Here is a 57671-nt window from a genome sequence, read left to right on the forward strand (position 1 = left end):
CACGCGTCGCGAGATATTCGTTGACGGTGATGACGTGGACGCCTTTGCCTTCGAGTGCTATGACGTAACTCGGGAGCGCGGCGACGAGCGTTTTCCCTTCCCCGGTCGGCATCTCGGAAATGTTCCCTTCGAGGAGGGCGAACCCGCCGATGAGCTGGACGTCATAGTGACGCATGCCCAAGACACGCACCGCCGCCTCACGGACGAGGGCGAACGCTTCCTCGGCGATGTCATCGACTTTGGCGCCGTCGGCGATTTTTGCTTTCAATGTTTCGGTATATGTGCGCATCTCATCGTCAGAGAGCGCCTGCATCGTTGTCTCTAATTGATTGATCCGGTCGACGCGGCGTTGATAGCCTTTCAAGCGTCGGCTCTGATCGTTCGTCAATTGCTTTACAAACTGAATCACGTTGTAGCCTCCATTTAGTTCACAGTCATTGTCAAATCCATACCCGTCTATTATAGCGAAAATCTACTCGTTTCGGAGACTTTTTTACGAAATCTTCCTAAAAGATGGTTTTTAAATTGTGAAATTCCTATAAAATTTGGGTAAATTTCAAAATACATTCACAAGTTTATTTTCATTTTGCTATTTGAGACGGTTTGAGACCGTGATACGATAAGAAAAACAGAACGTTTGTTCGTGAAAAGGGGATAGGATCATGCGCCGGCGAATCTTCTGTGTCGATAGCGTCTCATTTTATGCCAGCTGCGAGTGCGCAGCCCGTAACTTGAACCCGTACAAGACGAAGCTCGTCGTCTTATCGAACTTACAGGACAGCGGCGCCCTCGTCCTCGCCGCGACCCCGCCGCTGAAACGGCTCGGCATCAAGACCGGGTCAAGGCGGTTTCACATCGACCGGCTGCCGTGGCATGAACGGCGGCACGTCCTCTACGCCGAGGCCCGGATGAGCCACTACTTGAACGTATCGGTGCAAATCATCCACATCTTGCACCAGTTCGCGCCCCCGGAGGCGATCCGCGTCTACTCGGTCGATGAGACGCTCGTCGACTTGACGGGGACGGAGCGCTTGTTCGGGAACGATGACCACGTCGCCCGCCTCATCCGCTCGACCGTCTTCCGCTACACCGGCGTCCCGGTCACGATTGGGATCGGACCGAACAACGTCCTCGCCAAACTCGTCCTCGACTTGCATGGCAAAAAGACCGGTGTCGCCAGTTGTGCCCTCCACGACGTCGAACGATTGATCCATCCGGCGCCGATCGAGAAGATGTGGGGCGTCGGGGCGAAGATGGCGGTCCATCTCCATCGGCTCGGCATCGACACGATCGGCGACCTGGCCCGTTATCCGCTCGACGTGTTGCACGATAAGTTCGGTGTCATCGGCGCCGAGCTGTGGCATCACGCCTGGGGCATCGACGAGTCGCCGACAATCCTACCGGCGAGTTCGCTGTTCGGGGCGAAACGCCAACGGCCCCGGACGATTGGCCACGGCATCACGCTCATGAGAGACTATACGACGGAAAGTTCGATTCGCCTTGTCCTGCAGGCGATCGCCGTCGAGGTCGGAATGCGCACACGGCAGTCGGGACTCGTCGGCGGCAGCATCCATCTCGGTGTCCGCTACACTCGGACGAGCGAACAGCGCGGCTTCAGCAAACAAAAGAAACTCGCCCGCTTCACGGCGGACGAGCGCGAGTTCTTACCAGTGTTGTTCCAGCTGTTTCTCGAGGCGTGGGACGAGACAGAGGCGGTCCGTTACGTCTCGGTCGCCTTCGGCAAGCTCGAGCCCCGGAGCGACCACGTCCAGCTGTCGTTGTTCGAGGACGAATGGGCTCGTGCCCGTCGGTTCGACTTTTTAGACCTCGTCGATCAATTGAACGTCCGCTTCGGCCGCGGCACGATCCGTCCGGCGTCGAGTCTACTGAAAGACAGTCCGCTCCGCACGCGGCAACGCCTGATCGGCGGACATAAACAAGGAGGTGAACCGTCATGAGCCAAACCCGCTACAAAGACCGCGGTGAATTGAAGTGGATTCCGTTTCTCATGCCCGAACACGTGGCGCTGCTCAAAAAATATTACGCCCACGTCCAAAAGATCGAGCTGCCCGACATCGACGAACAACTCCTTTATCTGTGGCAGACCGAACTCGAACGGGCCATCCGGGAAGGCGACCAAGTCGAACTGACGTTGTTCGAGGATGGTCTCGCCCGCTCCGTGCGTGGCTACGTCCATGCCATCTATTACGCCGAACGCGAAGTCGAACTGTTCGACACGGACGTGCGCCGCATCCCGTTCAGCCACATCCTGTCGGTCCGTTAAGACGCGTCAATCGCGTCTTGCGTCGTCTCGAACGTCGCAATCCCGTCAAGGACGCCATAGTGATCGAGCGTCTGCCGCACGGGTTCTGACAGATGGGCGAAGACGACACGACGCTCCGCCGCTTTCAGTTCCCGGACGACCCGGCGGACTTCTTCGACCGCCGTCACATCGATGACCGGACAGCGATGGAAGTTGAAGATGAACACGTCCGGCTCCTTATGAATATGTTGCAGGACGTGCTCGAACATCTCGATCGCCCCAAAGAAGAGCGGTCCTTCAACGCTGAAGACGACTTGTCCGTCGCGCGTCACATACCGTTCCGTCTGTTCGCGGACGTCGATCGTATCAGCCATCCGTTTCGCGAACAAGGCGAGCGCACAGATGACCCCGACCTCGACGGCGACGACGAGGTCGACGAAGACGGTCAGGCCGAGCGTGACGAGCAAGACGAGTGACTCGGCGGAGCGATGTTTGAGCATCTCGAAGACGTGATGTCGCTCCGACATGTTCCAAGCGACGCGCATCAAGATCGGTGCGAGTGCGGCGAGTGGGACGTAGCTCGCGAGCGGTGCCAACACGAGCACGGCAAGGAGCACCGTCAACCCGTGGATGACACCGGAGCGGCGGCTGACGGCGCCTGCTTGAATGTTCGTCGCCGTCCGGGCGATCGCGCCCGTCGCCGGGATACCGCCGAAGAACGGGACGACGACGTTGGCGAGCCCTTGCCCGAACAGTTCCTTGTCCGGGTTCATCTTCGTGCCGGCCATGCCGTCCGCGACCGCACCTGACAACAGCGATTCGAGCGCCCCGAGGAAGGCGATGGCGAACGCCGATGGGAGCAGCGTCGCAATCAAATCGAGGTCGATCGTGAGCCAGTTGAAGTCAGGCAGTCCGCTCGGGATGCCGCCGTAGGCGCTGCCGATCGTCGCGACCTCCCCTGGGATGACGAGGCTGATAAACGTCGGCACGAGCATCGCCATCAACAGAAGCGGCAATTTTACGGGCAGTTTCGGGACGAGCCAGAGCGTCAAGAAGCCGATAGCCGCGATACCGATTGGCCAGAGACTCGCCTCGGGGAGTGACGTGACGAGTTTTAGGACGTTCTCGTGAAAGTGCGGCGCCTTCTCGAACGTGATGCCGAACAGTTCATCGAGCTGGTCGACGAAGATGACGACGGCGATCCCCGCCGTGAAGCCGATCGTGACGGCGCGCGGCATGAAGCGGATGAGCCGGCCGACGCGGAGCACGCTCATGAGGAACAGCAAAATCCCGGCGAGAAACGTCGTCACGAGCAGCCCTTCGTAACCGTGCGCGAGCATGACGCCCGAGACGATCGGGATGAAGGCGCCGGTCGGTCCGGCGATTTGGAACGTCGAGCCGCCGAACAGGCTGACGAGGATGCCGGCGATAATGGCCGTGTACAATCCGTACACCGGTCCGACGCCTGAAGCGATCGCGAACGCCATCGCGAGCGGGACGGCAACGACCCCGACGGTGATCCCGGCCGAGATATCTTTTTGCCACGCCTCTCGTGTAGTCATGAAGTTGTCCATTCTTGCATTCCTTCTTTCCATTAGTTCGAAAACAAGTTCAGTGTACGCCTGTCCCCGCTCTTTGTAAACGTCACAGAAGAAACGTTTACATAATCGACAAAACAAAAAGACGCATCACGATGGATGCGTCTAAAAGTAACTAGGATATAGAGCATAATGTCATATTTCAATCAAGCGGGAGGCGGCGAACTGTTTGAGTGCATCACATAATACGAAGAGACGGGTCGTTATGGCTTCTTTGCTTCCATAACGAATCATATCCCCTCGTGTCAATTCTTCTTGAAGTAACAACTGATGGTGAAGGTAAGCCGTCTCGAGTAATTGGAGCAACTGCTCTCCTCTTACTTCACGAATAATCGACTGATCTCCGTCACTGTAGCCTGCAAGAAACCCTTCTGCTATTCCCTTTAATTGTGCTTCACATAAGTCAAATCGATGCCTCTTATAGCGCTCTGTTTGTGAAAGAGCGACAAAAAACGTCTCGTACAAGTTCATGAAATTGCCAGCCATGCCTCGCGGTGCATACACAATCGGATAAGGATCAATCAAACAGACGCGATTGCCGTGCAATAAAATATTTTCAGGAGACGCATCTTGATTGACGAGACTCGGGACGCTGACTTGATTGTTGCGAAGTTCTGTTGCGGCATCGAGCATTTGTTCGACTACACCGTCTTTAAACTCGGGATACATGGCGCATAACGTTTTATAGTCTGCCAAGTGCTCGGCACTTTCTTCCCGGATAAACGTGTGAAGGTTCCCGTTCAAACTGCCGTGTAATTTCTTCTCGTCTGTCCATATCAAATATCCTAATCCTTCGACATCGTGTTGAATTTGATCGGTTTTCCGATAAATCTCCCCGACCTGAGCCCCCACCTGCGAAGCTTGTTCTTTCGTCATTGTATGTAAAGAAAGAGGGGCACCTCCGAATGACTCTAACGTATACGTGAACTCAGCAGACACGTAGAATTCATAGAAGTTTGGAGCAGCTCCCTGAACCGCGCGATTCACAGACTGATAATACAATTTTGTTGCGGCGTACTCTGCCATCAAGGCGTCATGATCGAACGTAACAGGCTTTCCGTAAGCAACTTCTTTTGGAATCCGCAAAACCAGTTCGCGACCGTCTTTTGACACTTTCCATGCGTCATGCCACGCACCTTCACCAAGAAAAATTGGTTCGGTGACACCAGCATGTCGGAACGCCTTGATTCGTTTTTCTTTGGTCCTTTGTTGAATCGTCATCGACATATTCAATCCTCCATTGTTCAACTCTATTCGATTCATCTTTCAGCGTATTAACTTAATTCATTTTCCATTTTTATGAAAATTATTCATTCGAGTATATCACTATTTTTAATTCCTGACATTTGTTGAAACAAAAAAGACGCATCACGATGGATGCGTCTTCCTTAGTTCGTCGGTGCCTCGACGACTTGATCGCCCTCATCCGCATCTTCCCCAAGCAGACGGACGTGACGGCCGAACAGCCACATGACGACGAGATGGGCTTTCGCCTGCGTCTTCGTATAGAACCACCACGGCATGGCCGGCACGAACTCATGGATGGCAATCAGCCCCTCGTTCGAGTCCGGGAGCCGTCTGAACTCGAGACGGCCGGTTTTATCGTCCTCGGTCAGCTTCGCGAACATTCCTCCGTCGATCTCGAATGATGCCATGTCGTCCGTCGCCGCATCTTCAAGCGACAGATGGAGTGCGACGAGTGATGGGCGCAAAAGCGCGATTTCCCAATCATCCTGTTCTTTCGTCGTCTGGATGAGCGGATACGCGACCCGCCCGAGCCATTCGAAATATTCGTCGGCCATCCAGGCAGCCGACTTGTCGTCCGGCAGACCGAAGCGTTGGATCGAGCGGACCGTATACTGTTGTGGCGCTTTTTTTGTCTTGCCGGCCGACTTCTGCTTCTCTTCTTCCTCGAGCGCGTGTTCGACCGCTTCTTTGAACGGAATCTCGCCTTGCTTGACGCCGGTCGTATCTTTGGCGACCATGGCATGGTCCATGCTCTCGACGAGCGGATAGACGGTGTCTTTCGGTTCGCTCGTCACAGCCATGACCCAGAGGCGGGATAGCTTGATCGTCGGGAACGGGAAGTCGATCATGACGCGACGTTTGCCCATGACCTCAGCCGTATCTTCGATCATCTTCCGATACGTCATCACTTCCGGACCGCCGATATCGATATGATGGTCGTACAACGCCTCGGCCCCGACGACCGAGATGAGCGCTTGGAGCGCTTCACGCAAGTCGATCGGGTGCGTCTCCGTCTTCGTCCAGTTCGGGAGGATCATGACCGGCAACCGTTTGACGAGCTTCGCGAGAATCGGGAACGACGAGCCTTCCGGACCGATGATGAGCCCGGCCCGGATCGTCGTCACCGGGACACCTTGGCCGCCGAGGATGCGTTCGACCTCGAGCCGGCTCTTCAAGTGCCGTGACAACGTCTTCGACTCTTTTGGAATGATGCCGCTCAAATACACGATTTGTTCGATGTCGTTCTCTTTTGTCGCCCGGGCGAAGTTGTCGGCGATGAGCGCGTCCATGTCCTCGAACGTCGCCTGCGTCAGCCCGCCGTCCGGGATCATCGAGTGGACGAGGAACATGGCGTAGTCCGCCCCCTCACACGCCTCGCGCGTCTGCTCATATGAGAACAAGTCGCACGACCGCCACGTGATGTGGTCCTCGTCTTCTTTGTTCTTCGTCGAGCGGGACAAGGCGATAATGTCGTACTCTTCTTTTAAATGGTCCATCACGTTCGAGCCGATATAGCCGCTCGCCCCCGCGATGACGATGGTTTTCCGCATAGCAGTCACTCTCCCCTTCATTTACACATAAAGATACTGTACCCGTCTTGGACTAGGATTAAATCAGTCCCGCGCCCTACAGTATGTACTGGAAAATTTATGTAAACTAGACTCAACTACAGGCAGAGGAGGAATGGTTATGGGGTTTTGGTATTTCTTGATGCTGTTGATCGGTGGCTGGCTCGTAATTCGTGCCGTATTCAAAAAGAACACGAACGGCCTCCTGCGGATTGGCACACTTGTCGTCGGTGGTCTGTTAATCGCACTCGGATTGTTCATGTTCCAAGATGGAAGTGATGCGATTGTTGCGGATTTGTTTAACTTGTGGTGAGGATTAAATCATCGAGTCGAACCTAATTAGTAAGGTTTGACTCGTTTTAAGGCTTCAGCACATAGTTGTAAGATCCGTATTACTGGTCTATTGTGACAAAGGGAAATTAAGGAGTGTTACATCTTTTCGTACAGCATATAAAGAGGAAATTTTTTAACTCTCTCTTGATCCTCTATAGATAATCTTGTAAATGTTTTTCGGGCAGGAATTTTTGCTCCTAAAAGAACATGAGCTCCAAATTGCAATAACAAATCATCTAAATCAAGAACTGAATACAAAAATTCTTGATCATCTTCATCGTAATGAATCCCCTTAATATTTTTGATGAGTAAAATATTTATTTTGTATATTATATTATCCGCGTGAGCCTTTACTAATTCACCTAAAAGATTCTCAGCTAATTCTAAATACTGATTTTGAGGATTGTTGTTATAAACTTCAATTAAATTTAAAGCTATCTCATTATTTATTTCGAATGTTCGGTCATGAGCATCGCTCAATAAGGAGCTACGATATACTTCAAAATTGAAATTGGTTAAAGAAATCAATTCTTGTAAAGGATATCCGACGTATATACTAACGTTGAAGTAATCATCTTTATTTGCATCAAATTCGCCTTCTCTTTTAGGGAAAAAAGCTCCAATTTTTTTAGAAAAATTAGGATTAAACAAACTGTAGTATAAATCATCTAAATTATCTTTCATTAGTAAGAGAGTAATATTATTTGAAATTTTAAAACGAACAATTGGGTAATCGTTTAAATCCCTATCCCCCCTTAATAAGCCATAGTTTTTATTTCCGAAAACCTCCATAATCCCATTAAATAAATCATCTAATTCTTCATCACATCTAAATTCATAGTCTTCGTTTATTCCAATTCTGTCACACACTTTTAAGAGATTTTCATACTTTTCTATTTCTTTCTCAATGTTTTTGAAAATTTTCTTATCATCGATACGACCTGAAATTTTGTATAGTTCAAACGGGAATCTATCTTTTAAAAGGACAAATTTTAAAGTTTTTAATGACTTTATATAAGAAGATAGCGTTCTCAATCTTTTTAAATTGAAAGTACCTTTTTGTAAGGATTTCGAAAAATGGAACTCAAGAGTATTTTCCACTAGAACAATCAAATCATTTCTGGAATTTTCGACATTGATTGAAATACTAATGCTTTCATTATCAATTTCAAACTGATTAATGTGCTGACTGCTTATTAAATCAGGGATAACTGCTTCTATTGGGTACTCATGGCCATCCTCAAGTCCATAGATATTTAAAGGAGTTTCTAATGGATCAAAAAAGTCAATTTCACTAGGTAATACATCATACTCCAATCTAAAGGTAGAGAAGGTTTTTGAATTACCTATCTCTATGTAATTGCCTGCCTGCCTTCTTACTTTTTTAATTTGTGAGTAACAAATTTCTTCAAGCTGACCATCATCAATTTTTTTAAAATCTATTGATAATGAATTTTGATTCTTTCTATTAATTTCACTTAAGACTCTTGCAATTTCTAGTGGAGGTAATGCCTTGTAATAAGCTTGCATTTTTTTTGATTTACTATTTATAACGACTAGAAAGTACAAAATCCCTTTTCCGGTCCGTTGATACACTTCTAAATCGCATTTTTTTATTGAATAAGTTGTTTTATTGCTCTTGATTTTTTTGAACTGAGTAGTTCCTTTAATTTGAATTTTTATGTAGTCCTCAAGGTTATCTTTGGTTAATTCATTTGAATTGTAAAATAAAATTTCACCATCAAATGCAGGTGATTTATCATTAAATTGTACTTCACTTACTAATCTATAAGGTTCTTGTAAAATTAATCGATTAATTTCTAGACAAGCTAAATGTTCAATAATTAGTGTATCCATTGATTTTCTCCTCCATAAATTTAAATGATTTAAAAGAAATACATTTGAGTTACATCCCAGTATCTTTTATTAATGGAAACGATGGGAGTAGAAGCCGTGTCCGGGCGTCATTAACGCACGCTTCTACATGTTTAGTTTGTCGATTAAGTCTCAATGTGACACTCCCGATAAACAGGCGTTTTCGTATCCAGATGCATGGCTCATGATGCACGGCTTATTCAAAAAGAACACGAACGGACTGACGCGATTCGGCACATTCGTAATCGGAAGTCTGTTGATCGCGCTCGGCTTGTTCATGTTCCAAGATTGAAGTGATGCAATCGTTGCAGATTTGCTTACCTTGTGGTGACGATGAACCGAGCAAAAACACTTCCTTCGCGCAGAAAGTGTTTTTTCATTAGAACGATAGAATTAACGGGGTACTGTCATTGAGGATCTCTCCGTTTTTAGCGACATAGTCGACATGAACTTCTGCATGGCGTAACATATCGCTCTCTTTTAGCGCTGTCATCCAGGTGCGAACTAGTGCCTCGTCCCCTGAAGCTGGCTCCCGACGAATCGTCACCAAGATTGTCGGTACGATGTCGGCCGTTTTATAGGCGAGCGGGGTCGCAGCCGAGGCGTCGAGTTGTCGTACGGCTACTTCATCGTAAAAAACGTCGTACGTGACGTCACGGCCAAACGCCGTCATGACCGAATCCTCGATGACATCCGTCACGTCATCTTCCCATTTCGATGCCAGGAACGTGTCGACGACTTCCCCTGTCGTCTCGTCCGCATAGACAAAAAACTCGGTCCCTGTCACAGAATCAACGGCAGTCGCCGCATATTCGAACGGGAAATTGCCCATGTTGTCGAACGTGACCTCTGTCGTCAATTCGGCATTGTCGAAACGCTCCGCTACATACGGCTCAGCGAGTTGGATTGCTTTTGCTTCTTCATCCGGATCGGACTGCATCGACTGATTGAACGCCAAAAAAAGCCCTCCCATCCCGACGACAAGTATTCCGATTCCGGCCAATGCCCATTTCCAAAAGCGCTTCACACCAATACCTCCTTTAAACGTCTATGTACCACCAGAAAAAAGTGTCTCAGCTTCTTTCTATCAGTGTATCAGACAATTTATGGAAGGGTTTATTTTATTCAAAGGTATAGTTTTAAGGATAATGAGTTTCTAGTTTTCTGAGGCCCGAATTTTTGAATATCACCTATCCCACAGACCTATGCCCTCGGTGCCCAATTGGCTTCAAACCCGTTTTGCACCGCATACTCGTACAGGTAAATCAATTTCGTCTCTTTGTATGTCCCCATCTGCTCTGCCACTCGCAGTTCCTCATTTCGTTCCACAAGCGCATAAAGATAATCCACCTTCGCCATCCGATTATTCTTGCTCGTGTTGCAACTCGGGCATGCCAACACGAAGTTCCATAATACATCGTTCTGCATATACGACCACGGAATAAAGTGGTCGACGTGAGTCTGTTTCAACGGTTTCATGCAATAAAAACAGACGGAATGACCATGACTCAGCAAAATCTGCTTGAACTCGTTGAGCGATTGACGAGCCGAGACAAACTCGAGTTTGCTCAAAATTTGCTCCATCGCATTACGTGTATTGTATTTCTCTAAAAAGACAGCGAGTTGATAGTTCGTGACGTTCATCAATACCCGCTTATATTTCTCAAAGAAGACGATATAGCTCGGCACGAGTTTGACCCACTCCTCTTTCCGATTGAACGAATAAATGGTTCCATCGAACGAGGCATAGAACAAGCCATACACGTAATTCTTATAAAACTGATTCACGTTTCGAATCAATTGTTGTTGCTGCTGAACCGGCAGACGGTCAAAATTCCAAGTGCACGGAATTTCATGTGTCGCTTGATTTCTAATTTAGGTAATATATCGCTGTCACCTATTGAAATTTAAGAAAAATAGATTCAAAATAGTTACATCAAATCATTCGTGGTGCAAAGATATGTATTGTATTTTTAAGAGTGCACCATATTATAGATATTAATGGTTGAACAGCATGAGAGTTAGATTTGAAGTTAATAAAATCTGGATTCCCACCAATTATAGTCGTTTAGAAAATCATTTTTTACTATAATGCATAAAATAACGCGTAAATAAAGATTATCGGTCATTCATAGATATTGTGGATAAAGAAATTATAGCTTCACCGAATTTATATTTAAGTGTAATATAAATACCCCCACACAAATAAAAAGTGTAGAGGCACTCGAATTACTTATTCTCAAATATGGACAACTGTTCTTTAATGATACGATCATTTATACTGCTAGACTTTTCAACTTTAGTTTCTTCATCTGTGTCATTCATTATTTTAGAAATTTCGTCTAATGTAATTTTTTTTATCTTTTCTTTATCAATTCCTGCTGCTAAAGCATTATTAAACAGCTTATTAAGTTGATTTTCTAGTATTTCAGATAAGTTAGAATCAGAAAAAAATGTTTCTTTTATGCTTTTAAACTCTACAGCACTATTTTCAATTTTTAGTTTTACAACACCTTCACTGCTACCAATAACAAATAGTGATGACCATTTGAATTTAAGGTTTTCTAGAACCCCTTCCCAAGTACCACTTTTTTTAGCGCCAGAGAGTTTTGATGAGGCCACTAAAGTTACATCTCCTGTAGAGTGTATAAATTTATTGCGTTGCATTGCATAAGATCCTGTGAAACGTGCATTTATAGGTTGTGTAGACATAATGAGCAATTGTCCATTTTGAATATACTGACGAGCTTCTTTATCTCTACTCCATGAAGATAGTCCGTCTGAGGGGAAAATTACAGCTTTTCCCCCAGCTATTAAAGCAGCATCGGTAGCCATACTATCGACTCCTCTAGCACCACCAGAGATAACTAATACATCATTATTTGCAGCATCTTCACAAATATTTTTTACCTCTTTTAACTCTTCTGGTGAAGCATCTCTTGCACCAACGACACTTAAAGCATGCGTTGAATTCAAAATATTTAAATCACCTATATAATAGTAAAAAGCAGGTCTTTGATTGAGGCTCAATCTTTTTAACCTTTTTGGCATATTAGATCGAAACACTACATTATATCCTTGATTTAAAGCTTCTTCTAATTCAATCATTGAAATGCCAAGTTTTTGACGTTGCTCCACTTTATTAATGATTTTTGTTTTTTGAGAAGTTGTTGCTTCATTTAAAATGTTCATTAGTTCACTAGGACTACATTTCAGTAAAAATTCAGGTTCTAAATTATTTTGTGCTAAAGATTTCACAGTTGCATTCCATTCAAGAATTGAAAGTGCTGCAGTTTTAGTGTGAGGAAGTAAGGCGCAAAATAAATATGTTGCTCTCTCATTATTTGAAAAAGGCATAAATAACTCCTTTCTTAGTCACTATCGCTAGTATCAGAAATTGCAAATGGTGTAACTTTTACATTGTTATAGCTTGTAGCAATCAATTCAGCGCCAATTGCAAATGTCCATTTAGAATCTACAAAATCATCAACTAAAAGAATATGTTTATTAGATAAATCAATCTGACTATCGATAAATAAATAGTTTCGAATATTAGCTTCTTGATGTTGAGAATTTAAAAAAGATTTTTGTTCCGGTTCATCTGGCCTCTTTGCTAAAACATGTGCATACTCACATTTTAATGCTTCAGCTAACTTTTGTGCAAACTGTGGTACAAGTAACGGTCTACGGTTTGATGGAATAGGTACGATAACTACGTCATTCCAGTTCAATTTATTTTTATAAAAGTAAGTTATTATTTTTTTTGCAGAAGCTTCGATTAAAATGTTTGAAAAAGCGCCATTGATATATTTACCTCTTCGCGCCTCTTGTCCTAATTCTTCATGATAGTAACTTAATGCAATTCCTGTTTCAAACACATATGCAAGTTTTCTAAGACCTGGAATACCTGATAGTTTACGGGGTTCGATTAAGATAAATTGATTATCAAAGAAATCCTGTACCTTATTATTCTCAAGTGTTGAAACAGTATCATCAGTATGAACCCATAAATTTGCACAGTTGCTACATTGTCCGCAAGGTTCTGAAAAAGGATCATCTAACGATTCAGTTATAAATTGCATTAGACAACCGTTCTGATTTTGATACGCTAAAAGCTCACTGTATTCCTTTATTTTCATTTGAATAATAGATTCATAGTAACTTTCCTGAGAAATATATGGTTTAACTGTTCTATAATAATTACTGCCGTCTTTTGCTATGATCCCCTCAATAGATAAAAGCTTTAATATTTGTTCCAGTACACTACTTTTAATGTTAATAGAATCAGATAAATCTCGCATTTTAGCTTGATTGCAAGTATCTAAGTAAGAAAGTACTTTATCGATATCTTCTTGTTTAGGAAAAGAATTATAAATGAAATATTCATTTATTCGTGTTTCTTCCTTTCCTCCATATAAAAGAATACAGTGAGAGTCGCTAATGTTACGACCTGCTCTTCCTATCTGTTGATAATATTCAATCATAGATTTTGGTGTGTAATAATGAATCACAAAACTGATATCATCTTTATCAAATCCCATACCTAATGCAATCGTAGAGACAAGTACTTTTAATTCATTATTAATTAACTTTTCTTCAAGCTCGACTTTTACCTCTTCGCTTAGATTGCTATGGTAAGGATAAGCCGCAATTTGGTTTGTTTGTAACCACTGTGCTAGTCGTTCACATTCTTTAATTGTTGTTGCATAAATTATTCCCGAACCCGGAAAAAAATTAATATTTTTCGAAATCCAGGAATATTTTAATTCTGTTGTTGGTAAATGAACTTTATGGAGCTTTAAAGAATTTCTTTGTAATGGTCCTCTTATAATTTCACAATTCCCCAGCTGATTCGAAATATCTTGAATAACACGATCGTTAGCTGTAGCTGTTGTAGCAAGTACTCCAACATTGTTAGGTAAAATATCTAATAATTGTCTAATCCTTCTATAATCCGGTCTAAAATCATGTCCCCAGTCTGATATACAGTGTGCTTCATCCACAACAAACAAAGCTATTCTTAATTGACTAAGTAAACGAATAAATTCTTCTTTTTGTAATTGCTCAGGTGTAATAAATAAGACATCACATTGACCATTGTTACAACGCTCAATAACTTCTATACGTTCAACTTGTGTTTTATTTTGCTGACTATTTATACTTTCCGCCGTAATATTATATTTTGCTGTACTTTCAATTTGATTACGTGCAAGTGATAAGAGGGGACTAATAATGATAGTGACACCATCTCCCCGTTGACGAAGAATTTTTGTGGCCAAGAAATATACGAGACTTTTTCCCCAACCCGTTTTTTGTACAATTAATACTCGTTCCTTATTAACCACTTTTTGTACGGCTAATTCCTGATACTCATCTCTAAAAGTAGCTCTATCTCCAAAAACCTCAGTTAATTCAGTAATTAAATCCGACATACCTTGTCCTCCCAATCCTATTATTTCTAGATAATTAAAATTATAACAAATATTATTAAATATAACGGGTTTATAATCCGAAAAATTATAGATTATTGTAGTTTTATACGATTAATTATCACTGACATTCCTGTAAAATTTCTGATTATAACACTAGGTTTAAAATTACTTAAGCGCTAAAGATTAAGAAGGTCGAATAGGTTTTCAGCTATATTCTAATGATATCCATTTAAACTAAAAAGTTTACATTATATGAATAAAAAAGGGGGTCAAAACTGTCTTCGAAGGGATTCTAACGCTTCTACGTATTTAGTTTATCAATTAAGTCTCAATATGATACGTCGATAAACAGGCGTTGGTGCATCCAGGTGTATGACTCGTGATTTGCCCCCTATAAAAAACCACAAGATGACTCTCGTATGGTTTGGCACACTCGTAGTCGGTGGTTTGTTAATCGCACTGGAATTATTCATATTCCAAAACAGAAGTGATGCGGTTGTTGCAGATTTGTTTAATTTATGGTGAGAATCAACTCGCATCTAATTAGCAAAAGGGGCAACAAAAAAAGGACCACCCATGCATGTAATACGCACGGATAGCCCTCTTCGTTCATTTCGACTTCTTATAACAGAACACCTGAAGTCAGCTAAGCTGTCTGATCATTCACCAGACTGTTTCTTGTCATTTTTCTTCTGAAAATATGCTTCTCGAATCTGATTGATCTTCTCTTTTTTATTCGAAACAGCTGTTTTTTTACCGTCTTGGTACTTGGCAGCAGCCACTTTACTTTTATGATCTAATTGATATTTTCCCATTTGATTCACCTGCTTTCATTTAATTGTGATTGACGTGCTCTGTTAAAATCAAAAGACCTTCTAATCTCAATGAAATTAGAAGGTCTTCATTAAAAATCATTGATTCCAGTCACTGTAGACTGCTTAAAAATGGAGACGGCGGGAGTCGAACCCGCGTCCGAAGGCATCGTAACGCATGCTTCTACGTGTGTAGTTTATCTATTGGATCTCAATGTGACACTGCCGATAAACAGGCGTTGTCGCATCCAGTCTGATTCATCTCTTCTTCGCGCCCTCAGACGGCGAGGTTGAAGCGTAGCTTGCTTAGTTTGAGACCCTGATAATCATCCACACAAGCGATGGATGTCAGGATCCGCAGGGCACTTAGGCTGCTGCGAGTTGTGTGTTAGTTTTGCCAGTTATAGGCGTTTGCGTTTTAACGAGGCCGACCCCTCGACACGCCACATACGACCGACCTACCCCCGTCGAATCCATAACGTCCCCGAGGTGGTAATTGGTACTATCACTACTATACCACAATCAGGTCTCGCTGTCAGTATTTTTGCCGGTCCCGGAGTGCCCGGTCGACGTCACGCTTCGCGTCTTTCTTCTTCAAGTCATCGCGCTTGTCATACTTCTTCTTCCCGCGCCCGATGCCGAGGAGACATTTAGCGAAGCCGTTCTTGAGATACACTTTGAGCGGGATGATCGTATACCCGTCCCGGCCTTGTGCGCCGATGAGCTGGTTGATTTGTTTTTTATGCAACAATAGCTTTCGGATACGGAGCGGCTCGTGATTGAACCGGTTCCCTTGCTCGAACGGGCTGATATGACAGTTGTGAAGCGTTGCCTCGCCACCGTCAAAGCGGACATACGCGTCGGCGATGTTGATCTTCGACTGGCGCACCGATTTAATCTCGGTCCCGGTCAACACCATGCCGGCTTCAATCGTATCTTCGATCGCATAATCGAAGGAAGCTTTTCGGTTTTGCGCGAGCGCGTTCGAATCTTTCTTCTTGGCCATATTACTCAGTCCTTTATATCAAATTACGGAAGGGGTCTCCCCCTCCCGTCAGCGACGTTTCTTCGCTCCGCGTTTCGCGTCGCCTGTTCGTTTTTGACCGTCTTGTTTCTTCAGATCGAGCGCCGAACGTCCTTGCGACGATTTCGGCTTCTCGCCTGGCTTACTCGGCTTGCCCGCTTGACCCGGTTTTCCCGGTTGTCCAGGCTTGCCTGGCTTGCCGCGTTTCGGACGTTTGTCGTCACGACCGCGTCCACCGCGCTTGTCGTCTTTCTTCGGACGACCTTCCGTCGCTTTGATCGTCGTCGGTTGGCGACGGCGCGTCTGTTCCCGTTTCGGCATGCCGACGACCGTGAAGTCGATCGTCCGCTCGTCTAGGTTGACGGCGTCAACTTTGACCCGGACCGAGTCACCGATCCGGAACTGACGTTTCGTCCGCTCGCCGAGCAACATGAGCTGTGACTCGTCGAAGTGGTAGTAATCATCCATCGTTTGAAGACGGACGAGCCCTTCGATCGTGTTCGGGAGCTCGATGAACATCCCGAAGTTCGTGATGCCGCTGACGACACCGTCGAACTCTTCACCGAGACGTGACTCCATGTACTCGGCTTTCTTGAGCGCTTGCGTCTCCCGTTCAGCGTCGACCGAGCGACGTTCGCGTCTCGACGTCTGTTCGGCGATCGAGCTGAGACGTTCCTCGTACTTGGCGATCGTCTTGTCCGACAAGTCCTGGTTGAAGGCGTACGTCCGCATGAGACGGTGGACGATCAAGTCAGGGTAACGACGGATCGGCGACGTGAAGTGCGTATAGAAATCGGTCGCAAGACCGAAGTGACCGAGCGAGACGTCGTCATACTTCGCCTGTTGCATCGAGCGCAACATGATCGTGCTGATAACAGGCTCTTCCGGCTGCCCTTCGATTGCTTTCAAGATCTTCTGAAGCGTCTTCGGTTCGACTTTTTGGCCTTTGAACCGTTCGATATGCACGCCGAAGTTGGCGACGAAGTCGAAGAAGAAATCGAGCTTGTCTGATTTCGGGTTATCGTGCACACGGTAGATGAACGGGACGTCCATCTTGTGGAAGTGTTCGGCGACCGTCTCGTTGGCCGCGAGCATGAACTCCTCGATCAACTTCTCGGCGACCGAGCGTGGGCGCAAGACGATATCGGCTGCTTTCCCTTCCGTATCGACGATGACTTTCGCCTCGGCGAAGTCGAAGTTGATGGCACCGCGCGAGTTACGGCGTGCACGAAGTACTTCTGCGAGTTCAGCCATGAGGTCGAATTCACCGATGTACGGCTCGTAGCGTGCGAGCGTCTCCTCGTCGTCACGTTCGATGATTTCACGGACGTTCGTATACGTCATCCGCTCCGTCGTCTTGATAACACTCGGGAACAGCTCATGGCTGACGACTTTCCCGTTTTGCGGCGAGATCTCCATGACACAGCTAAGCGTCAGGCGGTTGACGTGCGGGTTGAGTGAACAGATCCCGTTCGACAAGCGGTGTGGCAACATCGGGATGACACGGTCGACGAGATACACACTCGTCCCGCGTTCGAACGCCTCGACGTCGAGCGGTGAGCCTTCCTTGACGTAGTGCGACACGTCGGCGATGTGGACACCGAGTTCATAGTTGCCGTTATTCAGTTTCTTGACGTGGACGGCATCGTCCAAGTCTTTGGCGTCTTCGCCGTCGATCGTGAAGATTGTCTCGTTACGCAGGTCGACACGGCCGATAAAGTCTTTCTCATCCGCCTCTTCCGGCACGGCGTTCGCCTGGTCGATGACGTCTTCCGGGAACTCCGTCGGGATGCCGTGCTTGTAGACGATCGACAAGATGTCGACGCCAGGGTCGTTCTTATGTCCGATGATACGGACGACGTCACACGCTCCGGCGAAACGTCCATCCGGATACTTCGTGATGCGGACGACGACTTTGTGTCCTTCGACGGCACCGAGCGATTTGTCTGTGTTGACGATCGGCCAGAAGTTGATGCGCTTGTCGTCCGGTTCAATGAAGGCGAACTGGTCGAGGCGCCCGCTCGGAAGCGTGTACGTCCCGACAAATTCAGATAGGCCGCGCTTCAATACTTTGAGCAACACGCCTTCTGTCTTGCCGCGGTTGTCCTCGCGTTTTTTGACGAGGATCGTATCGCCGTGATAGACGTCTTTCAATTGGTCCGGTGGCAAGAACACGTCTTCTGTCTCGCCTTCGACCGACAAGAAGCCGAAGCCGCGTTGGTGGATCGAGATGATCCCGGCCGCTTGGCCGAGCACGGCGAGCGTGCCGTAACGGTTCGTCCGCGTCCGGCCGATCAAGCCTTCCGCTTCAAGTTCGTTCAAGGTGCGGATGAGCTCTTTAAAGGCATCCGTCGACTCGAGCGCAAGACGCTCGGTCAATTGGTCTACAGTCAGCGCTTTGTCGCTTGACTGGATGATTTCTAGTAGTTGGTCACGTAAATTCAACGTGACACCTCCTTTTTCACACTGACCAGTCTAACGTTTCGAGAAAATCGAGCACGTCCTGGTGCAGTTTCTCTTTTTCTTTGTCGAGGGTGATCACGTGTCCCGAATGCTCGTACATGAGCAGTTCTTTTTGGAACGCGTTGATCGCCTCGTAGATCTCGTGTGCAGATTGAGGATCGACCATGCGGTCTTTCGCTCCTTGGATGACGAGCGCCGGTACGAAGATATCTTCGAGCCGAGACGTCGTCTCCTCGACGAACGCACGTAAATCGGTGAGTGTCGGCATCGGTTTGAAGTCCGCCATCTCCCGTTCGATTTGTTCGGTCGATTTGTCTTCCCTTGATTTATATTCTCGGGCGTACGCCTGGACTCCTTTATACAATCGGTCCTCGGCATCGATTTCAGTCGGTGCGCACATCGGCACGACACCTTTGACGCTCGCTTCTGAAGCGAGACGGAGCGACATGACGCCACCGAGCGATAGGCCGCAGACGGCAATCTCGGCGTAACCTTTGTCTTTCAACGCTTGGTAGGCGTCTTGGACGTCCTGCCACCAGTCGTTCGGTCCAAATTCGAGCAACTCTTCTGGTGGGACGCCATGTCCCCGGTACTGGGGTCCCATGCACGTGTAGCCTTCTTTTTGTAGGAAACGACCGAGCATGCGGACGTCCGCGCTCGATCCTGTAAAGCCATGTAACATTAACACGGCACGTGGTCCGCCTTCGAAGAAGAACGGTTTCGGTGCACTCACTTTCATCGTCCAAGTCAACTCCTCATACATTCCATTATTCCCAAAAAATAATGCAAAAAAACAAAAGCTGACCGCCTCACGTAAAAACCGAGAACGATCAGCCTTTCATCATAGTGATGCGACTAGTAATCCTAAAATGAAAAACAATGTGCCTAGTACAGCTGCAGTTCGGTTCAAAACAGCGTCAAAGCCGCGTGCTTTCTGGCGGCCGAACAACTGCTCCGCGCCACCTGCAATCGCCCCAAGACCTTGCGACCGACCTGACATGAGCAGTACGACGACAATCAATAAAACAGCCACGACGAGCAGGCTGATTGTAGCGATCGTTTGCATAATAGTCAGTTCCTCCTTCTTTTTACACGCCTCTTATTATATAGAAGTTGTGATGAAAACGCCAGCTTTCAAATTATCGGGACGGGTAGCTGAACCCTTCCCCGATCACTTCTTTCACTTGGTGGATGACGACGAACGCACGCGGGTCGGTCACTTCGACGATTTTCTTGAGGGGACCGACTTGGCGCTTGTCGACGATCATGTACAACATGTTCTTATCTTGCTTCGAATAATGGCCGTGACCATGGATGATCGTCGCCGAGCGGCCGAGCGTCTCCGTCAAGACGGCAGCGAGCTCTTCGTGCTTGTCGCTGATGATCGTGACGGCTTTCCGGATGTTCAACCCTTCGGCGACGAGGTCGATGACCCACGAGCCGATGATGATGGCGATGAGCGTATAGAGCACGACTTGTTCCCCGAGGAAGAAGCCCGACGCCCCGACGACGATCGCATCGATGATGAACATCGACACGGCGACGCTCAAGTGCAGATAGCGTTCCATGAGCCGGGCGATGATGACACCGCCCCCGGTCGTCCCACCGACACGGAGCACCATCCCGATGCCGACACCGATCAAAATCCCGGCATAAACCGCCGCGAGCAGTTTATCCTCGGCCGGGCTGCCCCAGTTATGGGTCAAGCTCAGGAAGAGCGACGTCGAGACGACGGCGACGACGGAATAGATCATCGTTCTGCGATCGAGCAGCTTATAGCCGACGATAAACAATAGACCGTTCCCGATGATCGACGTGAAGCCGAGATCCCAACCGAACACGTAATACAAGATGATCGTGACCCCGAGCAGGCCACCTTCAGAGAAGTCGTTCGGGACGGTGAAATAGTTGACCCCGAAGGCGAGGATGAACGACCCGGCGATGATCCAGGCGATGTCTTTCAATGAGATCGATTGAAGTTTTTGCCAAACTTGTTGACGTAAAAGATGTTGTTGCTGACGTTTCATAAAAAATCCCCTTTCCATTTTACATATAAAAAAGACCGCGGCAAAAGCCGCAGTCTTAATGTTGTACTGGCTTTGGCGCACCGTCTTTCATAATCGGCAACTTGCGGTCTGCGACGTTTTCGTAGACGTTCAAGAGTGCCTCTTTTTCCAAATCCCAGTTATATTTCTCACGCGCCGTCTTCGTGTTCTCTTTGACACGGGCGTAAAGTTCTTGATCTTCGAGCAGGCGGTTGACGCCTTCCGCAATCGATTTCGGGTCATGCGAGTCGACGACGACACCGACGTCGTTGCCGGCGACGACACGTTCGATCTCAGGGAAGTCACACGACACGACCGGCACTTCGGCCATCAAGTATTCGAACAATTTGTTCGATGACGCCGAGTAGTGGTTGAAGCAGACGTTGTTCAACACTTGGAAACCGAGATATGCGTTCATCGTGTAGTACGGTAACGCCTCGACCGGTACTTTATCAATCATCTTGACGCGGTCGCTGACGCCTTCGTCCTCGATCATCTGTTTGATGACCGGCTTCAATTTCCCGTCGCCGATCATGACGAGCGTGCCTTCTTTGAAGTCTTTCGCCGCCAGGACGAGTTGTTCGAGACCGCGTCCCGCTTGGACGCCGCCTTGATAGAGCAAGATCTTTTCGTCTTTCGGCAAGTCGAGCAAGGCGTGCAAGTCTTTCCGGAGCGAGAAGTCGAGCGGGCGGTAGAACGGATAGTTATGGAGCACGTACGGATAGAAACCGTACAACTCTTCGTTATGCGCCGCGCGCGTATGGTTCTCGACCATCATCGAGTCGACGTATGGCAACAACCAGCCTTCGAGGTTACTTTGAATGTAGCCGTAACCGGTCCGGTCGGTCTGGACCTCATGCGAGTCGTAGACGATCTTGCCTTTATTGACGAGTTTGCCGGCGATCAACGCCTGCGGGAGCGTGTTCAAGTCGTTCGCGTGATAGAAGTCGTAAGACTTCTTCGTCGAGGCGAACACCATCTCGAGCATCGCGCTCGCGTTGACGATGTTTTTACGGACCGGCGGGAGCAAAATCGCACCCGCTGCCGCGCCGAGACCGAGCATCGTCAGTGGCGCGAGGATGACTAATCCCGCCCCGACAAGTCCAGCCCCGAGTTGGCGCGTCTTCTTCTTAGACACCCACGTCCGGACTGATTTCAACGCCTTCATCCCGTTGACGAGAATCGACGGCTGACGTTTCACACGGATGACACGGAAACCTTCGGGGCGCATCTCTTCGGCCGGAAGCTCTTTGTTTTTAGGGTCTTGCAAGGCGATCAAATCGACCTCGTACCCCGCCTCGGCGAGCGCCGAGCATTCGCGAAGGACACGGGCGTCATTCGTAAAGTGGTTCCAAACAAACATACATACCTTCATCGTTGTTCCTCCATCATTAACTTGTCGATCACGTCATCGAGGACGTGTATATTGTTTTCCCAGCACAGGTTGTCTTTCACGTAACGGATGCCGTTCGCCCCGAACTTATCGCGCAGGTCCGGACGATCAAGCAATGTCCGGAGTGACTGTTCAATCTCGTCGATGTCACGCTTCCGTGACACGTAGCCGACTTCCGCCGCTTCGATGACATTCGCCGCATGGCCTGACACCGCAGCGACGATCGGTTTACCGACCGCCATATAATCGATTAATTTACCCGGGATGACCGTGTCGAACACGTCTTGGTCGATCAAGCTGACGAACGCGACGTCGGCATTTTTGATCGCTTGGAACGCCTCCGTCCGTGGCATCGCCTCGAGGAAGAGGAAGTTCTTGAATCCGCGGGCTTTAATCGTTGCTTTCAATTCGTTCTTCCGGTAACCGTAGCCGATCAGCTTGAAGTGGACGCGTGGCTCGTCGCGGAAACGCTCCGCGAGTTCAAGCAACAGCGACACGTCTTGGGCAAGCCCCATGTTGCCGGCGTATAAAATCTCCATCCGGTCGTCTTCGGGAACGGTCCGCTCCAAGTTGCGCTCGCTCACACGGATCGAGTTCGGCATATAGTGGATCATGCCGTTGTCGACACCGCGCTGACGAAGATAGCTGCGGAAGCCTTCCGAGTTGATGATGATCGCATCGGCCGACTTGTAGAGCCGCTTCTCAAACCAAAACGCGGGCGTGAGCATCCAGTCGTACTTGAACACACCGACACCTTTGACCGACTCCGGCCACAGGTCACGGACGTCGAGTACGAACGGGACGCCATGTTTTCGCTTCGCATACACCCCGACGAACGCCATAAAAAAAGACGGGGTCGTCGCGAAGACGACATCCGGTTTCGTATCGAGTGCTCTGACGGCGGCGACACCTTTGATCATCTGTTCGAGGAACAAGGCGAGCCGGCTCAACATGTTCGACGTATGCTTCCGCTTTTTCGTGATGAGTCGCTTGATGAACGGCTGGTTGTTCAGCTCCGTGTCGTTCCAGAACCGGTCGTCTTTATACAAGTTGAAGTTCGGATACGACGGCGCGGCCGTGATGACCTCAACCTCGTAGCCGCGTTCTTTCATGAGATGCGTAATATTTTGCATCCGGTTGCCGGCGCTGCCGATCTCCGGATAATAGTTTTGACACACCATTAACATTGTTTTCAAAAATAACACACCTTACTGTTGTTCGAGTTCGTCCACGAACCGTTTCAAGAGCTGATGGACGTTGGTTTTTAAATCTGGGTCGCATAACGCATAGGCAATCGTCGCCTCGATAAAGCCGATCGGTTCCCCGACGTCAAAGCGACGTCCGTCAAATTCGTAGGCGAACACCGTCTGCGCCTCGTTCAAGCGCGCGATGGCGTCCGTCAATTGGATCTCGCCCCCGGTACCGATTTCTTGGGCCGATAACGCCTCAAAGACGTCAGGCGTCAAAATGTAGCGGCCGAGGATGGCGAGGTTCGAGGGCGCTTCCCCGGCGGGCGGTTTCTCAACGAACGTCCGCACCGGGATGAGCTTCCCTTCGACGGCAAGCGGGTCAATTATACCATATCGATTCGTCATTTCATACGGGACACGCTGGACGCCGATGATCGAGCGTTCATGCGCCTCGTACTGCTCGATGAGCTGGCGTGTCGCCGGTACTTCCGCCTCGATAATATCATCGCCTAAGAGGACGGCGAACGGTTCGTCGCCGATGAACTTGCGGGCACACCAAATCGCGTGGCCTAGTCCTTTCGGCTCCTGTTGGCGTATGTAGTGAATGTTGGCGAGGTTTGACGAGTGGCGGACCGACTCGAGCAGCTCGGTCTTCCCTTTCGATTCGAGGTTTTGCTCGAGCTCGATGGCCCGGTCGAAATGGTCCTCGATGGCACGTTTGTTCTTCCCGGTCACGATGATGATGTCCTCGATGCCTGAGGCGACCGCCTCCTCGACGATGAACTGGATCGTCGGCTTGTTGACGATCGGGAGCATCTCTTTTGGCATCGCCTTCGTCGCCGGCAAGAAGCGCGTGCCGAGTCCGGCGGCTGGGATGATGGCTTTACGTACACGTTTCATGGACCTATCCCCTTTTATCATTATGTAGATGATTATACCCAAAAATCCGACTTTCACGCACGTTCAAAACGGTCGTGACATGCGTCACAACCATTTCCGATCGTCCAATACGTGTGTACAAGCCACCCGGCGCCACCGCTGTTGTCTGCAGGCAATCTAGCAGTGCTGCTCGGACGGTGTCACTTAGAGCATAGATTCGTCTCGTTGTCACTCGCATCCAACGCTTGAATAATCGGTCCGAGTTGACGTCAACGGAATCAGACGGTGGGCGACTCCTTGGGGAGAGTGATGCAAGGATGACCCCGTAAAGCGTGAAGGCGATGCGGAGGCATCCGCATCACCCCAGGAAAGCGTCCCACCGTCGGATGAAGTGTCGACAACAAAAACAGGCCCGCCATAAGGCGGACCTGAAACAATCAATCAATTATTTTTTGAGGTTTTTGAGGTTGTAGAACGACTTGATGCCGTCGTATTTCGCTACATCGCCGAGCATGTCTTCGATGCGGAGAAGTTGGTTGTACTTCGCGATACGGTCTGTACGTGAAAGTGAACCTGTTTTGATTTGACCAGCGTTTGTCGCAACTGCGATATCAGCGATTGTCGCATCTTCTGTTTCACCAGAACGGTGCGAGATAACTGCTGTGTAGCCAGCTTTTTTAGCCATTTCGATCGCGTCGAATGTTTCTGTGAGCGTACCGATTTGGTTAACTTTGATGAGGATCGAGTTCGAGATGCCTTTTTCGATACCTTCAGCAAGTTTCTCAGTGTTCGTTACGAAGAGGTCATCCCCAACGAGCTGAACTTTGTGACCGATTTTGTCAGTGAGCAATTTGAAGCCATCCCAGTCGTTTTCGTCGCAACCGTCTTCGATTGAGATGATTGGGTACTTGTCAACGAGCTCAGCGTAGAAGTCTACGAGCTCAGCAGTTGTCATTGACTTGCCTTCGCCAGCGAGTTCGTACTTGCCAGTCGACTTGTCGTAGAACTCAGACGATGCAACGTCCATTGCGAGGTAGATGTCTTCGCCAGCTTTGTAACCAGCTTTTTCGATCGCTTCAAGGATAACTGTGATCGCTTCTTCGTTCGACTTAAGGTTTGGTGCGAAACCACCTTCGTCACCGACAGCTGTGTTAAGACCCATACCAGAAAGAACTGATTTGAGGGCGTGGAATACTTCTGCACCCATGCGGAGCGCTTCACGGAACGTTGGCGCGCCTACAGGCATGATCATGAACTCTTGGAAGTCAACGTTATTGTCAGCGTGCGAACCACCGTTGATGATGTTCATCATTGGAGTTGGAAGCGTCTTCGCGTTGAATCCACCGAGGTACGTGTAAAGTGGAAGGCCGAGCTCGTCTGCTGCCGCGTGTGCTGCTGCCATTGAGACACCGAGGATCGCGTTTGCGCCGAGTTTACCTTTGTTTTTCGTACCGTCGAGCTCGATCATTTTCGCATCGAGTGCGTTTTGGTCGAAGACATCGTAGCCGATGAGTTCAGGTGCGATTGTGTCGTTTACGTTAGCAACGGCTTTGAGTACACCTTTACCAAGGTAACGTGACTTGTCGCCATCGCGAAGCTCTACTGCTTCGTGCTCACCAGTTGATGCGCCTGATGGGACGAGGGCACGACCGAAGCCGCCGTCTTCTGTGAATACTTCTACTTCGATTGTTGGGTTACCGCGTGAATCCAAAATTTCGCGTGCGTAAATTTCTGTGATCATTGACATAAAAATCGCTCCTTTTTGTTTGGAAAATTAGTTACTTCGTAACGATTGACGTACCGGTCATTTCAGCCGGTTGCTCTCCTCCGAGGAGGTGTAAGAGCGTCGGCGCGAGGTCGCAAAGCGAACCTTTCATAACTGGTTTCAGTTCAACGCCTGGCTTCGTGACGATACATGGTACAGGTTCTGTCGTATGGGCCGTCATCGGTGAGCCGTCCGGGTTCGTGACGAGGTCAGCGTTCCCGTGGTCCGCCGTGATAATCGCCGCGCCGCCTTTGGCGAGTAGTGCGTCCACTACTTTACCGAGGCATTCGTCGACGACTTCGACCGCTTTTTTCGTTGGTTCGAGCATACCGGAATGGCCGACCATGTCCGGGTTCGCGTAGTTGATGATGTACGCGTCGTACGTGTCTGATTCGATGCGCTCGAGAAGACCTTCTGTGAGCTCGTATGCGCTCATTTCCGGTTTCAAGTCGTACGTCGCTACTTTCGGCGACGGGACGAGGAAGCGATCTTCACCTTCGAACGGTGTTTCTTGTTGTCCGTTCAAGAAGAACGTGACGTGCGGGTATTTCTCAGTTTCCGCGGCGCGGAGCTGTTTGTACCCTTGCGCGGCGAGCGTTTCGCCGAGCGTGTTTTTCAAATCTTCCGGCGGGAAGACGATATCCGTATCGATCTCATCCGAGAATTTCGTCATCGAGACGAGCAAGACGTTCTCCGGATGCGCGCTCGAGAGCTCGAACCCTTTGAAGCCTGTCTTCTCTTTGAACACTTTCGCGAGTTCGATCGCCCGGTCCGGACGGAAGTTGAAGAACATGATCGCGTCGTTGTCTTTGATTGTCGCGACCGGTTGACCGTCTTTCTCGATGACCGTCGGCAAGACGAACTCATCTGTCAAACCGTCTGCGTACGATTGCTTAAGCACGTCGACCGCATTCGTTCCGACTTCGCCTTTTGCGTTGACGAGGACGTCGTAAACTTTTACGACGCGTTCCCAACGGTTGTCGCGGTCCATGGCATAGTAACGTCCAGACACACTAGCGACTTGACCGACACCGAGTTCAGCGAGCTTCGCTTCCGTCTGTTCGAGGAAGCTTGCACCTGATTTCGGATCACAGTCACGGCCGTCCGTGAAAGCGTGAATGAATACTTTTTCAATGCCGTGGAGTTTCGCGAACTCGACGATGGCGAACATATGTTGAATGTGCGAGTGAATCCCGCCGTCTGAGACGAGTCCCATGATGTGGAGACTTGAATCATACTTCTTCACATGTCCAGCCAAATGGTTCATTGCTTGACGGTCGAAGAGCGACCGGTCTTTGATGGAGTTGTTGACGCGTGAAAGTGACTGATAGACGACTCGGCCGGCACCGATATTTAAGTGACCGACTTCCGAGTTGCCCATCTGACCTTCCGGAAGACCGACGTACTCACCTTGCGCGTTTAAAAGCGTGTGTGGATACTGCTCCCAGAAACGGTCGAAGTTCGGTTTGTTCGCCGCAGCGACCGCATTACCGAACGTTTCGTTCCGCATACCGAAACCATCTAAGATGATAAGGGCGACAGGTCTTGCCATTTAAATCGCCTCCAACAACTTGAGGAACGAAGCAGCTTCGAGTGAAGCACCGCCGACGAGTGCGCCGTCGATGTCTTCTTGAGCCATATACTCCTTGATGTTCTCAGGTTTGACTGAACCGCCGTATTGGATGCGAACCGCAGCCGCCACGTCTTCACCGTAAAGGCCTTTTACAACGTCGCGAACGTATTTGCATGAGCTTTGCGCGTCTGCTTCGTCCGCTGATTTGCCAGTACCGATTGCCCAAACTGGCTCGTACGCGATGACGAGTTGTTTGACTTGGTCAGCTGAAAGATCGGCGAGGCCACCTTCGACTTGCGTCTTGATGACTTCTTCGAACTTGCCGCCTTCGCGCTCGTCAAGTGTTTCACCGACACAAACGATTGGCGTAAGACCGTGTTCGAACGCTTTTTTCGTTTTGCTGTTGATGAACGCATCTGACTCGCCGAAGTACTCACGGCGCTCCGAGTGTCCAAGGATGACGTAAGTGACGCCGAGGTTGGCGATCATCGCCGGGCTCGTTTCACCTGTGTATGCCCCGCTGTCTTTGTCGTACATGTTTTGCGCACTAAGCTTTAAGTTCGATCCTTTAGCCGCTTCTACCATTGGGGCCAAGAATACTGCTGGTGCACCAATCGCCGCGTCAACTTTGTCCGTTGACGGGATATTGTTTTTAACTTCCTCTACGAAAGCGACCGCTTCCGAGAGTGTTTTATTCATTTTCCAGTTACCTGCAATAATCGGTTTACGCATCGATAATCCTCCTCAGTTTTACTTGTCGTTCAACGCTTCGACGCCTGGAAGTTTCTTGCCTTCCATGAATTCGAGTGAAGCGCCGCCACCAGTTGAGATGTGACTCATCTTGTCAGCGAGGCCGAATTTGGCTGCTGCCGCGGCTGAGTCGCCACCACCGATGATTGAATACGCGTCGCTGTCTGCGAGTGCTTGAGCGACACCTTTCGTTCCGTTAGCGTATTTATCGAGTTCGAATACGCCCATCGGTCCGTTCCAAACGACAAGTTTCGATTCGCGAATCGCTTCCGCGTAAATTTCGACCGTCTTCGGTCCGATGTCGAGACCCATGTGATCCGCAGGGATCGAGTCGATATCGACTGGTCCGACGTAAGTTTCTTCGCCGAATTCTTTCGCAATCACACAGTCGACCGGCAACAAGAACTTCACGCCTTTGTCTTCTGCTTTTTTCATGAACTCACGAGCGAGGTCGAGCTTGTCTTCTTCAAGGAGTGACGTTCCGACTTCGTGCCCGAGTGCTTTCGAGAACGTGTACGAGAGTCCGCCACCGATGATGAGCGTGTCAACGATGTCAAGAAGGTGATCGATGACCCCGATCTTGTCAGCAACTTTCGAACCACCGATGATAGCCGTGAACGGGCGATCCGGGTTCGAGAGTGCCTTGCCGAGCACTTCAAGTTCTTTCTCCATCAATAAACCAGCAACCGCCGTGTCGACGTTTTGCGCGATCCCTTCCGTCGAGGCATGGGCACGGTGAGCCGCACCGAACGCGTCGTTGACGAAGACGTCAGCGAGCGCCGCAAAGCCTTTAGCGAGTTCTGGATCATTTTTCGTTTCACCAGGGTAGAAACGGACGTTTTCGAGAACGACGACGTCACCTTCACCAAGTTTTGAAACCGCTTCTTCTGCAACTGGACCGTACGCTTCTTCAGCGAGCGGTACGTCTTTGCCGAGAAGTTCACCTAGACGTTTTGCAACCGGTGCGAGCGAGTATTTTTCGTTCTTCTCGCCGCCTGGACGGCCGAGGTGGCTCGCCAAAATGACTTTCGCGCCGCCGTCGATCAAATGCTTGATCGTCGGAATAGCTGCTTGGATCCGCGTTTCATCTTGAATGACGCCATCTTTAAGTGGAACGTTGAAGTCAACGCGGCAAAAGACGCGCTTCCCTTTTACATCGATGTCACGAATAGACTGTTTGTTCATAAACCTTCGCCTCCATATGTCGTGCGTGTCAATTTCATAAATAGAGCGGAGAACAATCTCTTGTTTCCGCTCCTATTTGGTTCTATTTAGTTCACGAACTTACTTCGCGATTTCAGCAAAGTGCTTGAGTGTGCGAACCAATTGTGCAGTGTATGACATTTCGTTGTCGTACCATGCAACTGTTTTAACAAGTTGCTTGTCGCCGACTGTCATGACTTTCGTTTGTGTCGCATCGAAGAGTGAACCGTAAGTGATTCCGACGATGTCAGAAGATACGATTTCGTCTTCAGTGTAACCGAATGACTCGTTCGCTGCTTTTTTCATTGCTGCGTTGATTTCGTCAACAGAAACTGTTTTCTCGAGAACTGTTACGAGCTCAGTCAATGAACCAGTTGCAACTGGTACACGTTGTGCTGCGCCATCAAGTTTACCTTGAAGTGCTGGGATAACAAGGCCGATCGCTTTAGCCGCACCAGTTGTGTTCGGTACGATGTTCGCTGCTGCCGCACGTGCACGACGGAAGTCACCTTTAGGGTGTGGAGCGTCGAGCGTGTTTTGGTCGCCAGTGTAAGCGTGGATTGTTGTCATGAGACCTTCGATGATTCCGAACTGATCTTGGAGAACTTTCGCCATTGGCGCCAAGCAGTTTGTTGTACAAGAAGCACCAGAGATTACTGTCTCAGAACCGTCAAGGATTTCGTGGTTCGTGTTGTAAACGACTGTCTTCATGTCACCTGTAGCCGGAGCCGAGATCACAACTTTTTTCGCGCCAGCTTTCAAATGAAGCTCCGCTTTTTCTTTGTCTGTGAAGAATCCAGTACATTCGAGGACGATGTCAACACCGAGCTCGCCCCATGGAAGTTCTTCTGGGTTACGGTTAGCAAGTGTAACGACTTTCTCGCCGTTTACGAGGAAATGACCGTCGTGTACTTCAACTTCTCCGTCGAAACGACCTTGTGTCGTGTCATATTTGAGAAGGTGAGCAAGCATCTTCGTGTCAGTCAAGTCGTTGATTGCAACAACTTCGACTCCTTCGTTCTTGATGATCTCGCGGAATGCCAAGCGACCAATACGTCCAAATCCGTTAATACCAACTTTTACTGCCATAGTTAATTTCCTCCTTAGGGTAGAAGCTATTTATTAGAAGAGCCAACGGGGGTCAACTCTTTAATAACGATTTAATAATTCTGTGGCCGCACCTTCGTCTGTGACGAGGATGATGTTCGGCCTATGTTTCGCATATGCGGCAATCGCTTGTGCCTTCGACTTTCCTCCGGCGACGGCGATGACGGTGTCCATGTCGTCGAGCTCCTCTAATTGGATGCCGACCGTCTTGACCCGATGAACGATTTCGCCTTCTGCGTTGAAATAATATCCGAACGCTTCGGCGACGGCTTCGTGCCGTTCGATCATCCGCAAATGCTCCGGTGTGGCGTGACGACGTTTTGCCATCGTTTCGGCCTCACCAATTCCATGTACCACTATTCGAGCCGCTCTAATCATTTCCAGCACATTTTTTATGCTTGGTTCCTCCACCATCCGTTCAAACGTCTTTTGTGAAACCTCATCTGGGATGTGGAGTAAATGATAGTCGGCGTGGGCCCGGTCCGCCATTCGAGAACAGACGGTGTTCGCCTGTAACTCGAGCGTTTCGCCGAGTCCGCCGCGTGCCGGCACGAAATGCATCGGTCGTTCTTTTTTATCGGGCGACATCATTGCCGCAACCGATGCCATCGTCGTCCCGCCTGTGACCGCGATGATATTGTCGTCAGGTGCCAGTCGCGCTTTTAGTTGCGTGACGGCGGCCCGACCGATATCTCGCTGGACCCAGAACGTCTCGTCCGAATCTCCCGGTACGATGACGACTTGGCGAACGCCTAGTTTTTGCTCGAGAACTCGTGCGACTTGTGAAATCCCTAGGATTTCTCCCATGACCTCGTGCAAGTCTCTGAGAACGTTTCGGCCCGATTCTGTAAGTGAGATCCCTTGGGTCGCGACTGTGAGAAGACCTTGGTCTTTCAAAAAGTCGACTTCTCGTCTTAAGATTCGTTCCGTCAGCCCGAGGCTTGTAGCCAACGTCCGGCGGCCGATTGGCTGCATGAGCCGGACATAATGTAAGATGTCATAACGATGTCGGAGCGTGTCGAGCAGGTCAGGGACGATTTGCTTCTGAACTTGAATCAGTTGCTGGATCATGCTCATTCCCCCTCGACTTAAAGTATGGACAAAAAATGTCCCACTTTTATTTTTACGTCCCACCGCTACGAGTTCATCTTACCAATCACCTTACCGTCTGGCAACCCCTTCAAACGTTTTTTTTCGATGTAAGCGTATACTTAACAAATTCTTCAACTTTCTCATCATCGTATCGCCCTTGACTGATAAGGGTTCCTTCATGTACAACGACGGGAATCTCAAATAAATATTTTTCTTCGAGCAACGCATTGCCCGTGATGTCGATTTGCTCGAGCTCGAACGGATAATCTTCCTGTAGCCATTCGAGCATGACGAGCGCCTCCTCGCAGAGCGAGCAGTTCTCCCGGCGATATAACGTCAGTACCATGTCACGTCCCCCCTTTCCATAACTGTCTTTCCCGCTCCCGCGAGTTGCCAAAACCTAGCGCCTCACGATAATTCGCGACCGTCCGCCGCGTCACCGTGTAGCCGATCCGGGCCAGCTCCTCGGTGAGCGCTTGGTCGCTCAAAGGCGCCGTCTCTTGTTGGATCAGCTCGGCGAGCGCCCGTTTAATCATGAACGGGGCTTGGCCGTGGTACGTGGCACGGACGAAGAAGTGACGCCACTCCATCACGCCGCCCGCGGTCTTGGCGTACTTGCCTTGAATCGCGCGGCCGACCGTCGACTCATGCTTGCCGATCTCGATGGCGACTTCTTTTCGTGTGAGCGGATGCAGGACGAGTTGGCCGCGGAGCCAGTCCGCCTGGCGTCGCTCGATGACGGCCCACACGGAGCGGAGCGTTTCTGCGCGCATCGCGAGCGTCTCTTGCCACCACTTCGCCTCCCGGTCCGAACCGACGTCTAAGGCAATCATAGGGCTGAACCACGTCGTGATGAGTTCCCCGTCTTGAACGACGACCTCGAGTTCGGGCAGAATATGCTCGGTTTCTTCATATAATATCGGTGTCCTCGGGAGCGTGGCGACGATCCGGCTGATCCGCTCGTATTCGTCGGTCGTCATCCCGAGCTTGTCCGCTATATGCTCGACCTTTGCGTCAAGCGCCTCGAACACGTCGAGCACGTGTGGATCGTCATGCTCGATCGCGTGACGGTATTGGCAGTCATGTTCTGAAGCCGCACCGATCCCGGTCGGCTCTAAAAATAACAGTGCGCGCCGGGCCAGATCGACGTCCGTCATCTCGGCACCGAATCGCTTCGCGAGGACGGCATCGGTCTCCGGCAGTAGTCCACGATGGTCGAGCGCCATGACGAGTTGTTTTTGAAGCTGTTTTTGGGCCTCGGTCCCGCTTCCTTCGTCAATCTGTTCAAATAGCCGTGCTTCAAAACCGCCCGCCGCGTCCGCGATCCATTCGACCGTACCGCCCGTTGTGACGTGCGCGTTTCGTTTAGCCAACCGGGCGAGCTGCCACTCGAGCGCGACCCGGTCCGCCTCAAGAACCGGCAGACGCCGGACCATGTCTTGTGTCAGCTGAAGCTTCTGCAGTTGTTGCTGTTCTTGCCGTTGCATCGGTCACACCCCTCTCACTTCTAATTGTAACGAATGGTCGCCAAACGCGCTCACAAAAAAAGACGTGATAACAGGATTGCTTTTTCAAAAAAACAATTGTATAATAAATCGTGTCAGAGAACATGCACCCGTAGCTCAGGGGATAGAGCACTGGTTTCCGGTGCCAGGTGTCGGGAGTTCAAATCTCTCCGGGTGTATCAAATCAAGAGGTCAGGCAGATGCCTGGCCTCTTTTGTCGTTTATAATTGATCGAACGGTGGAATATGTGAGAAACAAAGACTATCGTTTGACCAACATTGACTATAGCGGTTATGATAGGTTTACACGATACATACAAGGAGGCAAATTCAATGTTAATTCCAACAGTTATCGAACAAACAGGTCGCGGGGAACGCGCGTACGACATTTACTCACGCTTGCTTAAAGACCGGATCATCCTTCTCGGAAGCGCGATCGACGACAACGTCGCCAACTCGATCGTCGCCCAGCTTCTTTTCCTTGCAGCTGAGGACCCAGATAAGGACATCTCACTCTACATCAACAGCCCGGGTGGCTCGATCACTTCTGGAATGGCGATCTACGACACGATGAACTTCATCAAGCCGAACGTATCGACAATCTGTATCGGAATGGCCGCATCGATGGGTGCCTTCTTGCTCCAAGCCGGTGAAAAAGGCAAACGCTTCGCGCTTCCAAACGCGGAGATCATGATTCACCAACCGCTCGGCGGAACACAAGGTCAAGCGTCGGACATTAAAATCCACGCCGAACGGATCATCAAGATGCGTGAGAAGTTGAACCAAATCATGGCCGACAACACAGGACAGCCGCTTGAAGTCATCGAGCGCGACACAGAGCGTGACTACTTCATGTCAGCTGAAGAGGCTAGCAACTACGGTCTCATCGACAAAGTCATGACACGTTAATCATTTTGACTCACAGTAAGCACACGTACTCAGTACGTGTGCTTTTTTTGTGCTGATTCGGCAGTGTGTAACCTCCCCATGTATTGACCCTATTTAACAAGCACCCGTTCTATAATGAATAAAGAATCTTTAGAAAGGATTTTAATACCAAATAGAGGAGGTCTATTTTGAAGAATTTTTTAAATTTTAGGTGCAATCAAATACCAGGGGAACATCGGGATTGGACACATCTGATTCAATATATGGAACAATCCCCAGAACTGATCTACATTGCCACCCCTAAACTCGATGTGTGTTACATCAATCCTGAATTCGAATCGATGTATGGGTCTGGGTCAGACCATTTTTTCGATCTCAATCATTGGCCGGATGAAGATGTCATAAGAAAAGTGATGACATCTCACCAACAAGCATACGAGGGTGAGTCTGTGACATATGAAGTATCGAGAATAAACGACGACAGAATTCATCACTTATCCATTACAAACTTGGCTGTACCTTTTAATACGTCAGAGGAAGTGGTCATCGGTGTCGTAAAGGACATGAGCTCTACCATACAGCTCCAAGACGAACGTCTTCGCTTTGATTCACATCGTCGTGTAGTCAGCGGAATCGAAGGACTCGCTTTGTTCGAGTTCAATTTAAGCGATAATCAATTCAGCACGTTCGGATCACTCGATTCCATGTTTGGATTAGCTGATGATTGCTCTAACGACTACAGTCCCCTACTTTTTAAGCAACTTTTGCATCCAGATGACTTGAATACATACTTAGAAGAGTTAGGAAAGCTGATGATCGACCCAGAGACATATACACGCGAATCGATGGTGCGCATCTTTCATTTGAAAGAAGGACAATATCGTTCATTCTTAGTACGTAGCCATCTATCTTCCAACCGAAAGATATTGACTTGTGCCGTGATCGATCGAACAGGACGACACCCTGATGAACAAGCTAAAATAGAACAACTCAGTCATTTCGTGGAAGCTGCATTAATGGAATACGACTTTTTAACGGAATCGTTCCGTTATATAACTCCCGGTTTATTTAAAATGATGGGTTACGATTCAGGACAACCCGAATTAGACGTTCAGTTTTGGAAAGAGTTGCTCCATCCAGACGATGTCGACATGATCATCGCCTCTCGTGAAGAGACACTTGCAGGAATGGCTGCGACATACGTCTACCGCGTTTATGTACAAGGTGAAATAAAGTGGGTTGAAGAACGTCGGGAACCGCTGTTTGATAAGCATCGGCAAGTCGTAGCATACCGGGCTCTGTTAAAAAACATCACTCGCCTCCATGATCAAGAAGAACAAATCACAGAGTTGCGAACTTATGACCCCGTCACCGGTGCCTCCAACCGTGAAACACTGACAGAGTATCTAAATGAACTCTTAACAAACAAGCGACCGATTACGATGATCGGTGTGTCTTTTAATCACCATACAGAAGTAAAGCAGACACTTGGTTTCGAGATGGCAGACGAGTGGCGTGCCGTCACAACCGCCACACTTCAAAAACTCGTCCCTGAACAAGCCATGCTTGCTCAAATCAGCGAAGATATGAACTGTATCGTCATCCCTCAGTCTTGGACGGATGAAGAAGCGAGACGATTCGGCAAACGTGTGACAAACTTGTCGGAACATCTTTTCTCAATCGGTAACTATGAGATTTTCACGACTGTATCGGTCGGTGTTTGCCGTTATCCTCATGATGGTGAGACGGCAAACGATTTGATCAAGCATACCGTCCATGTCACGAACCACGCATTTCAGCAAGGTGGACCTCACATCGAGCTATATTCTTCAAAAGTTGACTTACCGTCCATTCGACGTTATGAATTGACCAATGATTTACGGTCCGCTATCAAAAACCGTGAATTTTATGTCGTCTATCAACCGAAAGTCGATGCATGGACCGGAGAGATCCTTGGTGCGGAAGCATTAATGCGCTGGACACATCCGACTTGGGGGGCAATCTCTCCAGCCGAGTTTATCCCTTTGATCGAGCGAAGTAATTTATACGTTGAAGTGACGGATTTTTTAATTGAAGAAGTCTGCACGTTCTTAAGTACTTTATCGATGAAACTTCCAGTGTCAATCAATGTGCCGGTACAATACTTTTATCGGGATGACTATTTATGCGTCATCCATAATTCATTAAAAAAATGGCAGCTGACAGCTGACTGTCTTGAGATTGAGATACCCGAGTCAACCTTGCTCGATAACCGGTCACGAATGAAAAGCGTGTTTAATGCTTTGAATGCGTACGGTTTAAGTATCTCGTTCGATGACTTTGGAAAAGGCTACTCTTCTCTGGCCTACGTTCAAGATTACAACGTCCAGACGATTAAAATCGACCGCGTCTTCGCGCATGGAATTCATCAAAACGTCAAATCGCAAGCAATCGTTCGAAGCCTCATGTTCATCGCAAAAGAATTTGGCATGAAAGTGGTTGTCGAAGGGGTCGAACACTTCGATGACCTCGCCTGGTTACGCGACCATGGCGTCAGTATCATCCAAGGCTTTTTATTCAGCCGGCCCGTCTCAGACCAAGCATTTATCGCCTTGCTACAACAGAAGTATTTATTGCCGACAGAAGTACTGCCGTTAAAAGAACGGGACGCGCTCATCCCAGCCCGAATGACATTTTCGAAAATAAAATCACTCGCTGTTAATCTTGGTGAAGCTCCGGTGCTCGTCTCTCAACGCTCGTCTGGACTGTTAGCACTTTACACGAAACTCTATTTACCACCTGATGATTTTTTACAATTTTCCATCCAGTTATCTAATCATGATGCGGCCGTATTGGTGACGATCACAAATCGGACCGAGCTATTAAATGGTCTATACTGTTATGACGTCGTCTATAAACATGATGACACGATTGAAACAGCATTACAGGAAGCGCTACGGCTTACTCCCAAACAGATTTGGGACACGGGCCGTATCCAACAATTTCTATAAATCTGAAGAAGACGCATTTTTTCGATGCGTCTTCTTTTACTGTTCCTCCACCTCGACGCCGAACACGTAACGGCTGTCGCCTTGTGCCCAGTCCCCGCCCATCTCGAACAAATAGACGCCCGGTTCATCGGGAACGGCTTGCTCGGACGGGACAAGTTCCCCGTCGACAATCTGATTGAATGAAAAGTTTGATGGTTCGGCGTGGAACGTCACGTCGATTTCAGCACCCGGTTTGACCGGGACGAGCTGCAGGTCGTCCGCTCCCGGTAACCCGTGGTCTTCACATACCCCTTGTCCCTGATCGGACCAACAAAACGTCGACTGTCTCACTTCGGCGGTAACGGAACCGACCCGGACCGTCGGCAGTGGCGGGCGCAGCGACGATTCTGCTTTCCAAAAGGACATCGCGAGCAATCCTCCCCCGACTACCAGTAACCCGATCACCAACACCCATCGCCCTTTTCGCTTCAACTCACTCATCTCCTTTTCCTGTCTATTCCCCACTCCACAAAAAAAGACCCACTTTCGTGAGCCTTCCGTTCATTTCGGGCGTCGCAGCCCTTTCAACATATATCCACCTTTGAAATCGACCGGGTCGAACGCGACGAGGAACGCCTTCGGTTCATACTCCTCGACCAGTTGGCGCAATTCTTTCATCCGCGTCCGCGCCGCCAAGACATCAAGACGATAACGCGTTCCATCACGGCCTTGGCCTTGATAGTGCGTCACACCGTAACCGCTATCGCGCATCTTTTGAATGAGCTCAGCCGGAAACTCTTGCGTGTGGACTTGGATCATGTTGTAGCCGATCGCAAGTTTCCGCTCGACGAAACCGCCGAGAAGAATACCGAGCCCGAACCCGACCGCATACACGATCATCCCGAGCGTCGTCAAATCTTGAAAGACGATACCGAGCGCGAAGATATAGATGAGCGTCTCGAGCGTCCCGAACATGGCCGCAATCACCGTTTTCCCTTTGACGAGCATGATCGTCCGAAGCGTGAGCACCGGTACAAATAGTAATTGTAATAATAAAATGAGCAAGAGTTGGCTCGCTTGTCCCATAGGATCGACCTCCATTCCAATTCAGTAACTCCACTATTCCAAATTTCCGTGATGGATGCAACCAAAAAAGGCTGACCGCGGTCAGCCCTTTTCTCATTTGCTTAAATTATCAACGCTCGTGAGCAGTTCATAGTCTTTACGGATAACTTGGTAAATCGCGTTCGTATCGCCCGATAACATCTCTTCAGCACGCAACTGGTTGAGGAAGAGGCTTGTCGCGAATGTCACGAGCGCACTTTTCGGGATCCCGATTTCTTTGGCCCGGTCCGTGATGACCCGGTCTAGCTCAGCGTCAATCGTGAGCGAAAGTCTTTTCTTTGCATTCGACATAATGTTGAAGCTCCTTTAATTTACATTTCAAATTCCTATACACAATTGCTAATTATATAGGAAGAATGCTTTTGGCGCAACCGGTGTCAGGATGACCCGATTTCTTCGCCGCCGCGAACTTTCTCTGCAATCTGGTCGATTTTGCGAAGACGATGGTTGATGCCCGACTTCGAGATTGGTCCCGTCTCGAGCATCTCCCCGAGTTCTTGAAGCGACACGTCTTGATGGGTGACCCGAAGCTCGGCGATTTCACGGAGCTTGACCGGTAAAATCTCAAGCCCGACCGTCCGTTCGAGATACTTGATATTCTCGACTTGCCGGAGCGCCGCCCCGACCGTCTTGTTCAAGTTCGCCGTCTCACAGTTGACGAGCCGGTTGACCGAGTTGCGCATGTCTTTGATGATGCGGGCGTCCTCAAAATCGAGCATGCCGCGCGTCGCCCCGATCAGTTTAAGGAAGTCAGAGATCTTCTCGCTCTCTTTGATGTATAGGATATGCCCTTTTTTCCGCTCGAGCGTTTTTGCGTTCAAGCCGAAGCGGTTGGCGAGGTCACGGAGCGCCTGGTTATGGTTCTCATACAGACTGTACACTTCTAGATGATACGACGACGTCTTCGGATGGTTGATCGATCCTCCGGCGAGGAACGCACCACGCAAGTAAGCACGGGCCAGGTTCTGGTTGCGCGTCATATCCGAGTTGAGTGTCCGGATCATCTCATAGTTCTCCCCGAGGATCTCTAGGTCACGGAGCATCGTCTCAGCACGTTGCGAGACACGGACGATGTAGACGTTGTTCTTCTTCAACCGCATTTTCTTGCGGACGAACAGATCCAAGTGATGGTCGTATAGACGTTTCATGAGGGAGTAGATGCGGCGCGCGATCGCGGCGTTCTCGGTCGAGACGTCAAGCGTCATCCCCCGTCCTAAAGCGAGCGAGATGACACCGTTCATGCGGACGAGCGCGGACAATTCCGCTTTCGCCTCGGCATCGGTGACGTCGAGTTGCGTCAGTTCTTTTTTCACCTCTGAGGCAAAGCTCATCTCGGTCCCCTCCTTTCCATTGCTGCTATTTCAGTTCAAGCTCCTGGTACGAGCGTGGTTTCTTGATCCGCAGCACGCGTTGCATGACGAGCCCGGCAATCGCGTCCGAATCGTGACGGATATAGTCCCGGTTATAGTCGACGATGTCCCCGGCGAGCACGTTCGTGCCATAGTTGCGGAGCTTCTTCCGATCGAACCGGACTTCTTCCGATCCGTCTTCGAGGTAGCGCTCTAAATAAATATCTTCAATCGGTTCGTTGTTGACGACGATCGTATCGACCGTCGACTTCCCGAGGTACGCCTCGACCGACTTCAAATGCCGCATCGCGTCGTAGCCTTGCGTCTCACCTGGTTGCGTCATGACGTTACAAATATAGACGATCGGGACGCCGGCCCGGACGATGGCGTCGCGCACTTCCGGGATCAACAAGTTCGGAATGATGCTCGTATACAGGCTTCCCGGACCTAGGACAATCACATCTGCCTGTTCAATCGCTTCGACGACACCCGGTGCTGCTTTGATGCCTTCTTCAAGCAAGAACATGCGATTGATCGCTTTTCCGACGAGCGGGATCTTTGATTCGCCTTTGACGATCGTCCCGTCCTCAAATTCAGCGGCGAGCGTCATGAGCGTCTCCGTGACCGGCAAGACCTTCCCTTGAGCGTTCAACAGTTGCGACAGTACGTCGATCGCCTTGACGAACGATCCTTCACAAATATGTGTCGCCGCCGTCAACATCAAGTTGCCGAGCGAATGCCCCTCGAGCCCGTAACCGCTGTCGAACCGATACTGTAAGATGCGGTCCATGAGCGGCTCGACTTCAGATAACGCCAAGATGACGTTACGGATATCCCCGGGCGGTAGCATGTGGAACTCGTCGCGGAGCCGTCCCGAGCTGCCGCCGTCATCACCGACCGTGACAATCGCCGTGATCGCGAGCGGATAATGCTTGAGACCACGGACGAGCGTCGATAGACCCGTCCCGCCACCGATGGCGACAACTTTTCTCTCGCGTCTCATCTTACTTCTCCTTCGTCGCGTGGACGAGGTCGCGATGGACGGTCTTGACGTTGTAGCGCTCGGCGAAATGGGCCGATACTTTTTCAGCGAACGTGATCGAACGGTGCTTACCGCCCGTGCAACCGAAAGCGACGACAACTTGTGCTTTCCCTTCCCGCTTATATTGCGGCAACAGGAACTCGAGCATATCGATCACTTTTTTATAAAACGCCCGCGCCTCAGGATGCGACATGACGTAATTTTGAACTTCTTCCGTCTGCCCAGTGAGCGGCCTGAGCTCCGGGATGTAGAACGGGTTCGTGATGAAGCGGACGTCGAACAACAAGTCGATGTCGAGCGGCACGCCGTGTTTAAAGCCGAACGACATGAAGTTGACGGTGAACGGGATCCGCTCCTCGTTGAACTGGAGCAAGATCCGGTCTTTGAGCATCTGTGGCTTCAAGTCGCTCGTATCATAGAGCGTGTGGGCCCGGTCACGGAACCCTTCGAGCAGCGAGCGCTCCATCTTGATGCCGACGAGCGGTGCATCTTCCGGGGCGAGCGGATGCGACCGGCGCGTCTCTTTATAACGACGGACGAGCACTTCGTCCCGTGTGTCGAGGTAGAGCAGATGCGGGTGCACGTTCTTTTGTTCGAGATCATCGATGACGATGAACAAGCTATCGATGAAGTCCGGCGTGCGCGTGTCGATCGCGACCGCGATCTTCGGACGGACCGAACTGATGACATCGATCAGCTGCGGCAACAAAACCGGCGGCAAGTTATCGACGCAAAAATAGCCGAGGTCCTCAAAACTATTCATTGCGACCGATTTACCAGCCCCACTCATCCCGCTGATGATGATCAATTCTTCTAATCCTTTAAAGTCTTCCATGTCGCTGACGCCCCCTTAAATTTGACAACCGAGCCGTGTGTTCAGCTCTCTTCTATCCTCAGTATAACGAACGCCCGAAAAAAAGAGAAGGGATTGCGGTTGCCCGCAATCCCTTCTGCCTTGGTCACGCGTTTTGTTCTTGTAATTTCTCGAGGAGACCCTCGATGAAATGTTGCGCGTTTTGAGCGGCGATCGACCCGTCGTTCGTCGCTGTGACGACTTGACGGAGCGTCTTGTCGCGAACGTCTCCGGCGGCGAAGATCCCAGGGATCGTCGTCTCCATTGCTTCGTTCGTGACGATGTAGCCTTGCTCGTTCAAGATGCCGAGATCTTTGACGAATCCAGTAATCGGGTTCATACCGATGTAGATGAATACGCCATCAATCTCATGCTCCGACTCCGTGCCGTCGATCGTGCTGACGAGACGGGCGCCGCCGACTTTACCGTCTGCTTCCACAATTTCTTTCAACGTATGGTTCCAGATGAAGTCGACTTTCGGGTTGTCGAACGCACGTTTTTGCAGGATCTTCTGCGCCCGTAGCTCATCGCGACGGTGGACGATCGTCACTTTGTCCGCGAAGCGCGTCAAGAACACGCCTTCTTCGACAGCAGAGTCGCCGCCGCCGATGACGAACAAGTTTTTCCCTTTGAAGAACGCACCGTCACAGACTGCACAGTAGGATACACCGCGACCGCCGAGCTCTTCTTCGCCCGGTACGCCGATTTTTTTATACTGCGCCCCTGAAGCAAGGATGATGGCGCGTGCCTTGTAGTCACGGTTATGGGCGTGGACGACTTTATATTCGGTTTCGTCCGAGATGCTTTGGACATCGCCATACGCGTATTCCGCACCGAACGCTTTCGAGTGGTCAAACATTTTTTGAGATAGGTCAGGACCGAGAATGCTGTCGTAACCTGGATAGTTTTCGATATCTTCCGTGTTCGCCATCTGTCCACCTGGGATGCCTCGTTCGATCATAAGTGTCGACAAATTGGCACGCGACGCGTAAAGTGCCGCCGTCATTCCGGCTGGGCCGGCCCCGATGATAATGACGTCATAGATTTTTTCTTCTGTCATAGTGATTCCACCTCTGCATGAAATTGATTGACTTCAGTATAAGAAACCTAGGGAGGTATCGTCTATCTTTATGCTTGCTCGAGTGTCTGCTTGAACGCTTTGATCGTCCCGGTAAGCGTGTCGACCGAGATGCCGAACGTATCAGCGCATTCCTCGAGCAGGAGTGATTCGCGTTTCGCGTAAAACATCCAGACGAGCGCCGCGGCCGATGCCGTGACGTCTTCGAACGTTTCTCCCGTTAGCAGCAGTCGCGAGAAGCGTTCATAGAAATCGCCGTCGAGGCTCATCTGTTCTGCTTCCGTCACTTCTGTTTCGGCGAGGACGAGCGCGGCGTATCCTCGTTCGATCCGGGCGTCGCCCGTGAACGGAGAACCGCAAATTTCAGCGCGACACTTTTCGGCGAACGAGATCACCGTCTCGTTGTCGGTCAATCCGTTCGTCAAGGCGAGCGCCTCGAACGCTTCGTCATCGGCGAGCTTTGAGATGATCCGAATGATTTCAATGCGGGCCGTGTCTTCCTCTTGGCGCAGACCTTGGACGAGCGCCGAGCGGAACTCGAGGTTGTCGCGGATGTCGAACGGATTTTTCTCTTCGAACTGTTTCAGCTCGTCACTGTTCAAATAGGTAGCCGCTTCTTCAGAACGTCCTGTCTTGTAGGCGGATACGCTGAGCCAATGCCCGAACAGTGAGTCGCCACGGAAGCCGCGTTCTTTCAATAGACGCAGTTCTTCGTAGGCATGGTCGTACTGGCCGACGAGAGCTAGCGTCGTAGCGAGCTTGTAGCGTAATTCAAATTGGATCGGACGGACGCGTGTGAGCGGGACCGACAGTTGCAGCGCCGCTTCCGATTGTCCGGCCTCATGTAATAGAAGAATCGTGTTCAAGATCGCATGCAAGTTGCCCGGATTTTGGTCGAGGACGTACTCGAGCGTCTCAAACGCCGATTCGTCATTGCCGAGGTAAAAGTGGACGATGGCCAAATTGTTGAACGCTGGCCAAAACGTCGGATATTGATCGATCAAGCGCTCGAGCGTCGACTTCGCGGCGAAGAGCCGGCCTTTGTCGATGTGTTGCTGCGCCTCGGTGTGCCACGTGATCAACTCGTCCTCTTCTTCGTCTTCGAGCTCTTGTTCAAGCTCGATCAGTTCGAGAAGGGATTGGACCGATTCCGCGTAACGACCGTGCGCTTCCTGTTCAAGATAGCGGCTCGCATACGTGGCCGCTTCTTCGTACTGTGAGATATAGGCGCAGTTGCTCGCGAGGTGATAAAGTGCCTCTGTCGCCGTTTGGTCGAGTTCTAACACCCGTTTCCACACATCGTTGGCGTGGTAGACCTCCCCTACTTCGAATAACAGTTCAGCGTACTGTTTGTGGTAATCGACGCGATGGACTGCCGCAGCAGTTGCTTCAGCCATGAAAAAAGTCGCTTCATCTAGGCGACCTTCTCGTAACGCTCGACGACCTCTATAGTAGTGGAGCTCCGCAGCAAGCGGAGATTCTGGTTCGGGTAGCGTCATTAGTGCTTCATAGTTCGCTTCCATATTCTAAATCCTCCACATCGTCTCTAGTATCTTTTTTAGTTGCAGGATTAAGAATACCGCACTCAATCCATGAGGGCAACCGAAAAAGTTTAAAAAAATCGGGACTATATTCCTTCTATAATGAATATATTTTACTAGGTCTGACAATTGTTTTCCGACAAAAATATACATGACGGCTCACCTCGCGACACGACACAAAAAAACGGCATCACCTTCAAATAAAGTGATACCGCTCAAGTATTTTTCACACGAAGACCAATCGAACAGCTTGAAATGATTTCGCACTAAATTGTGTCTATTTCGTGTCGATGGTTTGCAGTTTGGCGCCGACGACACGTTCACCGGGCAAGACGTCGCGATGTACGACGGCACCGGCTCCGACGACCGCCTTGTCCCCGATCGTGATGCCCGGCAAGATCGTCACGTTCGCCCCGATCAAGACGTCGTCACCGATCCGGACGTCACCGATCCGATACTCGTCGACGAGGTACTCGTGACAAAGGATCGTCGTGTTGAAGCCGATGACCGTGTTGCGTCCGATCGTGATCCGCTCCGGGAACATGACGTCAGGCGTCACCATGAGGGCGAGGGCGCTATACTCCCCGATCTTCATCCCGAGGAAGTTCCGGTACAGCCAACGCTTCGCCTTGACGGACGGGAAGTAACGACCGACGAGGACGACCGTCGTATTTTTGAAGACGCGCAAGAAGCGGATCGTCCGATACATCTGCCAGAGCGGGTTGGGCCCGTCCAGATGATACCGTTCCGTCTTACGCATTGACCGTGACCTCGTCGAGCCACGTCTCGAAGTGCTCCATCGACTCGATGATGACGTCAGGCTCGAGCGTCTCTAAGAACGCCCGGCCCTTCAAGGCCCAACCGACGGCGACCGTCTTCGTGCCGGCGTTTTTGCCGCTGAAGATGTCCGTGTCGTTGTCCCCGACCATGACAGCCCGCTCCGGCGTCGAACCGAGCGCGCGCAGCGCCTGCTCGACCGGCTCGGCGTGCGGTTTCTCGTTTTCGACGTCATCAGCCGTGACGACGACGCCAAACAAGTGGTCGATGTTGAACAGGCGAAGTCCGTGTTCGACGACCGGACGTCCTTTCGATGTGACGATGCCCATCTTATAGCCTTTGGCATGCAGACGATGCAGTCCTTCGATCACGCCAGGATATTCGGCGACGAGCGCGTCGTGCATGGCGATGTTGAAGCTGCGATAGAACGCCTGCATCTCTTTCCATTCCGGTTCATTGAGCGCTTTGAACGACTTCTCGAGCGTCGGTCCGATGAACGGGAAGATATCTTCGTCCCGATACGTCTCGTTCGGGAAGTAATACCCGAGCGTATGCCGAAAACTCGCAAGGATGAGCGGGTTCGTATCGAGCAACGTACCATCTAAATCAAATAAAATCGTATCCATCAATCAAACAGTCCTTTCTCAGAAGGGTCATCGTACCGCTTCGCTTTCCGGCGCAACACCATCATCACGATCCCGAACACGATCATCGCGATCGAGACGAGCTGCGCCGTCCGCAGATCACCGGCCATCAGGCTGTCCGTTCGGAGTCCCTCGATGTAGAAGCGACCAATCGAGTACCAGACGAGGTACGACAAGAAGATATAGCCACGCGGCGGATTGCCGACCATGCGCCAAACGACGAGCAAGATGACGCCGAGGATGTTCCAGACACTCTCGAACAAGAACGTCGGCAAGTAGTACGCCCCGTCGATATACATCTGGTTGACGATCCAATCCGGTAACAATAACGTCTCTTTCAAAAACCGGCTCGTCGTCTCAGACCCGTGCGCCTCTTGGTTCATGAAGTTGCCCCACCGGCCGATCGCTTGACCGAGCAAGAGCGATGGCGCGAGGATGTCGGTCACTTTCCAGAACGACATCGATTTACGCATCGAGTAGATGATGACGACGAGCAAGGCGCCGAAGATGGCCCCGTGAATCGCGATCCCGCCTTGGCGGATATCGATGATCTGCCCGAGGTTTTGGCTGTAGTAATCCCACTGGAACACGACATAGTAAATCCGGGCGAAGACGATACTGATCGGGATCGCCCAGATGATGACGTCGACGACCCGCTCCGAATCATAATTGAGTCGCTTCGCCTCGAACAAGGCGAGGACGAGGCCGAGCATCGCTCCGAACGCGATGATCATGCCGTACCAATAGATCGGGAGCGACCCGATCTCAAACGCTACGCGGTCAAACGTCGGCTCCACCATCATTCCATGTCACCTTCGTTATCGTGGATCGCGTTGGCGAGTCGTTCGGCGAACTCTTCCGCCGTGTTGATGCCCATGTTTTGCAGGCGATAGTTCATCGCCGCAACTTCGACGATGACGGCCAAGTTACGTCCCGGACGGACCGGGATCGTGAGTAGCGGCACTTCACTGTCGATGATCTTCATCGTGTTATGGTCGAGCCCGACGCGGTCATACACTTTGCCGGCGTCCCAGTTCTCGAGGTTGATGATCAAGCTGATCTTTTTGTGCGAACGGACGGCGCCCGCCCCAAACAGCGTCATCACGTCGATGATGCCGATCCCGCGAATCTCGAGCAAGTGGCGGATCAGTTTTGGTGCCGACCCGACGAGCAGCTGGTCGCCCGTCTGCCGAATCTCGACCGAGTCGTCGGCGACGAGACGGTGGCCCCGCTTGACGAGCTCGAGCGCGGTTTCGGATTTACCGACGCCACTCTGTCCTTTGATGAGGACGCCGACGCCGTAAATATCGACGAGGACGCCGTGCATCGCCGTCATCGGTGCGAGTTCCATCTCGAGGAAGTTCGTGATCTGTGACTCGATCGACGTCGTCACCGCGTTCGTGCGCATGAGCGGAACGTTCGCTGACTCGGCCTCTTCCTCGATTTCTTTCGGGATGTCGAATCCGCGCGTGATGAGAATGCCCGGTGTCGACTCCGTGCAAAGAATTTTGGCACGCTCGCGGCGGCTTTCTTCAGACAGGCTCGCGTAAAACGTGAGCTCCGTCTTGCCGAGCACTTGGAGACGGTTCTTCGCATAGTGTGTATAGTAGCCGGCGAGGACGAGTCCTGGTCGACTGAGGTCCGGTGTGGCGACAGGACGGTGAAGCCCTTCTTCCCCGGAAATGACTTGAAGCTTGAAGCGCTCAACGAGTTGAGCCGTGCGTACGATATTTTGCATAAGTATCTGCCCCTTTCACGCTCATTATTGTATCATAGCTCCTTAGCAGAAGCGTTAATGAAAAGTGAGGCAGAACTTGTCAATTCGAAAGTAATGAAACTAATTTGTGGCAATTGCGTAGAATGGGTATAGATGATTAAGGAGGTGAAACAAAATGAACGCACTCTTTTGGATTGCCATCGTCTTTATTTTCATCGTCGGGATCGCGGCGCTCGTCTATCTGATCAAATCGCTCATCGACATGTGGCGCGAATATGCGACGACGAAGAACGAGACGGTGCTCTTGTTGTTCATCCTGAACATCGTCGGTGTCTTCTTGTCTGGCTCGCTACTTTCAATGATCGTCGCCATCATCTTCTACTGGAACCGCTCGAAAAAAATGCGGAACCTCGGGATCTTCCTACTCATCGCTGGACCGATTCTGTTTATCCTCTTTATCATCGGCTCGTTCACGTTGTATGACGGCCAGATGATGGATTGGGAACAGTTCGAGAACGAAATGAATCTATGACGTGACAAAGCCCGAAGGCGAGCGCCTTCGGGCTTCTGATGATTCACGCTGTATAAAAAAACCCCGAAGGCGCTCGCCTTCGGGGTTGATTGTCATTACTGATGGAACGGGTTGTTCAAGTCGGCCGGATTGACCGGGTCGACCGGATCGATTGGTTCCGTCGGTTCGTGCTTATCTTCTTCGAGGAACGTCGACGGCGTGTGGAGTGAACCGTGCTCGAGGTCGATCGTACCAGTACGTGTACCGGCCTCGACTTCGATGCGCGGCGTCTGGCCACGGCCTGACAGGAATTCAAGACGACGCTGGGCGACGTCTTTACGGTCGCGGACGATCTCGAGGTCGTCCAAGTTACAGTGGAGCCCACCGAAGTTCGTCTCGAGCTCGCCTTCGATCTCAACGCCGTGTGGCAAGACGAGACGGACGTTCCCGGCGAGCGAAGCGAGTTCGAACTTGGCCGGACGTGCCGTCGCGAGTTCGGCACGGATGTTACCGTTCCCGGTCTTGAGCGAGGCCTTGTCATACTTCCCGTTCACGATGACAGAACCGTTACCGGTCCGGACATGGACGAGCTCAGACTCGGTCGCTTCGACCTCGACCGTACCGTTACCCGTGTTGACGAGGATTTCTGAAGCGTGCACCTCGTGAAGCACGACGCGGCCGTTCGCCGTCTGGACACGGAGACTCTCGACGTCGATCCCGTCGGCACGGACTTCTCCGTTCAACGTTTGGACATTCATGTGGTCGAAATGATGATGCGGGACGTATAGTTCGACGTGGGCCCGGACGAGCTTGTCACGAAGTGAGACGACGAGACGGTCACCGATGACCGAATGTTTGACCGCCGACTGGAGCTGTTCGAGCGCCTTATCCGCGTCTTGCTGTCGGAGCGGACGACCGGTGACGATCAGTTCACACTCATCATGGTCCGACGAGACGATCGTCGCCGAGGCGTTGAACAAGTCGAGCAAGATGTCTTTCCCGGTGAACGGGAACGACTTCGAGTACGTCACTTCCGGACCGAAATTCGAACTGAACGAGAAGTCGCTGTCGCGAAGTTTTGTCACGAGTCCTTCGACCGCTGACGTCAGTTTCGTCGTGAGCGACTCGACCGAGTAGGCATCGACCTTCTCCGTCTGTTGATGCTCTTCAAGCGCTTGGACATGCTCCGGATCTAACTTTTCGAGCCGTTCGAGCTGAGTGATCGCCTCATCGACGGTCAGCTCTCCATCTTTCACTTGCTGGAGAATTAGTTCACGCATTTCTTGTTTCACGTTCGTTTCCCCCTTCAATTTGGTTACACGTCAATCATGTTCCCGTTTCTACACATTTCTATACTTATTTCTTTTTTCCTGCTTTCGGTTTGGCCCGGGCCGCATCGCGTTCGAGCACCGGTTTCAAATACTTGCCGGTATACGACGCTGTGACTTCGGCGACTTCTTCCGGCGTCCCGGTCGCGACGATCGCGCCGCCGCCGTCCCCGCCTTCAGGTCCGAGGTCGATCAAGTAGTCCGCCGATTTGATGACGTCTAAGTTATGCTCGATGACGAGCACCGTATCCCCGTTCTCGACGAGGCGCTGCAATACGATTAACAACCGGGCGATATCGTCGACGTGAAGACCGGTCGTCGGCTCGTCCAAGATGTAGATCGTCTTGCCGGTCGAGCGTTTATGGAGCTCAGACGCGAGTTTGACGCGCTGCGCTTCCCCGCCCGACAGTTCGGTCGCCGGTTGTCCGAGCTTCATGTAGCCGAGACCGACGTCAGAGATCGTCTGGATCTTCCGCTTGATTTTCGGAATTTTGTCAAAGAAGTCGAGCCCTTCCTCGATCGTCATGTCGAGCACGTCGGCAATCGTCTTCCCTTTATACTTCACTTCGAGCGTCTCCCGGTTGTAGCGTTTGCCGTGACAGATCTCACACGGGACGTAAACGTCTGGAAGGAAATGCATCTCGATCTTGATGATCCCGTCCCCACGGCACGCCTCACAGCGTCCACCTTTGACGTTGAAACTGAAGCGGCCTTTCTTGTAACCGCGCATCTTCGCCTCGTTCGTCGACGCGAACACGTCACGGATGTCATCGAACACACCTGTATACGTCGCCGGGTTCGATCGCGGCGTCCGTCCGATCGGCGACTGGTCGATATCGATGACTTTATCGATCTGGTCAAGCCCTTCGATTGTCTTATGCTTCCCTGGCTTCGCTTTGGCGCGGTTAATATGGTGCGCTAGCGACTTGTACAGGATCTCATTGATGAGCGTCGACTTCCCAGATCCGGAGACGCCGGTGACGGCGATGAACATACCGAGCGGGATCGATACGTCGACCTCTTTCAAGTTGTTCTCTGCTGCTTTGACGATTCTGATGAAACGATCGTCTGGCACTTTGCGCTCATCTGGCAACGGGATGAACCGTTTCCCGGACAAGTATTGCCCGGTGAGCGACTTTCTGTTCTTCATAATCTGTTTCGGTGTGCCTGCAGCGATGACTTCTCCGCCGTGCTCTCCGGCGCCCGGTCCGATGTCGATCAAGTAATCGGCTGCCATCATCGTGTCCTCGTCATGCTCGACGACAATGAGCGTATTGCCGATGTCTCGCATCTGTTTGAGCGTCGCGATCAAGCGGTCATTGTCACGCTGGTGCAACCCGATCGACGGCTCGTCCAAGACGTACAAGACGCCGGTCAGCCGCGACCCGATCTGCGTGGCTAGACGGATCCGCTGCGCTTCCCCGCCCGATAACGTCCCGGCCGCCCGCGACAACGTCAAGTAGTCGAGACCGACGTTGTTCAGGAAGCTGAGCCGTTCTTTGATTTCTTGCAAGATGAGCCGGGCGATGGCGATATCTTTTTCGCTCAGTTCGTCCATGAGCGAATCGAACAAAGCGAGCGCATGCTCGACCGAAAGTGTCGTCACTTCCCCGATGTGGCGGTCGGTGATCTTGACGGCGAGCGTCTCTTCTTTCAACCGATAGCCGTCACACGTCGGGCAGGCGTGCGTCGCCATATACGTCTCCATCTGTTCCCGGATGTAATCTGACGTCGTCTCTTTATAGCGGCGCTCGATGTTTCGGAGCACCCCTTCAAAAAAGATCGTGTTCGTCCGGACTTGGCCGAAATCGTTCTCGTAGCGGAACAAGAACGATTCTTCTTCCGTCCCGTGCAAGACGAGGTCTTGGTCACGTTTTGACAGCCGTTCGAACGGTACGTCCATATCAATGTCGAAATGCTGACACATCGAGGCAAGCAGTTGCGGATAATATTGCGAGCTCGTCGGCTGCCATGCGACGACCGCGCCTTCTTTCAACGTCTTCGCCGGGTCTGGGATGACGAGTTCCGGGTCGACGTCGAGTTTCGTACCGAGACCGTCACACGTCGGGCAGGCGCCGAACGGCGAGTTGAACGAGAACATGCGCGGCTCGAGCTCACCGATCGAGAAGCCACAGATCGGGCAGGCGTGGTGCTCGCTAAACAGCAGCTCGGTCCCGTCCATCTTGTCGATGATGGCGCGGCCGTCCGCAAGGCGGAGTGCCGTCTCGAGTGAATCGGCGAGGCGGCCTTCGACGTCAGTGCGGACGACGAGCCGGTCGACGACGACTTCGATCGAATGTTTCTTGTTCTTGTCGAGCTCGATATCATCGGTCAGTTCGATCGTCTCCCCGTTGACGCGGACACGAACGAACCCTTCTTTTTTGAGCGAGTCGAACACTTTGACGTGCGTGCCTTTCCGTCCCGACACGATTGGCGCCAAGATTTGCAGGCGCGTCTTCTCAGGGAGCTCCATCACTTGGTCGACCATCTGTGAGATCGTCTGGCTTGAGATCTCGATGCCGTGGCGTGGACAGACCGGTTTCCCGATGCGGGCGAACAAGAGGCGTAAGTAGTCATAGATTTCCGTCACCGTCCCGACGGTCGAGCGCGGGTTCCGGCTCGTCGTCTTCTGGTCGATCGAGATGGCCGGGCTCAACCCTTCGATCGTATCGACGTCCGGCTTGTCCATCTGTCCGAGGAACTGACGGGCGTATGCCGACAGGCTCTCGACGTAACGGCGCTGCCCTTCGGCGTAGATCGTATCGAATGCAAGCGATGACTTCCCTGATCCCGACAGACCCGTCAAGACGACGAGCTGGTCACGGGGGATATCGATATCAATGTTTTTCAAGTTGTTGACGCGCGCCCCTTTGATGACGATCGCATTTTTCTTTTCAGCCATTTAATTCCCTACCTTCAACTCCAAGATTAAGTCACGCAATTCGGCCGCCCGCTCGAACTGAAGATCGCGGGCCGCTTGTTTCATTTCTTCTTCTAGTTTGACGATCGCTGCCTCGCGCTCGTCTTGATTCATCGAGCTGAGCGACTCGAGCACTTGTTCTTCGGCAGCGACGGTCGCGCGGATGACGCCGCGCACTTCTTTGCGGATCGTCTGCGGCGTGACGCCGTGTTTTTCATTGTATTCCTGTTGGATCGTGCGACGGCGGTCGGTCTCCCCGATCGCCCGCGTCATCGAATCGGTCATCTTATCGGCGAACAGGATGACGTGGCCGTTCGAGTTACGGGCCGCCCGACCGATCGTCTGGATGAGTGACCGGTCAGAACGAAGGAACCCTTCCTTGTCGGCGTCGAGGATCGTGACGAGACTCACTTCCGGGATATCGAGCCCTTCCCGCAGCAAGTTGATCCCGACGAGGACGTCGTATTTGCCGAGCCGCAGGTCACGGATAATCTCGATCCGTTCGAGCGTCTTGATCTCGGAGTGCATATAGTTGACCTTGATGCCCGCTTCACGGAGATAGTCCGACAAGTCTTCGGCCATCTTCTTCGTGAGCGTCGTCACGAGGACGCGTTCGTCCTGTTTGATGCGCTCGCGGATCTGGTCCATCAAGTAGTCGATCTGTCCTTTGATCGGGTGGATCTCGATCGTCGGGTCGAGTAGACCCGTCGGCCGGATGATCTGCTCGATCATGTTTGGCGTATGCTCGAGCTCATACGGGCCCGGTGTCGCCGAGATGAAAATCGCCTGACTCAACTTCTTCTCGAACTCCTCGAACTTGAGCGGACGGTTGTCCTTGGCCGATGGTAGACGGAAACCGTGGTCGACGAGCATTTGTTTGCGCGCCTGGTCGCCGTTGAACATCCCGCGGACTTGCGGCAATGTCACGTGTGACTCGTCGGCGATGAGCAAGAAGTCTTTCGGGAAGTAGTCGATGAGCGTGTACGGCGTCGCCCCCTCTTCCGTCAAGTTCAGATGGCGTGAATAGTTCTCGATGCCTGAACAGTAGCCCATCTCGCGCATCATCTCGAGGTCGTAGTTCGTCCGCTGCTCGAGACGCTGTGCTTCGAGCAGTTTGCCTTCTTCACGGAACTTCTCGAGCTGTTGCTCGAGCTCGGCCTCGATGTTGATGATCGCCTTTTGCAGCTTCTCGTCACGGGTGACGAAGTGGGATGCCGGGAAGATGGAGACGTGTTCACGGTCGGCGATGATCTCGCCGGTGAGCGGGTTCATCTCGCGGATGCGGTCGATCTCGTCACCGAAGAACTCGACGCGCAAGCACTGTTCGTCGCGTGACGCCGGGAAGATTTCGACGACGTCGCCGCGGACACGGAAGCGCCCGCGCTGGAAATCGATGTCGTTCCGTTCATATTGGATGTCGATCAGTTTGCGGAGCATCTGGTCGCGCCCCATCTCTTTCCCGACGCGGAGACTCAAGACGAGACTATTGTATTCTTCCGGGTTACCGAGACCGTATATACACGATACGGATGCGACGATGATGACGTCGTCCCGCTCGAACAAGGACGACGTCGCCGAGTGGCGGAGCTTGTCGATCTCGTCGTTGATCGAGGCGTCTTTCTCGATGAACGTGTCGGTCGACGGCACGTACGCCTCCGGTTGATAGTAGTCATAGTAGCTGACGAAATATTCGACGGCGTTGTTCGGGAAAAACTCTTTGAACTCGGAATAGAGCTGGCCGGCGAGCGTCTTGTTGTGGGCTAAGACGAGCGTCGGTTTCTTCACTTCCTGGATGACGTTCGATACGGTGAACGTCTTCCCGGTGCCGGTCGCACCGAGCAGCGTCTGATAACGGTCGCCGCGGTTGACGCCTTCGATGAGCTGGCGGATCGCCTCCGGCTGGTCGCCGGCCGGACTATATTCCGAATGTAATTCGAACGGAAGCTTGATCTTGTCCATATATATTCCTCGCTTTCTATCCCTTGCATATTGACTTGATTATAGCACATACACGAACAAATATTCGCTTCTGAGACGCTTCCCAAACCGCTCCCCGATTCGCTATAGTGAGGAGGAATCTAAACAGAAATGGGTGGGTCGTCATGTGGTCACTTCTCTTCATCCCGCTCGGCGCGGTCGTCGGCGCCTTGTCCGGTTTCTTCGGCATCGGGGGCGGTGTCATCATCGTCCCGGTGCTCTTGTTCAACGGATACTCGGCGGCCGAGGCGGTCGCGACGTCACTTTTGTTCGTCGTCGGCACGAGCCTGTCCGGAGCGAAGAAGCACTCGTCGCTCGGCAACGTGTCATGGTCGAACGGTCTCACGGTCGGTCTGGCCGGTGCGGTCACCGCGCAGCTGTCGAGCCGGATCGTGCTGTCAATCTCCGGGACGTATGACTGGTTGCTGAATGTTTTCTATTTGCTTATCCTCTCTTATTTTGCCGTTACGCTTCTAAAGAAAACATCAAAGCCACCGAAACGCAAAAAATCTGGATTCGCCGCAAGTTTCTTCATCGGTGCGATCGCCGGACTCTTGTCGGCACTCCTCGGCATCGGCGGCGGTTTCATCATCGTCCCGTTGCTCGTGAGTTGGCTCGGTTTTTCGACGCACCGCGCCGTCGGGACGAGCCTTGCCGCCGTCCTGTTCATCTCGCTCGGCGGACTCATCGGTTACTTGCCTTCGTTGTCGCTCGATTATGTCGCGCCGCTCGCCTTGGTGACAGGCGCCTTTGTCGGTGCCCCGCTCGGTGCATCGCTCACGAATCGTTATCGGGACCATGAGATTTCAAGACGGCTCGCTTGGCTCTACTTGACTGTCATCGCCTCGATCGTACTCGACCTCGGCGCGGCATGGTGGACACCGTTGTCTTTCGTGAGCTTAGGGGTTCTCTTCATCTTTCTCGTCGGGATTACCCTTGATTTTTCCAAACATTTTACCAGTCCGAACCACTTTCCTCATTAAAAAGTGGTTTTTTTCAATATCTTGGTTTTAAAGCGCTTTCAAACGGGGGATATAGAAAAGTGGTAAGCCAAATCCAATATGGAAGGAAGGGAGTATCACATGTCAGCATTTGTCAGCGAAATTATCGGTACGATGCTACTCATCTTGCTCGGTAACGGTGTCGTCGCCGGCGTCGTCCTCCGCCACTCGAAAGCCGAGAACGGCGGCTGGATCGTCATCACGTTCGGTTGGGGTCTCGCCGTTATGGTCGGGGTGTACGCCGCAGGTATTTACGGAGGCGCGCACATCAACCCTGCCGTCACGATCGGACTCGCGACAGCAGGTTCATTCCCATGGGCCGATGTGCCACTGTACATCCTTGCCCAATTCATCGGGGCATTCATCGGGGCTTGTCTCGTCTATGTGCACTACAAACCGCACTATGACGCGACCGACGATCCGGGTGCAAAGCTCGCTACGTTCTCGACCGCTCCTGGTATTCGGAACACTCCGTTCAACTTGATCTCGGAGATCATCGGGACGTTCGTCCTCGTCTTCGCATTACTATCGTTCGGCGCCAACACGTTCGCCGACGGGTTGAATCCGCTCATCGTCGCATTCTTGATCGTCTCGATCGGTCTCTCGCTCGGTGGAACGACCGGTTATGCGATCAACCCGGCCCGTGACCTTGGACCGCGGATCGCGCATGCGATACTCCCAATCAAAGGCAAAGGGACGTCCGACTGGGGCTATTCATGGATTCCGGTCGCCGGACCGATCATCGGCGCTGTCATCGCCGCGTTGCTCTATGGTATCCTCGTCCCATAATCACCCTAACTTCTAAGGAGGCACATTCATATGGACAAAGAAAAACGGTATATTTTAGCAATCGACCAAGGTACGACCAGTTCACGGGTCATCATCTTCGACCACGACGGTAAGATCGTCACAACCGCTCAGCGCGAGTTCAAGCAGTACTTCCCGAAACCAGGCTGGGTCGAGCATAACGCCAACGAGATCTGGGGTTCCGTCCTCGCCGTCATGGCCGAGGCGTTCGGTTCGGCCGACATCGACCCGAAAGAGATCGCGGCCATCGGCATCACGAACCAACGGGAGACAGCGGTCGTCTGGGAGAAGTCGACCGGCAGACCTGTCTACAACGCCATCGTCTGGCAATCGCGTCAGACTGCCGGTATTTGTGACGAGTTGAATGCGGCCGGTCACGCTGAACTGTTCCGCGACAAGACCGGATTATTGATCGACGCTTACTTCTCGGGAACGAAAGTGAAATGGATCCTCGACAACGTCGAAGGCGCCCGTGAGAAAGCAGAAGCGGGAGACCTCTTGTTCGGAACAATCGACACGTGGCTCATCTGGAAACTCTCGGGCGGTCACGCACACGTCACCGACTACTCGAACGCGTCCCGGACGCTCATGTACAACATTTATGAGCAGAAGTGGGACGACGAGTTGCTCGACATCCTCACCGTACCGAAGTCGATGTTGCCTGAAGTCAAGGCGTCGAGTGAAGTATACGCCAACACGATCCCGTACCACTTCTTCGGGTTCGAAGTCCCGATCGCCGGCGCGGCAGGTGACCAACAGGCCGCCTTGTTCGGCCAAGCTTGCTTCGAGTCAGGTGAAGGGAAGAACACATACGGAACGGGTTGTTTCATGCTCATGAACACGGGAGAAGAAGCCGTCAAATCGGACCACGGATTGCTCACGACGATCGCCTGGGGCTACAACGGCAAAGTCGAGTACGCGCTCGAAGGATCGATCTTTGTCGCCGGATCAGCCATCCAGTGGCTCCGTGACGGACTGCGTATGCTCAAGTCGGCGAAAGATACGGAACAGTATGCGAACCGTGTCGACACGACCGACGGGGTCTACGTCGTCCCGGCCTTCGTCGGACTCGGTGCCCCGTATTGGGACTCGGACGTCCGCGGCGCCATCTTCGGGATCACCCGCGGTACGGAAAAAGAACACTTCGTCCGGGCGACGCTCGAGTCACTCGCCTATCAGACACGCGACGTCTTGACGGCGATGGAGCAAGATTCCGGCATCGCATTGAAGACGCTCCGCGTCGACGGTGGTGCGGTCAACAACGACTTCCTCATGCAGTTCCAAGCGGACATCTTGAACGTACCGGTCGAACGTCCGGAAGTGAGTGAAACGACGGCGCTCGGCGCCGCCTATCTCGCCGGACTCGCCGTCGGGTTCTGGAAAGACCAGAACGAGATCAAGCAGCAATGGAAACTCGACCGTCAGTTCGAACCGAACATGGACGAAACGCATCGTGAAGCGCTCTACAAAGGCTGGCAACACGCCGTCGAAGCGACGATGGGCTTCAAACCATCAAAACTTGAAGTGTAAGCATACGAAAAGGAGCATCCGCGACGGATGCTCCTTTTTATAATTTTCGTAAGCGCAAGCGCGGGCTCATCGGTTCCCCGACGAACAAGATGCCGAGCTCGTGCGGGTCGGCCTCATACATCGCCCGTTGCACGAAGCGGATATCCCCGTTCAAGTTGAGCACTTCGAGCTTGATGTACGGCTTATGGAGTTGCAGCGCCTCATAAAAGCTGCTCCCTCCGGTGATGACCGTACCGTTCACTTTGTAGATTGACTCACCTGGGACGAGTTGCATCGTCTCCCCCGGCGAACCCGGAAGCGTATCGATAATGACCGCCCCGCGGTTCCCGTTCAAGAAGACCGGTGTCGTGCCGCGGTTCTCCCGTTTGATGAGCTGCAAGGCGAGTTCATACAAGACGAACAGACCGATCAACACATAAGCGACGTACGGGACGTCGAACGCGTACGACCCGGCGAACAAGCCGAGCGCGACCACTGCGAGCAAACCGCGATACAGG

The 57671-nt window shown here is 51.1% G+C and carries 51 protein-coding genes, 1 tRNA gene and 1 other RNA gene (2 of these 53 cut by a window edge); 10 read left to right on the forward strand and 43 right to left on the reverse strand.

The window, feature by feature from the left end:
- Nucleotides 1-409: the 5' portion of an accessory Sec system translocase SecA2 gene (gene secA2, locus EVJ22_RS02910; RefSeq protein WP_131443130.1), read on the reverse strand. The gene continues 1955 nt to the left of window position 1, outside the view; the window shows 409 of its 2364 coding nt (coding positions 1-409); its start codon is at nucleotides 407-409; its stop codon lies beyond the left edge, outside the window.
- 253 nt (nucleotides 410-662) lie between these two features.
- Here secA2 and EVJ22_RS02915 point away from each other — a divergent pair, with 253 nt between their 5' ends.
- Nucleotides 663-1958, forward strand: a complete 1296-nt coding sequence (locus tag EVJ22_RS02915) for a Y-family DNA polymerase (protein ID WP_131443132.1) — start codon at nucleotides 663-665, stop codon at nucleotides 1956-1958.
- Entirely contained in the window at nucleotides 1955-2284 is a 330-nt protein-coding gene (locus EVJ22_RS02920) for a YolD-like family protein (protein ID WP_070328717.1), read from the forward strand. The genes EVJ22_RS02915 and EVJ22_RS02920 overlap by 4 nt, the downstream gene beginning before the upstream one ends.
- On the opposite strand, the gene EVJ22_RS02925 is transcribed toward EVJ22_RS02920, so the two are convergent.
- The 3 genes from EVJ22_RS02925 to EVJ22_RS02935 form a co-directional block, all read right to left on the reverse strand.
- Nucleotides 2281-3825, reverse strand: coding sequence for a SulP family inorganic anion transporter (locus tag EVJ22_RS02925; RefSeq protein ID WP_233589575.1), 1545 nt, complete (start codon nucleotides 3823-3825; stop codon nucleotides 2281-2283). The genes EVJ22_RS02920 and EVJ22_RS02925 overlap by 4 nt on opposite strands.
- Before the next feature lie 171 nt (nucleotides 3826-3996).
- The gene (locus EVJ22_RS02930) at nucleotides 3997-5088 is read right to left on the reverse strand and encodes a phosphotransferase (protein ID WP_233589576.1); all 1092 of its coding nucleotides are present in this window, start codon (nucleotides 5086-5088) and stop codon (nucleotides 3997-3999) included.
- A 161-nt stretch (nucleotides 5089-5249) separates the two neighbouring features.
- Nucleotides 5250-6659, reverse strand: coding sequence for an NAD-dependent epimerase/dehydratase family protein (locus tag EVJ22_RS02935; protein ID WP_131443137.1), 1410 nt, complete (start codon nucleotides 6657-6659; stop codon nucleotides 5250-5252).
- Nucleotides 6660-6798: 139 nt separating this feature from the next.
- Between EVJ22_RS02935 and EVJ22_RS02940 the strand changes: the two genes are divergently transcribed.
- A complete protein-coding gene (locus EVJ22_RS02940) occupies nucleotides 6799-6990 on the forward strand; it encodes a hypothetical protein (RefSeq protein WP_131443139.1) in 192 nt (63 codons plus the stop codon).
- Nucleotides 6991-7106: 116 nt separating this feature from the next.
- On the opposite strand, the gene EVJ22_RS02945 is transcribed toward EVJ22_RS02940, so the two are convergent.
- The 23 genes from EVJ22_RS02945 to EVJ22_RS03055 all read right to left on the reverse strand — a co-directional run bounded on the left by EVJ22_RS02945 (nucleotide 7107) and on the right by EVJ22_RS03055 (nucleotide 33100).
- A complete protein-coding gene (locus EVJ22_RS02945; RefSeq protein WP_131443141.1) occupies nucleotides 7107-8867 on the reverse strand; it encodes a DUF4365 domain-containing protein in 1761 nt (586 codons plus the stop codon).
- 397 nt (nucleotides 8868-9264) lie between these two features.
- Nucleotides 9265-9912, reverse strand: coding sequence for a hypothetical protein (locus EVJ22_RS02950; protein ID WP_131443143.1), 648 nt, complete (start codon nucleotides 9910-9912; stop codon nucleotides 9265-9267).
- A 176-nt stretch (nucleotides 9913-10088) separates the two neighbouring features.
- Nucleotides 10089-10673 carry an HNH endonuclease signature motif containing protein gene (locus EVJ22_RS02955; protein WP_158625489.1) on the reverse strand — a complete coding sequence of 195 codons (585 nt, stop codon included), beginning with the start codon at nucleotides 10671-10673 and terminating at the stop codon, nucleotides 10089-10091.
- Between the two features lie 441 nt (nucleotides 10674-11114).
- On the reverse strand, nucleotides 11115-12242 hold the full coding sequence (locus EVJ22_RS02960) for a DNA-processing protein DprA (protein ID WP_131443147.1): 1128 nt from the start codon (nucleotides 12240-12242) through the stop codon (nucleotides 11115-11117).
- Between the two features lie 14 nt (nucleotides 12243-12256).
- Entirely contained in the window at nucleotides 12257-14317 is a 2061-nt protein-coding gene (locus EVJ22_RS02965; RefSeq protein WP_131443149.1) for a RecQ family ATP-dependent DNA helicase, read from the reverse strand.
- A gap of 659 nt (nucleotides 14318-14976) precedes the next feature.
- Nucleotides 14977-15132, reverse strand: coding sequence for an alcohol dehydrogenase (locus EVJ22_RS02970; protein WP_131443151.1), 156 nt, complete (start codon nucleotides 15130-15132; stop codon nucleotides 14977-14979).
- A 127-nt stretch (nucleotides 15133-15259) separates the two neighbouring features.
- Nucleotides 15260-15615: a transfer-messenger RNA gene (gene ssrA, locus EVJ22_RS02975) on the reverse strand.
- Between the two features lie 49 nt (nucleotides 15616-15664).
- Nucleotides 15665-16135 (reverse strand): SsrA-binding protein SmpB, encoded by a 471-nt coding sequence (gene smpB / locus EVJ22_RS02980; RefSeq protein WP_070328710.1) that lies wholly within the window; start codon nucleotides 16133-16135, stop codon nucleotides 15665-15667.
- Between the two features lie 48 nt (nucleotides 16136-16183).
- On the reverse strand, nucleotides 16184-18598 hold the full coding sequence (gene rnr / locus EVJ22_RS02985) for a ribonuclease R (RefSeq protein ID WP_131443153.1): 2415 nt from the start codon (nucleotides 18596-18598) through the stop codon (nucleotides 16184-16186).
- Nucleotides 18599-18614: 16 nt separating this feature from the next.
- Nucleotides 18615-19355, reverse strand: coding sequence for an alpha/beta hydrolase (locus EVJ22_RS02990; protein WP_131443155.1), 741 nt, complete (start codon nucleotides 19353-19355; stop codon nucleotides 18615-18617).
- Nucleotides 19356-19457: 102 nt separating this feature from the next.
- On the reverse strand, nucleotides 19458-19682 hold the full coding sequence (gene secG, locus EVJ22_RS02995) for a preprotein translocase subunit SecG (RefSeq protein ID WP_012726902.1): 225 nt from the start codon (nucleotides 19680-19682) through the stop codon (nucleotides 19458-19460).
- Nucleotides 19683-19755: 73 nt separating this feature from the next.
- On the reverse strand, nucleotides 19756-20643 hold the full coding sequence (locus EVJ22_RS03000; RefSeq protein ID WP_233589577.1) for a YitT family protein: 888 nt from the start codon (nucleotides 20641-20643) through the stop codon (nucleotides 19756-19758).
- Between the two features lie 55 nt (nucleotides 20644-20698).
- Nucleotides 20699-22036, reverse strand: a complete 1338-nt coding sequence (locus tag EVJ22_RS03005; RefSeq protein WP_071397950.1) for a glycosyltransferase — start codon at nucleotides 22034-22036, stop codon at nucleotides 20699-20701.
- Nucleotides 22033-23241: a glycosyltransferase family 4 protein gene (locus EVJ22_RS03010; RefSeq protein ID WP_071397960.1), complete on the reverse strand. Its 1209-nt coding sequence runs from the start codon at nucleotides 23239-23241 to the stop codon at nucleotides 22033-22035. Before EVJ22_RS03010 ends, EVJ22_RS03005 begins: the two co-directional genes overlap by 4 nt.
- Nucleotides 23242-23262: 21 nt before the next feature.
- Nucleotides 23263-24144 carry a UTP--glucose-1-phosphate uridylyltransferase GalU gene (galU, locus tag EVJ22_RS03015; RefSeq protein WP_131443157.1) on the reverse strand — a complete coding sequence of 294 codons (882 nt, stop codon included), beginning with the start codon at nucleotides 24142-24144 and terminating at the stop codon, nucleotides 23263-23265.
- Between the two features lie 424 nt (nucleotides 24145-24568).
- Nucleotides 24569-25870 carry a phosphopyruvate hydratase gene (eno, locus tag EVJ22_RS03020; RefSeq protein WP_070328705.1) on the reverse strand — a complete coding sequence of 434 codons (1302 nt, stop codon included), beginning with the start codon at nucleotides 25868-25870 and terminating at the stop codon, nucleotides 24569-24571.
- Nucleotides 25871-25901: 31 nt separating this feature from the next.
- Complete coding sequence (gene gpmI / locus EVJ22_RS03025) at nucleotides 25902-27440, reverse strand: 2,3-bisphosphoglycerate-independent phosphoglycerate mutase (protein ID WP_131443159.1); 1539 nt, start codon at nucleotides 27438-27440, stop codon at nucleotides 25902-25904.
- Nucleotides 27441-28193 carry a triose-phosphate isomerase gene (gene tpiA, locus EVJ22_RS03030; protein ID WP_070328703.1) on the reverse strand — a complete coding sequence of 251 codons (753 nt, stop codon included), beginning with the start codon at nucleotides 28191-28193 and terminating at the stop codon, nucleotides 27441-27443.
- Nucleotides 28194-28211: 18 nt separating this feature from the next.
- Nucleotides 28212-29396, reverse strand: coding sequence for a phosphoglycerate kinase (locus EVJ22_RS03035; protein WP_071397953.1), 1185 nt, complete (start codon nucleotides 29394-29396; stop codon nucleotides 28212-28214).
- Nucleotides 29397-29495: 99 nt separating this feature from the next.
- Nucleotides 29496-30503 carry a type I glyceraldehyde-3-phosphate dehydrogenase gene (gap, locus tag EVJ22_RS03040; RefSeq protein WP_071397954.1) on the reverse strand — a complete coding sequence of 336 codons (1008 nt, stop codon included), beginning with the start codon at nucleotides 30501-30503 and terminating at the stop codon, nucleotides 29496-29498.
- Between the two features lie 60 nt (nucleotides 30504-30563).
- Nucleotides 30564-31589, reverse strand: coding sequence for a sugar-binding transcriptional regulator (locus EVJ22_RS03045; protein WP_199749306.1), 1026 nt, complete (start codon nucleotides 31587-31589; stop codon nucleotides 30564-30566).
- 112 nt (nucleotides 31590-31701) lie between these two features.
- On the reverse strand, nucleotides 31702-31959 hold the full coding sequence (locus EVJ22_RS03050; RefSeq protein ID WP_131443161.1) for a glutaredoxin family protein: 258 nt from the start codon (nucleotides 31957-31959) through the stop codon (nucleotides 31702-31704).
- A 1-nt stretch (nucleotide 31960) separates the two neighbouring features.
- Nucleotides 31961-33100, reverse strand: coding sequence for an RNA polymerase factor sigma-54 (locus EVJ22_RS03055; protein WP_131443163.1), 1140 nt, complete (start codon nucleotides 33098-33100; stop codon nucleotides 31961-31963).
- Between the two features lie 124 nt (nucleotides 33101-33224).
- On the opposite strand from EVJ22_RS03055, the gene EVJ22_RS03060 reads away from it, so the two are divergent.
- From EVJ22_RS03060 to EVJ22_RS03070, 3 genes are all read left to right on the forward strand, one after another.
- Nucleotides 33225-33297: transfer RNA gene (locus EVJ22_RS03060), tRNA-Arg, on the forward strand.
- Nucleotides 33298-33411: 114 nt separating this feature from the next.
- Nucleotides 33412-34026, forward strand: coding sequence for an ATP-dependent Clp endopeptidase proteolytic subunit ClpP (gene clpP, locus EVJ22_RS03065; protein WP_255569971.1), 615 nt, complete (start codon nucleotides 33412-33414; stop codon nucleotides 34024-34026).
- Between the two features lie 542 nt (nucleotides 34027-34568).
- On the forward strand, nucleotides 34569-36995 hold the full coding sequence (locus EVJ22_RS03070; protein ID WP_158625490.1) for a putative bifunctional diguanylate cyclase/phosphodiesterase: 2427 nt from the start codon (nucleotides 34569-34571) through the stop codon (nucleotides 36993-36995).
- 36 nt (nucleotides 36996-37031) lie between these two features.
- Here EVJ22_RS03070 and EVJ22_RS03075 read toward each other — a convergent pair whose 3' ends face one another.
- From EVJ22_RS03075 to hprK, 12 genes are all read right to left on the reverse strand, one after another.
- Nucleotides 37032-37475: a hypothetical protein gene (locus EVJ22_RS03075; protein WP_071397962.1), complete on the reverse strand. Its 444-nt coding sequence runs from the start codon at nucleotides 37473-37475 to the stop codon at nucleotides 37032-37034.
- Nucleotides 37476-37535: 60 nt separating this feature from the next.
- The gene (locus tag EVJ22_RS03080) at nucleotides 37536-38060 is read right to left on the reverse strand and encodes a DUF2179 domain-containing protein (RefSeq protein ID WP_233589578.1); all 525 of its coding nucleotides are present in this window, start codon (nucleotides 38058-38060) and stop codon (nucleotides 37536-37538) included.
- Between the two features lie 93 nt (nucleotides 38061-38153).
- Nucleotides 38154-38390, reverse strand: a complete 237-nt coding sequence (locus tag EVJ22_RS03085; RefSeq protein WP_016508644.1) for a hypothetical protein — start codon at nucleotides 38388-38390, stop codon at nucleotides 38154-38156.
- Between the two features lie 86 nt (nucleotides 38391-38476).
- On the reverse strand, nucleotides 38477-39430 hold the full coding sequence (gene whiA, locus EVJ22_RS03090) for a DNA-binding protein WhiA (protein ID WP_071397964.1): 954 nt from the start codon (nucleotides 39428-39430) through the stop codon (nucleotides 38477-38479).
- 25 nt (nucleotides 39431-39455) lie between these two features.
- Nucleotides 39456-40451, reverse strand: a complete 996-nt coding sequence (locus tag EVJ22_RS03095) for a gluconeogenesis factor YvcK family protein (protein ID WP_131443166.1) — start codon at nucleotides 40449-40451, stop codon at nucleotides 39456-39458.
- Between the two features lies 1 nt (nucleotide 40452).
- Complete coding sequence (rapZ, locus tag EVJ22_RS03100; protein WP_131443168.1) at nucleotides 40453-41325, reverse strand: RNase adapter RapZ; 873 nt, start codon at nucleotides 41323-41325, stop codon at nucleotides 40453-40455.
- A 124-nt stretch (nucleotides 41326-41449) separates the two neighbouring features.
- Entirely contained in the window at nucleotides 41450-42403 is a 954-nt protein-coding gene (gene trxB / locus EVJ22_RS03105) for a thioredoxin-disulfide reductase (RefSeq protein ID WP_070328693.1), read from the reverse strand.
- 68 nt (nucleotides 42404-42471) lie between these two features.
- Nucleotides 42472-43944, reverse strand: coding sequence for a tetratricopeptide repeat protein (locus EVJ22_RS03110; protein ID WP_071397967.1), 1473 nt, complete (start codon nucleotides 43942-43944; stop codon nucleotides 42472-42474).
- A gap of 295 nt (nucleotides 43945-44239) precedes the next feature.
- Nucleotides 44240-44722 carry an acyltransferase gene (locus tag EVJ22_RS03115; RefSeq protein ID WP_131443170.1) on the reverse strand — a complete coding sequence of 161 codons (483 nt, stop codon included), beginning with the start codon at nucleotides 44720-44722 and terminating at the stop codon, nucleotides 44240-44242.
- Nucleotides 44715-45365 carry a pyrophosphatase PpaX gene (gene ppaX, locus EVJ22_RS03120; RefSeq protein ID WP_131443172.1) on the reverse strand — a complete coding sequence of 217 codons (651 nt, stop codon included), beginning with the start codon at nucleotides 45363-45365 and terminating at the stop codon, nucleotides 44715-44717. The genes EVJ22_RS03115 and ppaX overlap by 8 nt, the downstream gene beginning before the upstream one ends.
- Nucleotides 45365-46186: a prolipoprotein diacylglyceryl transferase gene (gene lgt / locus EVJ22_RS03125; protein ID WP_070328688.1), complete on the reverse strand. Its 822-nt coding sequence runs from the start codon at nucleotides 46184-46186 to the stop codon at nucleotides 45365-45367. The genes ppaX and lgt overlap by 1 nt, the downstream gene beginning before the upstream one ends.
- The gene (gene hprK, locus EVJ22_RS03130) at nucleotides 46183-47121 is read right to left on the reverse strand and encodes an HPr(Ser) kinase/phosphatase (RefSeq protein ID WP_071397970.1); all 939 of its coding nucleotides are present in this window, start codon (nucleotides 47119-47121) and stop codon (nucleotides 46183-46185) included. The genes lgt and hprK overlap by 4 nt, the downstream gene beginning before the upstream one ends.
- A 154-nt stretch (nucleotides 47122-47275) precedes the next feature.
- Between hprK and EVJ22_RS03135 the strand changes: the two genes are divergently transcribed.
- The gene (locus tag EVJ22_RS03135; protein ID WP_131443174.1) at nucleotides 47276-47632 is read left to right on the forward strand and encodes a hypothetical protein; all 357 of its coding nucleotides are present in this window, start codon (nucleotides 47276-47278) and stop codon (nucleotides 47630-47632) included.
- Between the two features lie 95 nt (nucleotides 47633-47727).
- Here EVJ22_RS03135 and EVJ22_RS03140 read toward each other — a convergent pair whose 3' ends face one another.
- The 3 genes from EVJ22_RS03140 to uvrB form a co-directional block, all read right to left on the reverse strand.
- A complete protein-coding gene (locus tag EVJ22_RS03140) occupies nucleotides 47728-48903 on the reverse strand; it encodes a DUF4097 family beta strand repeat-containing protein (RefSeq protein WP_131443176.1) in 1176 nt (391 codons plus the stop codon).
- Between the two features lie 64 nt (nucleotides 48904-48967).
- The gene (gene uvrA / locus EVJ22_RS03145; protein WP_071397973.1) at nucleotides 48968-51841 is read right to left on the reverse strand and encodes an excinuclease ABC subunit UvrA; all 2874 of its coding nucleotides are present in this window, start codon (nucleotides 51839-51841) and stop codon (nucleotides 48968-48970) included.
- Nucleotides 51842-53818, reverse strand: coding sequence for an excinuclease ABC subunit UvrB (gene uvrB / locus EVJ22_RS03150; RefSeq protein WP_370246343.1), 1977 nt, complete (start codon nucleotides 53816-53818; stop codon nucleotides 51842-51844).
- Nucleotides 53819-53961: 143 nt separating this feature from the next.
- Here uvrB and EVJ22_RS03155 point away from each other — a divergent pair, with 143 nt between their 5' ends.
- The 3 genes from EVJ22_RS03155 (at nucleotide 53962) to glpK (ending at nucleotide 57174) form a co-directional block, all read left to right on the forward strand.
- Nucleotides 53962-54819, forward strand: a complete 858-nt coding sequence (locus tag EVJ22_RS03155; protein ID WP_131443178.1) for a sulfite exporter TauE/SafE family protein — start codon at nucleotides 53962-53964, stop codon at nucleotides 54817-54819.
- 99 nt (nucleotides 54820-54918) lie between these two features.
- A complete protein-coding gene (locus tag EVJ22_RS03160) occupies nucleotides 54919-55626 on the forward strand; it encodes an MIP/aquaporin family protein (RefSeq protein WP_071397975.1) in 708 nt (235 codons plus the stop codon).
- Nucleotides 55627-55656: 30 nt separating this feature from the next.
- Nucleotides 55657-57174: a glycerol kinase GlpK gene (glpK, locus tag EVJ22_RS03165; RefSeq protein WP_071397976.1), complete on the forward strand. Its 1518-nt coding sequence runs from the start codon at nucleotides 55657-55659 to the stop codon at nucleotides 57172-57174.
- A gap of 37 nt (nucleotides 57175-57211) precedes the next feature.
- On the opposite strand, the gene EVJ22_RS03170 is transcribed toward glpK, so the two are convergent.
- Nucleotides 57212-57671, reverse strand: the final stretch of a protein-coding gene (locus EVJ22_RS03170) for a PDZ domain-containing protein (RefSeq protein WP_071397978.1). The gene runs 677 nt beyond the window's last position; 460 of the gene's 1137 nt are visible here — the last part of the coding sequence; its start codon lies beyond the right edge, outside the window; its stop codon occupies nucleotides 57212-57214.

This window comes from Exiguobacterium sp. SH0S7 (assembly GCF_004337195.1).
Taxonomy (GTDB): Bacteria; Bacillota; Bacilli; order Exiguobacteriales; family Exiguobacteriaceae; genus Exiguobacterium; species Exiguobacterium aurantiacum_A.

Excerpts from the sequence above, each read along its gene's own strand:
- EVJ22_RS02915 (WP_131443132.1), top strand. The coding sequence starts at position 663 with ATGCGCCGGCGAATCTTCTGTGTCGATAGCGTCTCATTTTATGCCAGC.
- EVJ22_RS02920 (WP_070328717.1), top strand. The coding sequence starts at position 1,955 with ATGAGCCAAACCCGCTACAAAGACCGCGGTGAATTGAAGTGGATTCCG.
- EVJ22_RS02925 (WP_233589575.1), bottom strand. The coding sequence starts at position 3,825 with ATGACTACACGAGAGGCGTGGCAAAAAGATATCTCGGCCGGGATCACC.
- EVJ22_RS02930 (WP_233589576.1), bottom strand. The coding sequence starts at position 5,088 with ATGTCGATGACGATTCAACAAAGGACCAAAGAAAAACGAATCAAGGCG.
- EVJ22_RS02935 (WP_131443137.1), bottom strand. The coding sequence starts at position 6,659 with ATGCGGAAAACCATCGTCATCGCGGGGGCGAGCGGCTATATCGGCTCG.
- EVJ22_RS02940 (WP_131443139.1), top strand. The coding sequence starts at position 6,799 with ATGGGGTTTTGGTATTTCTTGATGCTGTTGATCGGTGGCTGGCTCGTA.
- EVJ22_RS02945 (WP_131443141.1), bottom strand. The coding sequence starts at position 8,867 with ATGGATACACTAATTATTGAACATTTAGCTTGTCTAGAAATTAATCGA.
- EVJ22_RS02960 (WP_131443147.1), bottom strand. The coding sequence starts at position 12,242 with ATGCCTTTTTCAAATAATGAGAGAGCAACATATTTATTTTGCGCCTTA.
- EVJ22_RS02965 (WP_131443149.1), bottom strand. The coding sequence starts at position 14,317 with ATGTCGGATTTAATTACTGAATTAACTGAGGTTTTTGGAGATAGAGCT.
- EVJ22_RS02970 (WP_131443151.1), bottom strand. The coding sequence starts at position 15,132 with ATGGGAAAATATCAATTAGATCATAAAAGTAAAGTGGCTGCTGCCAAG.
- smpB (WP_070328710.1), bottom strand. The coding sequence starts at position 16,135 with ATGGCCAAGAAGAAAGATTCGAACGCGCTCGCGCAAAACCGAAAAGCT.
- EVJ22_RS02990 (WP_131443155.1), bottom strand. The coding sequence starts at position 19,355 with ATGAAAGTGAGTGCACCGAAACCGTTCTTCTTCGAAGGCGGACCACGT.
- secG (WP_012726902.1), bottom strand. The coding sequence starts at position 19,682 with ATGCAAACGATCGCTACAATCAGCCTGCTCGTCGTGGCTGTTTTATTG.
- EVJ22_RS03000 (WP_233589577.1), bottom strand. The coding sequence starts at position 20,643 with ATGAAACGTCAGCAACAACATCTTTTACGTCAACAAGTTTGGCAAAAA.
- EVJ22_RS03005 (WP_071397950.1), bottom strand. The coding sequence starts at position 22,036 with ATGAAGGTATGTATGTTTGTTTGGAACCACTTTACGAATGACGCCCGT.
- EVJ22_RS03010 (WP_071397960.1), bottom strand. The coding sequence starts at position 23,241 with ATGTTAATGGTGTGTCAAAACTATTATCCGGAGATCGGCAGCGCCGGC.
- galU (WP_131443157.1), bottom strand. The coding sequence starts at position 24,144 with ATGAAACGTGTACGTAAAGCCATCATCCCAGCCGCCGGACTCGGCACG.
- eno (WP_070328705.1), bottom strand. The coding sequence starts at position 25,870 with ATGTCAATGATCACAGAAATTTACGCACGCGAAATTTTGGATTCACGC.
- gpmI (WP_131443159.1), bottom strand. The coding sequence starts at position 27,440 with ATGGCAAGACCTGTCGCCCTTATCATCTTAGATGGTTTCGGTATGCGG.
- tpiA (WP_070328703.1), bottom strand. The coding sequence starts at position 28,193 with ATGCGTAAACCGATTATTGCAGGTAACTGGAAAATGAATAAAACACTC.
- EVJ22_RS03035 (WP_071397953.1), bottom strand. The coding sequence starts at position 29,396 with ATGAACAAACAGTCTATTCGTGACATCGATGTAAAAGGGAAGCGCGTC.
- gap (WP_071397954.1), bottom strand. The coding sequence starts at position 30,503 with ATGGCAGTAAAAGTTGGTATTAACGGATTTGGACGTATTGGTCGCTTG.
- EVJ22_RS03050 (WP_131443161.1), bottom strand. The coding sequence starts at position 31,959 with ATGGTACTGACGTTATATCGCCGGGAGAACTGCTCGCTCTGCGAGGAG.
- EVJ22_RS03055 (WP_131443163.1), bottom strand. The coding sequence starts at position 33,100 with ATGCAACGGCAAGAACAGCAACAACTGCAGAAGCTTCAGCTGACACAA.
- clpP (WP_255569971.1), top strand. The coding sequence starts at position 33,412 with ATGATAGGTTTACACGATACATACAAGGAGGCAAATTCAATGTTAATT.
- EVJ22_RS03070 (WP_158625490.1), top strand. The coding sequence starts at position 34,569 with ATGAGCTCTACCATACAGCTCCAAGACGAACGTCTTCGCTTTGATTCA.
- EVJ22_RS03075 (WP_071397962.1), bottom strand. The coding sequence starts at position 37,475 with ATGAGTGAGTTGAAGCGAAAAGGGCGATGGGTGTTGGTGATCGGGTTA.
- EVJ22_RS03080 (WP_233589578.1), bottom strand. The coding sequence starts at position 38,060 with ATGGGACAAGCGAGCCAACTCTTGCTCATTTTATTATTACAATTACTA.
- EVJ22_RS03085 (WP_016508644.1), bottom strand. The coding sequence starts at position 38,390 with ATGTCGAATGCAAAGAAAAGACTTTCGCTCACGATTGACGCTGAGCTA.
- whiA (WP_071397964.1), bottom strand. The coding sequence starts at position 39,430 with ATGAGCTTTGCCTCAGAGGTGAAAAAAGAACTGACGCAACTCGACGTC.
- EVJ22_RS03095 (WP_131443166.1), bottom strand. The coding sequence starts at position 40,451 with ATGAGACGCGAGAGAAAAGTTGTCGCCATCGGTGGCGGGACGGGTCTA.
- rapZ (WP_131443168.1), bottom strand. The coding sequence starts at position 41,325 with ATGGAAGACTTTAAAGGATTAGAAGAATTGATCATCATCAGCGGGATG.
- trxB (WP_070328693.1), bottom strand. The coding sequence starts at position 42,403 with ATGACAGAAGAAAAAATCTATGACGTCATTATCATCGGGGCCGGCCCA.
- EVJ22_RS03110 (WP_071397967.1), bottom strand. The coding sequence starts at position 43,944 with ATGGAAGCGAACTATGAAGCACTAATGACGCTACCCGAACCAGAATCT.
- EVJ22_RS03115 (WP_131443170.1), bottom strand. The coding sequence starts at position 44,722 with ATGCGTAAGACGGAACGGTATCATCTGGACGGGCCCAACCCGCTCTGG.
- ppaX (WP_131443172.1), bottom strand. The coding sequence starts at position 45,365 with ATGGATACGATTTTATTTGATTTAGATGGTACGTTGCTCGATACGAAC.
- lgt (WP_070328688.1), bottom strand. The coding sequence starts at position 46,186 with ATGATGGTGGAGCCGACGTTTGACCGCGTAGCGTTTGAGATCGGGTCG.
- hprK (WP_071397970.1), bottom strand. The coding sequence starts at position 47,121 with ATGCAAAATATCGTACGCACGGCTCAACTCGTTGAGCGCTTCAAGCTT.
- EVJ22_RS03135 (WP_131443174.1), top strand. The coding sequence starts at position 47,276 with ATGAACGCACTCTTTTGGATTGCCATCGTCTTTATTTTCATCGTCGGG.
- uvrA (WP_071397973.1), bottom strand. The coding sequence starts at position 51,841 with ATGGCTGAAAAGAAAAATGCGATCGTCATCAAAGGGGCGCGCGTCAAC.
- uvrB (WP_370246343.1), bottom strand. The coding sequence starts at position 53,818 with ATGGACAAGATCAAGCTTCCGTTCGAATTACATTCGGAATATAGTCCG.
- EVJ22_RS03155 (WP_131443178.1), top strand. The coding sequence starts at position 53,962 with ATGTGGTCACTTCTCTTCATCCCGCTCGGCGCGGTCGTCGGCGCCTTG.
- EVJ22_RS03160 (WP_071397975.1), top strand. The coding sequence starts at position 54,919 with ATGTCAGCATTTGTCAGCGAAATTATCGGTACGATGCTACTCATCTTG.
- glpK (WP_071397976.1), top strand. The coding sequence starts at position 55,657 with ATGGACAAAGAAAAACGGTATATTTTAGCAATCGACCAAGGTACGACC.